Source organism: Nocardiopsis codii, from assembly GCF_036327455.1.
Classification (GTDB): Bacteria; Actinomycetota; Actinomycetes; order Streptosporangiales; family Streptosporangiaceae; genus Nocardiopsis; species Nocardiopsis codii.
Genome location: NZ_JAUZMY010000044.1, coordinates 1 through 42,378, shown reverse-complemented (window position 1 = coordinate 42,378; position 42,378 = coordinate 1). Strand labels below are relative to the sequence as shown.

42 protein-coding genes are annotated in these 42,378 nt (G+C 73.6%); 20 read left to right on the top strand and 22 right to left on the bottom strand.

The genetic code is table 11. From position 1 onward, the window contains the following. Positions 1–330, bottom strand: a 330-nt coding sequence (locus Q8791_RS28895; protein ID WP_330095006.1) for an SDR family oxidoreductase, incomplete at its 3' end; no start/stop codon positions are given. A 135-nt stretch (positions 331–465) separates the two neighbouring features. Here Q8791_RS28895 and Q8791_RS28890 point away from each other — a divergent pair. Both Q8791_RS28890 and Q8791_RS28885 read left to right on the top strand, forming a co-directional pair. Continuing rightward, positions 466–1,419: a GlxA family transcriptional regulator gene (locus tag Q8791_RS28890; RefSeq protein WP_330095005.1), complete on the top strand. Its 954-nt coding sequence runs from the start codon at positions 466–468 to the stop codon at positions 1,417–1,419. 212 nt (positions 1,420–1,631) lie between these two features. Beyond that, the gene (locus tag Q8791_RS28885) at positions 1,632–2,606 is read left to right on the top strand and encodes a DUF2332 domain-containing protein (protein ID WP_330095004.1); all 975 of its coding nucleotides are present in this window, start codon (positions 1,632–1,634) and stop codon (positions 2,604–2,606) included. Between the two features lie 475 nt (positions 2,607–3,081). Here the strand turns inward: Q8791_RS28885 and Q8791_RS28880 are convergent, their stop codons facing one another. Beyond that, positions 3,082–3,456 carry a hypothetical protein gene (locus Q8791_RS28880; RefSeq protein ID WP_330095003.1) on the bottom strand — a complete coding sequence of 125 codons (375 nt, stop codon included), beginning with the start codon at positions 3,454–3,456 and terminating at the stop codon, positions 3,082–3,084. On the opposite strand from Q8791_RS28880, the gene Q8791_RS28875 reads away from it, so the two are divergent. Further along, positions 3,437–3,928 (top strand): SCO6745 family protein, encoded by a 492-nt coding sequence (locus Q8791_RS28875; RefSeq protein WP_330095002.1) that lies wholly within the window; start codon positions 3,437–3,439, stop codon positions 3,926–3,928. The genes Q8791_RS28880 and Q8791_RS28875 overlap by 20 nt on opposite strands. Positions 3,929–4,185: 257 nt before the next feature. Here the strand turns inward: Q8791_RS28875 and Q8791_RS28870 are convergent, their stop codons facing one another. Together Q8791_RS28870 and Q8791_RS28865 are read right to left on the bottom strand one after the other, a co-directional pair. Continuing rightward, positions 4,186–5,175, bottom strand: a complete 990-nt coding sequence (locus Q8791_RS28870) for an adenosine deaminase (protein WP_330095001.1) — start codon at positions 5,173–5,175, stop codon at positions 4,186–4,188. A gap of 207 nt (positions 5,176–5,382) precedes the next feature. Beyond that, positions 5,383–5,715 carry an SHOCT domain-containing protein gene (locus tag Q8791_RS28865; protein ID WP_330095000.1) on the bottom strand — a complete coding sequence of 111 codons (333 nt, stop codon included), beginning with the start codon at positions 5,713–5,715 and terminating at the stop codon, positions 5,383–5,385. A gap of 303 nt (positions 5,716–6,018) precedes the next feature. Here Q8791_RS28865 and Q8791_RS28860 point away from each other — a divergent pair, with 303 nt between their 5' ends. Genes Q8791_RS28860 through Q8791_RS28850 form a run of 3 tightly spaced genes read left to right on the top strand, consistent with a single transcriptional unit; the run spans position 6,019 to position 8,931 of the window. Further along, complete coding sequence (locus Q8791_RS28860) at positions 6,019–7,047, top strand: sensor histidine kinase (protein WP_330094999.1); 1,029 nt, start codon at positions 6,019–6,021, stop codon at positions 7,045–7,047. Further along, positions 7,044–7,697 carry a response regulator transcription factor gene (locus Q8791_RS28855; protein WP_330094998.1) on the top strand — a complete coding sequence of 218 codons (654 nt, stop codon included), beginning with the start codon at positions 7,044–7,046 and terminating at the stop codon, positions 7,695–7,697. The genes Q8791_RS28860 and Q8791_RS28855 overlap by 4 nt, the downstream gene beginning before the upstream one ends. 58 nt (positions 7,698–7,755) lie before the next feature. Beyond that, positions 7,756–8,931: an aminotransferase class V-fold PLP-dependent enzyme gene (locus tag Q8791_RS28850; RefSeq protein WP_330094997.1), complete on the top strand. Its 1,176-nt coding sequence runs from the start codon at positions 7,756–7,758 to the stop codon at positions 8,929–8,931. Positions 8,932–9,072: 141 nt separating this feature from the next. On the opposite strand, the gene pip is transcribed toward Q8791_RS28850, so the two are convergent. Together pip and Q8791_RS28840 are read right to left on the bottom strand one after the other, a co-directional pair. After that, positions 9,073–10,017: a prolyl aminopeptidase gene (gene pip / locus Q8791_RS28845; RefSeq protein ID WP_330094996.1), complete on the bottom strand. Its 945-nt coding sequence runs from the start codon at positions 10,015–10,017 to the stop codon at positions 9,073–9,075. Positions 10,018–10,381: 364 nt separating this feature from the next. Beyond that, positions 10,382–11,305, bottom strand: coding sequence for a helix-turn-helix transcriptional regulator (locus Q8791_RS28840; RefSeq protein WP_330094995.1), 924 nt, complete (start codon positions 11,303–11,305; stop codon positions 10,382–10,384). A 137-nt stretch (positions 11,306–11,442) separates the two neighbouring features. On the opposite strand from Q8791_RS28840, the gene Q8791_RS28835 reads away from it, so the two are divergent. Then, positions 11,443–12,678 carry an MFS transporter gene (locus Q8791_RS28835; RefSeq protein WP_330094994.1) on the top strand — a complete coding sequence of 412 codons (1,236 nt, stop codon included), beginning with the start codon at positions 11,443–11,445 and terminating at the stop codon, positions 12,676–12,678. A 329-nt stretch (positions 12,679–13,007) separates the two neighbouring features. Further along, positions 13,008–13,574 (top strand): TetR/AcrR family transcriptional regulator, encoded by a 567-nt coding sequence (locus Q8791_RS28830; RefSeq protein ID WP_330094993.1) that lies wholly within the window; start codon positions 13,008–13,010, stop codon positions 13,572–13,574. Positions 13,575–13,705: 131 nt separating this feature from the next. On the opposite strand, the gene Q8791_RS28825 is transcribed toward Q8791_RS28830, so the two are convergent. Next, positions 13,706–14,101: an Hsp20/alpha crystallin family protein gene (locus tag Q8791_RS28825; protein ID WP_330095008.1), complete on the bottom strand. Its 396-nt coding sequence runs from the start codon at positions 14,099–14,101 to the stop codon at positions 13,706–13,708. Positions 14,102–14,258: 157 nt separating this feature from the next. Here Q8791_RS28825 and Q8791_RS28820 point away from each other — a divergent pair, with 157 nt between their 5' ends. Further along, a complete protein-coding gene (locus Q8791_RS28820) occupies positions 14,259–14,666 on the top strand; it encodes a pyridoxamine 5'-phosphate oxidase family protein (RefSeq protein WP_330094992.1) in 408 nt (135 codons plus the stop codon). Positions 14,667–14,699: 33 nt separating this feature from the next. Here Q8791_RS28820 and Q8791_RS28815 read toward each other — a convergent pair whose 3' ends face one another. Then, positions 14,700–15,740: an aminotransferase class V-fold PLP-dependent enzyme gene (locus tag Q8791_RS28815; RefSeq protein WP_330094991.1), complete on the bottom strand. Its 1,041-nt coding sequence runs from the start codon at positions 15,738–15,740 to the stop codon at positions 14,700–14,702. A gap of 87 nt (positions 15,741–15,827) precedes the next feature. Beyond that, positions 15,828–16,313 (bottom strand): MarR family winged helix-turn-helix transcriptional regulator, encoded by a 486-nt coding sequence (locus Q8791_RS28810; RefSeq protein ID WP_330094990.1) that lies wholly within the window; start codon positions 16,311–16,313, stop codon positions 15,828–15,830. Positions 16,314–16,390: 77 nt separating this feature from the next. Here Q8791_RS28810 and Q8791_RS28805 point away from each other — a divergent pair, with 77 nt between their 5' ends. Then, positions 16,391–18,049, top strand: coding sequence for an FUSC family protein (locus Q8791_RS28805; protein WP_330094989.1), 1,659 nt, complete (start codon positions 16,391–16,393; stop codon positions 18,047–18,049). A gap of 264 nt (positions 18,050–18,313) precedes the next feature. Here the strand turns inward: Q8791_RS28805 and Q8791_RS28800 are convergent, their stop codons facing one another. From Q8791_RS28800 to Q8791_RS28770, 7 genes are all read right to left on the bottom strand, one after another. Continuing rightward, positions 18,314–19,024, bottom strand: coding sequence for an ArsR/SmtB family transcription factor (locus tag Q8791_RS28800; RefSeq protein ID WP_330094988.1), 711 nt, complete (start codon positions 19,022–19,024; stop codon positions 18,314–18,316). Positions 19,025–19,256: 232 nt separating this feature from the next. Next, positions 19,257–20,042 carry a putative protein N(5)-glutamine methyltransferase gene (locus tag Q8791_RS28795; RefSeq protein ID WP_330094987.1) on the bottom strand — a complete coding sequence of 262 codons (786 nt, stop codon included), beginning with the start codon at positions 20,040–20,042 and terminating at the stop codon, positions 19,257–19,259. 230 nt (positions 20,043–20,272) lie between these two features. Beyond that, positions 20,273–21,556: a metallophosphoesterase family protein gene (locus tag Q8791_RS28790; RefSeq protein ID WP_330094986.1), complete on the bottom strand. Its 1,284-nt coding sequence runs from the start codon at positions 21,554–21,556 to the stop codon at positions 20,273–20,275. A 136-nt stretch (positions 21,557–21,692) separates the two neighbouring features. Then, positions 21,693–22,622, bottom strand: a complete 930-nt coding sequence (locus Q8791_RS28785; RefSeq protein ID WP_330094985.1) for a ribonuclease Z — start codon at positions 22,620–22,622, stop codon at positions 21,693–21,695. Between the two features lie 190 nt (positions 22,623–22,812). Beyond that, on the bottom strand, positions 22,813–24,288 hold the full coding sequence (locus Q8791_RS28780; RefSeq protein WP_330094984.1) for a DUF6297 family protein: 1,476 nt from the start codon (positions 24,286–24,288) through the stop codon (positions 22,813–22,815). Then, entirely contained in the window at positions 24,285–24,902 is a 618-nt protein-coding gene (ccmA, locus tag Q8791_RS28775; protein ID WP_330094983.1) for a heme ABC exporter ATP-binding protein CcmA, read from the bottom strand. The genes Q8791_RS28780 and ccmA overlap by 4 nt, the downstream gene beginning before the upstream one ends. Positions 24,903–24,972: 70 nt before the next feature. After that, entirely contained in the window at positions 24,973–28,242 is a 3,270-nt protein-coding gene (locus Q8791_RS28770; protein WP_330094982.1) for a BTAD domain-containing putative transcriptional regulator, read from the bottom strand. A 133-nt stretch (positions 28,243–28,375) separates the two neighbouring features. Between Q8791_RS28770 and Q8791_RS28765 the strand changes: the two genes are divergently transcribed. Both Q8791_RS28765 and Q8791_RS28760 read left to right on the top strand, forming a co-directional pair. Then, the gene (locus Q8791_RS28765) at positions 28,376–29,254 is read left to right on the top strand and encodes an alpha/beta fold hydrolase (protein ID WP_330094981.1); all 879 of its coding nucleotides are present in this window, start codon (positions 28,376–28,378) and stop codon (positions 29,252–29,254) included. Between the two features lie 90 nt (positions 29,255–29,344). Continuing rightward, positions 29,345–30,202: a phosphotransferase enzyme family protein gene (locus Q8791_RS28760; RefSeq protein ID WP_330094980.1), complete on the top strand. Its 858-nt coding sequence runs from the start codon at positions 29,345–29,347 to the stop codon at positions 30,200–30,202. A 22-nt stretch (positions 30,203–30,224) separates the two neighbouring features. Here the strand turns inward: Q8791_RS28760 and Q8791_RS28755 are convergent, their stop codons facing one another. Continuing rightward, positions 30,225–30,599: a VOC family protein gene (locus Q8791_RS28755; RefSeq protein ID WP_330094979.1), complete on the bottom strand. Its 375-nt coding sequence runs from the start codon at positions 30,597–30,599 to the stop codon at positions 30,225–30,227. 521 nt (positions 30,600–31,120) lie between these two features. On the opposite strand from Q8791_RS28755, the gene Q8791_RS28750 reads away from it, so the two are divergent. Continuing rightward, positions 31,121–31,444 carry a recombinase family protein gene (locus tag Q8791_RS28750; RefSeq protein ID WP_330095007.1) on the top strand — a complete coding sequence of 108 codons (324 nt, stop codon included), beginning with the start codon at positions 31,121–31,123 and terminating at the stop codon, positions 31,442–31,444. Positions 31,445–31,536: 92 nt separating this feature from the next. On the opposite strand, the gene Q8791_RS28745 is transcribed toward Q8791_RS28750, so the two are convergent. Continuing rightward, entirely contained in the window at positions 31,537–32,394 is an 858-nt protein-coding gene (locus Q8791_RS28745; RefSeq protein ID WP_330094978.1) for an NmrA family NAD(P)-binding protein, read from the bottom strand. A gap of 157 nt (positions 32,395–32,551) precedes the next feature. Here Q8791_RS28745 and Q8791_RS28740 point away from each other — a divergent pair, with 157 nt between their 5' ends. The 4 genes from Q8791_RS28740 to Q8791_RS28725 all read left to right on the top strand — a co-directional run bounded on the left by Q8791_RS28740 (position 32,552) and on the right by Q8791_RS28725 (position 35,505). Further along, complete coding sequence (locus Q8791_RS28740) at positions 32,552–33,151, top strand: TetR/AcrR family transcriptional regulator (protein ID WP_330094977.1); 600 nt, start codon at positions 32,552–32,554, stop codon at positions 33,149–33,151. Positions 33,152–33,387: 236 nt separating this feature from the next. Continuing rightward, on the top strand, positions 33,388–34,242 hold the full coding sequence (locus tag Q8791_RS28735) for an SDR family NAD(P)-dependent oxidoreductase (protein WP_330094976.1): 855 nt from the start codon (positions 33,388–33,390) through the stop codon (positions 34,240–34,242). A gap of 79 nt (positions 34,243–34,321) precedes the next feature. Beyond that, positions 34,322–35,182 carry a helix-turn-helix transcriptional regulator gene (locus tag Q8791_RS28730; protein WP_330094975.1) on the top strand — a complete coding sequence of 287 codons (861 nt, stop codon included), beginning with the start codon at positions 34,322–34,324 and terminating at the stop codon, positions 35,180–35,182. A 188-nt stretch (positions 35,183–35,370) separates the two neighbouring features. Continuing rightward, positions 35,371–35,505 (top strand): hypothetical protein, encoded by a 135-nt coding sequence (locus Q8791_RS28725; RefSeq protein WP_330094974.1) that lies wholly within the window; start codon positions 35,371–35,373, stop codon positions 35,503–35,505. Between the two features lie 284 nt (positions 35,506–35,789). Here Q8791_RS28725 and Q8791_RS28720 read toward each other — a convergent pair whose 3' ends face one another. After that, on the bottom strand, positions 35,790–37,334 hold the full coding sequence (locus Q8791_RS28720; RefSeq protein ID WP_330094973.1) for a trypsin-like serine protease: 1,545 nt from the start codon (positions 37,332–37,334) through the stop codon (positions 35,790–35,792). A gap of 348 nt (positions 37,335–37,682) precedes the next feature. Beyond that, positions 37,683–38,312 carry a TetR/AcrR family transcriptional regulator gene (locus tag Q8791_RS28715; RefSeq protein WP_330094972.1) on the bottom strand — a complete coding sequence of 210 codons (630 nt, stop codon included), beginning with the start codon at positions 38,310–38,312 and terminating at the stop codon, positions 37,683–37,685. 70 nt (positions 38,313–38,382) lie between these two features. On the opposite strand from Q8791_RS28715, the gene Q8791_RS28710 reads away from it, so the two are divergent. Both Q8791_RS28710 and Q8791_RS28705 read left to right on the top strand, forming a co-directional pair. Beyond that, positions 38,383–39,255 carry a ketopantoate reductase family protein gene (locus Q8791_RS28710; protein WP_330094971.1) on the top strand — a complete coding sequence of 291 codons (873 nt, stop codon included), beginning with the start codon at positions 38,383–38,385 and terminating at the stop codon, positions 39,253–39,255. A gap of 292 nt (positions 39,256–39,547) precedes the next feature. After that, positions 39,548–40,237, top strand: coding sequence for a hypothetical protein (locus Q8791_RS28705; RefSeq protein ID WP_330094970.1), 690 nt, complete (start codon positions 39,548–39,550; stop codon positions 40,235–40,237). A gap of 63 nt (positions 40,238–40,300) precedes the next feature. On the opposite strand, the gene Q8791_RS28700 is transcribed toward Q8791_RS28705, so the two are convergent. Then, positions 40,301–40,729: a DoxX family protein gene (locus Q8791_RS28700; protein ID WP_330094969.1), complete on the bottom strand. Its 429-nt coding sequence runs from the start codon at positions 40,727–40,729 to the stop codon at positions 40,301–40,303. 150 nt (positions 40,730–40,879) lie between these two features. On the opposite strand from Q8791_RS28700, the gene Q8791_RS28695 reads away from it, so the two are divergent. Further along, positions 40,880–41,461 (top strand): TetR/AcrR family transcriptional regulator, encoded by a 582-nt coding sequence (locus tag Q8791_RS28695; RefSeq protein WP_330094968.1) that lies wholly within the window; start codon positions 40,880–40,882, stop codon positions 41,459–41,461. Between the two features lie 60 nt (positions 41,462–41,521). Here Q8791_RS28695 and Q8791_RS28690 read toward each other — a convergent pair whose 3' ends face one another. After that, on the bottom strand, positions 41,522–42,250 hold the full coding sequence (locus tag Q8791_RS28690) for a GIDE domain-containing protein (RefSeq protein ID WP_330094967.1): 729 nt from the start codon (positions 42,248–42,250) through the stop codon (positions 41,522–41,524). Between the last annotated feature and the right edge of the window lie 128 nt (positions 42,251–42,378).

The following is a 42,378-nucleotide window of genomic DNA, read 5'->3' as shown; positions in this document are numbered from 1 at the left end:
GGCGCCTCCGGGGGGGGGGGGGGGGGGGGGGTCGGCTCCGGCGGAGGAGAGGTAGACGATGTGGCGGGCGTGGTGGGCCAGGGCGGTGATGAAGTCGGCGGCGTGGTCGAGGGTGGGGTGGGGCCAGACGAGGAAGGCGGAGGTGGTGCCTTGGAGTGCGTGTGGCCAGGTGGTGGGGGTGTGGAGGTCGGCTCGGGCGGTGGGGGTGCCGTGGGGGATGCGGGGGTGGTGGGGGTTGCGTGCGAGGGCGCGGACGGGGCGTGCGTGGGTGAGCAGGGTGGTCAGGACGTGGTGTCCGACGGTGCCGGTGGGTGTGGTGATCAGGTGCATGGGTGTCCTTGTGTGGGTGTGTGGTTCCCACGGTCGTGCCTGAAGTTTGGTTGAGGTCAAGGTGGCGGGCGGGGTGGCGGGAAGGGTGGGGTGTGTGTCCTTGCGGTCGTGGTGGGCGGGTGGTGGGGTGGGGGGATGGTCCATGAGGTGGTGGTGGTCGTCTTCGACGGTGTGCAGAGCCTGGATGTGACGGGTCCGTTGGAGGTGTTCGCGGGGGCGGCGTTTGCGTCGGGGTCGGGGTATCGGGTGCGTACGGCGTCGTTGGGCGGGGGTGCGGTGGTGGCCTCCAGCGGTGTGGGGTTGGTTCCGTCGGTGGCGTTGGAGCGGGTGGGTCGGGTGGACACCCTGGTGGTGCCGGGGGGTGCGGGTACGCGTGAGGAACAGCCGGAGTTGGTGGGGTGGTTGCGTGGGCACGCGTGGGGGGTGGGACGGGTGGCGTCGGTGTGCACGGGGGCGTTCCTGTTGGCGGAGGCGGGTGTGCTGGACGGGTTGAGGGCCACCACGCACTGGGCGTTCTGTGAGCGGTTGGGGCGGGAGTACCCGTCGGTGCGGGTGGAGCCGGATCCGATCTTCGTGCGTGAGGGGCGCGTGGTGACGTCGGCGGGGGTGACGGCGGGGATCGATATGGCGTTGGCGCTGGTGGAGGAGGATCTGGGGCGGCGGGTGGCGTTGGAGGTGGCGCGTCATCTGGTGGTGTTCCTGCGCAGGCCGGGCAACCAGGCGCAGTTCTCGACGCACCTGTCGGTGCAGGCGGCGCAGCGGGAGCCGTTGCGGGAGGTGCAGCACTGGATCGCGGAGCATCCGGAGGGTGATCTGTCGGTGGGGGCGTTGGCGGAGCGGGTGGGGTTGTCTCCCCGCCAGTTCGCACGGGTGTTCGCCCGGGAGGTGGGGTGTACGCCGGGCCGGTACGTGGAGCGGGTGCGGGTGGAGACGGCGCGGCGGTTGCTGGAGGAGGGTGAGGCGCCGGTGGTGGCGGTGGCGCGCAGGTGCGGGTTCGCGAGTGCGGAGGTGATGCGGCGTGCGTTCGTGCGGGCGCTGGGGTGTGCGCCTGCCCGGTACCGGGAGCGGTTCCGTTCGGGGGCCGCCTGAGGCCCCCCCTTTTTTTCTCCCTTGCGGGTTGTGCTGTGGGCGGGTGCGGTGTGGTGTTCGTCTCGGGGGCGGCGCGGGGGCGCTGTTCGGCGGTGGTGCGCTCGTCCGCGTGGTGCGTGTGCGGGGGTGTCGCGGGAGCGGGGCGGGTGGTGGGCGGGTAGGACCGGTTCGCGGACTCCCGGTCCCCCCTCTACGTGAAAGAGAGCGTCGCCATGGATCCTGTCGCCGACATCGGAGCGGACATCGCGGGCAGCTACCGGGCTTTCGCCCGGCACTGCGCGGCGGGGGGTTCCCCCGCCTACGCGCGGATCTGTGAGGAGCTGGCACAGGACGAGGAGGTGCTGGGGCTGGTGGCGTCCCTGCCGGAGGGGGCCAAGCGCCAGCCCAACCTGCTGTTGGGGGCGGTGCGGTTCCTGGGCGGGCCGGTGCAGACGTGGCAGGCATGGCGTGAGTGGCTGGTGGGGCACTGGGGTGAGGTGCGCTCGGTGGTGCTGGAGCGGCGCACCCAGACCAACGAGGTGCGGCGCTGCGCGACCCTGCTGCCGGTGCTGGCGTCCATCCCGGGCCCGTTGGCGCTGTTGGAGGTGGGGGCGTCGGCGGGGTTGTGCCTGTACCCGGACCGGTACCGGTACTCCTTCGACGGCGGGGCGGAGGTCGGCCCGGCGCAGAGCCCGGTGCTGTTGGAGTGTGCGACCTCGGGCGGGGTGCCGGTGCCGGATCGGGTGCCGCAGGTGGTGTGGCGTGCGGGGATCGACGTGAACCCGTTGGATGCGGGCGATGAGGGGGATGTGCGCTGGTTGGAGTCGCTGGTCTGGCCGGGGGAGGCCGAGGCGGTGCGGCGTGAGCGGTTGCGGGGGGCGGCGTCGGTGGTGGCGGCCGATCCTCCGCTGTTGGTGGAGGGGGATCTGGTGGAGCGGTTGGGGGAGGTGGCGGCGTGGGCTCCTGAGGGGGCGACGCTGGTGGTGTTCCACAGTGCGGTGCTGGCGTACCTGCCGCGGGAGCGGCGGGAGGCGTTCGAGCGGGCGGTGGGGCGGGTGCGGGGGCGCTGGGTGTCGAACGAGGGGTGGCGGGTGTTCCCGGGGTGGGAGAACGCCGAGCCGGTGGTGGACACCGATTTCACGCTGGCGGTGGATGGTCGGGTGGTGGCGTACACCGGTGGGCACGGGCAGTCGGTGGCCTGGGTGTGAGGGTGGTGTGGTCGGGCCCCTTTTTTTGCGTGTGGTGGGAGGGGTCCGGCGGTGGGTCGAGGCCCGGTTCTCCCGAAGCTACGGTGAGCCGCAGAGCAACCCGGGGGTGTGGAGGGCTGCTCCAGGATGTGGCGGTGGACGGCCCCGTTGAGGCCGAATAGTGTTCGGTGCTCCGAGGAGCGGGCCGACCGCACGGCCGCCGACGTCGTCGACCACCGGGAGGCGGGTGCTGTCGAAAGGCCGGCATCGGGAGTGGTGAGCGCGGTGCGCATCGGGTGTGGTGCTGACGCGCGAGGTGCAGCCCTGACCGCGCCGTGCTGTCCATGCCCTGATCGGGTGCGGCCCGCTCGGCGTCGTCCGGGTCAGCGGCGCGTAGGACGTCCTGGGAGGAGACCCCCGATCTCGTCGGGACGCTGCGGCGGCAGAGCAGGCGCGGGCCATGGTCGCTTGCGTGTGCGGGCGGAGCTGCCGCTGATCATGTCGGGCGGATCGGCCCTGCAGGGCGGGTTCCGGTGAGCAGAGCTTCGGCATGCTTGCGGAAAGCGGTGACCAGACGGCTGCGGTCGCCGGTGCGCGTGGCGAGTACGACCTGGCTCGGTTCGACCCCGTGCAACGGGACGGTGGTGAGGCTGGGATGCAGGCCGGTCGCGTGGTCGAGGGGCGGCCCGATGGCCACGGCCTGCCCGGCGGCGATGAGTTCGTGTTTGTCCTCGAGGGCTTCGACCAGGGGGCCGTCGGGCGCGGGCCGCCCGTCGGGCCGGGGATCGAGCCGCCAGTAGGCGTTCAACAACGGGTCGGACTGGCGTACGCGGGGGATCGGCTCGTCGGCGATGTCGTCGAAGGTGACCAACGCCTCGGTTCCCCTCCCAGCCGATCCGCTCGTCGCGCTGTGGCAGCAGATCACGGTGCTGCGCGAGTGGCGCGGCGACGCGCATTTCATCGTGCTCGCCGCCAACGACCTCGGGCCGTGTGACTGCACCGTTCCGCAAACCGCGACAGGTCACTTCCCGGAAGCGATCGCGCGTACCACTCGGCTGTGGGACGACGAGGAAGTGGCTGCGGCAACGACACGCCTCGTCGCACGCGGTTGGCTCAACGCCGACGGCACCGCTACCGATGCCGGCATCGCGGCGCGCGAGCAGATCGAGGTCGAGACCGACGAGCACTGCGCGGCGCTGTGGACGCCGATCGGCGACGCCGGCGTCCGTCGCCTCACCTCGCTCATCATGCCGATCCACGACGCGTTCACCGCAGCCAGGACATACCCCTTCCGGGTGGAGATGGGAGACACGCAGTCCGCGGATCCGGAGGCCGCCAGGTAGGCGCCGTTCTCGTGTAGCCGGGACGAACGGACATGGAGGTCTGGTTCGTCCGAGGCTCCGGTGAGTCGCAAAGCAACCGCTGAGTGGCTTCGGGGGTGGCCGGGCGCTCATCGCCGGCCGCTACTTCTGGAAACACGCGCACCGGCCGGCCGCGTCGGCCCTCGCCTTGCCTGACAACTGGCGGACGGACACCGCGCCTCCAGCGACCTGGGTGAGGCGACCCGCTCACCGACGCCTCCGCAGGGGAAGCAGGCCGCCTACCAGGTGGTGGGGTGGGCGTCGACTTCGGCGATGAGGGCCTTCTTGCGTTCGGGGGGCAGGAAGGAGGCGGTGAAGGAGTTGCGGGCGAGTTGGCGCAGGGTGGCGTCGTCCAGGCCCAGGTGGGTGTGGAGGGCTTCGTAGTTGTCGTGGACGTAGCCGCCGAAGTAGGAGGGGTCGTCGGAGTTGACGGTGATGAGGAGTCCGGCGTCGATGAGGGCGGGCAGGGGGTGTTGGGCGAGGGTGGGGACGGTGCGCAGGCGCACGTTGGACAGGGGGCACACGGTGAGGGGGGTCTGTGTGCGGGCGAGGTGGGTGAGCAGGTCGGGGTCGTCCAGGGCGCGGATGCCGTGGTCGATGCGTTCGGCTTCGAGGAGGTTCAGGGCCTGCCAGATGTAGGAGGCGGGTCCTTCTTCTCCGGCGTGGGCGACGCAGTGCAGGCCGAGGTCGCGGGCGGCCGCGAAGACGTGGGTGAAGTTCTCGGGAGGGTGGCCGACCTCGGCGGAGTCCAGGCCGACGGCGGTGATGCGGTGCAGGTGGGGGCGGGCCTGGTCGAGGGTGTGGAGGGCTTCTGCGGCGGGGCGGTCGCGTAGGAAGCACAGGATGAGGGCGGTGCTGATGCCGTGGCGTTCGAGGCTGGTGTCCAGGGCGGCGGCCAGGCCGTTGATGACGGTGTCCAGGTCGATGCCGCGGCTGGTGTGGGCCTGGGGGTCGAAGAAGATCTCGGCGTGGCGGACGCCCTGGGCGGCGGCGCGGGTGAGGTAGGCGTCGGCGAGGTCGGTGAAGTCGGCTTCGGTGCGCAGGACGTCCATGAGGGCGTAGTAGAGGTCGAGGAAGGACTGCAGGTCGGTGAAGGAGTAGGCGTCGCGGAGGGCGTCGACGGTGGGGTGGGGCAGGGTGAGGTTGTTGCGGTGGGCGAGGGCGAAGGCGAGTTCGGGTTCGAGGGTGCCTTCGATGTGGAGGTGGAGTTCGGCTTTGGGCAGGGGCATGGCGGGGTGCTCCTTCGTGGGTGTTGTGGTGGTGTGTGGTCATTGTGGCTGATGGGTGGGGGTGGGTGGGTCGGGTGTGGGGGCGGTGTCGCCCACACCGTGGCCCGGTGGCGGGGTGGGCACGGGGTGCGCCCGGGTCCATGTGGTGGTGGCCCGGGCGCGGGTGGTGCGTCGGCGCGGGGACGGCCGGCCGGCGCGGGTGGCGGGTCAGCGGCGGCCTCGCCGGGGGGTGTCGTCCTTGCCGGGGTTCCAGTTGAGGGCGCTGGCCCTTTCCATGAACTCCTCGACGGTGATGTCGCCGCGGGCGAAGCGGTCGGCGAGGGTGCGGCGGGCGTCGTCCTCGGGTGCGGCGGGGCGGGGGGCCCAGGGTGGGGCGCCGTGGCGGGTGCGTAGGACGGTGAGGAGGACGGCGCCGGCGATGAGGGCGATGAGCAGGCAGAACATGAGTGCTCCCAGTGGTGCGAAGGGTGGCGGTCCGTCCCCCCAGGGGGGTGTGTGGGCCGCGGTGGTGGCCGCGAGTGCGGCGGTTGCGGTGTTCATGGGTCCACTGTGCGCGTGGTGGGTGGTCGCGGTCGTCCCCCGGGTGTCGACTCCTGGTGTACGTCGGTGGGCGTAGGGGGTCTGCGTCGTGGGTGCGATGACGTGCGGGGGTGGTGGTTCTAGGGTCGGGGTGTGGCTGAGGTGCGAGGTCGTGTGCGGGTGCTGGTCTGGGACGGGGTCCTGGGCGTGGTGCTGGGTGTGTTGGTGGTGGGGGCGGTGCGCGGGCAGTTGGCGTGGCGTGGCGGGGGGCCGGGTCCGGGGCCGTGGAGGGGTGGTCCGCCGGCGGGGGTGGACTGGGGTGCGGTGGTGGTGCCCTGGTCGGTGTGGGTGGCGGTGGGTGTGCTGGTGTGCGCTGTGGTGGTGCGGCGTGTGTGGCCGGTGGCGGCGCTGGTGGCGGGTGCGTGCGGGATGGCGTTGTTCCTGGGGGCGGGGCATCCGCCGGGGCCTGTGCTGGTGTTGCCGGCGTTGGTGGTGTTCTCGGCCGGGTTGCGGATGGGGGTGGGGCGTTTTCTGGGGTGGGCGGGGCCGTTGGTGGTGGTGTCGGGGTTGTTGTCGCAGGCGGGTCGTCCGTGGTGGGGGTGGGTGGACGGGGGTGCTGTGACGGCGGTGGTGTTCGCGGTGGGGGCGATGGCGGTGCCGGCGGGGGCTGGTGTGTTCGTGCGTGCGCGGCGGGAGTCGCGGCGGCGTGAGAGGGAGCAGGAGGTGGCGTGGCACCGCTATGAGGAGCGGTTGCGGATCGCCCGTGAGGTGCATGACCTGGTGGGGCACAGTTTGTCGGTGATCAGCATGCAGGCGGGGGTGGCGTTGCATGTGGTGGATCGGCGGCCGGAGCAGGCGGCGGTGGCGTTGGAGGCGATCCGGGAGAGCAGCCGGTCGGCGTTGGAGGAGTTGCGGGGGACGTTGGCGGTGTTTCGCGGGGAGGGCGGGGTGGCGGAGCGGGGGCCGTTGCCGGGGTTGGGCCGGTTGGAGTCGTTGGTGGGTGAGTTGCGTGCGGCGGGGCGCCGGGTGGAGTTGGTGTGGGAGGGGTCGGGTGGTGTGCCGGGGGCGGTGGACCATGCGGCGTTTCGGATCGTGCAGGAGGCGTTGACGAACGTGGTGCGTCATGCGGGTGGGCGGGCGCCGGTGCGGGTGGTGGTGGAGCGGGGTGAGCGGATGGTGGTGGTGTCGGTGGTGGATGAGGGTGTGGGTGTGGTGGGCGGGGTGCGTGAGGGGTCGGGGATCGCGGGGATGCGGGAGCGTGCTGGTGCGGTGGGCGGGGTGTTGCGGGTGGGTCCTGGGGCGGGTGGGGGTTGGTCGGTGGTGGCGGAGTTGCCGTTGGGGGGTCGGGTGTGAGGGTGCGGGTGGTGGTGGCCGACGATCAGGCGTTGGTGCGGATGGGGTTGCGGGTGTTGTTGGAGACGGAGGAGGACCTGGAGCTGGTGGGGGAGGCCGCGGACGGGTTGGAGGCGGTGCGGTTGGTGCGGGAGCTGCGCCCGGACGTGGTGTTGATGGATGTGCGGATGCCGGTGGTGGACGGGTTGGAGGCGTTGCGTCGTATCGGCGCGGAGGAGGCGTTGGCGGGGACGCGGGTGGTGGTGCTGACCACGTTCGAGTTGGACGAGTACGTGTTCGAGGCGTTGCGGGCGGGGGCGTCGGGGTTCTTGATCAAGGACAGTGATCCGGCGCAGATGTTGGCTGCGGTGCGGGTGGCGGCGCGGGGTGAGGCGTTGTTGTCGCCGTCGGTGACGCGGCGGGTGGTGGCGGCGTTCACCTCGCGGAGCCCGGCCGGGGGCGAGGTGCGCAGGGTGGAGGTGTTGACCGGGCGTGAGCGGGAGGTGGTGGCGTTGGTGGGTGAGGGGCTCAGCAACGAGGAGATCGCCGGCCGGTTGGTGGTGTCCCCGGCGACGGCGCGCACGCATGTGAGTCGGGCGATGGTGAAGTTGGGGGCTCGGGATCGGGCCCAGTTGGTGGTGTTCGCGTTCCGGGCGGGGTTGGTGCGCTGAGCCGGGTGCTGGGTAGGTTCCCCGGGGTTGGTGGTCCCCTCCTGGAAGGCGGCGGTGTATGGGAATCGACGTGGGTGCGGTGCGGGCGGACACCCCTGCGGTGGCGGATCTGGTGCATCTGAACAATGCGGGTTCGTCGTTGCCGCCGGTGCCGGTGATGGACGCGATGGTGGGGCATCTGCGGTTGGAGGCGCAGGTGGGCGGCTATGAGGCGGCGGAGCGGGCCGAGGCGCGGGTGGAGGGGTTCTACACGGCGGTGGCGCGGTTGGTGGGGGCGCGGCCGGAGGAGATCGCGTTCGTGGAGAGTGCGACGCGTGCGTGGGAGGCGGGGTTCGGTTCGGTGCGCCTGGAGGCGGGGGACCGGGTGTTGACGACCACGAGTGAGTACCCCAGTAACGCGTTGGGGTTGGTGAAGGCGGCCCGGGAGCGGGGGGTGCGGGTGGAGGTGGTGCCCGACGGTCCGGACGGGGTGGTGGATCTGGAGGCGTTGGAGCGGGAGTTGGGGCGGGGCGGTGTGCGGTTGGTGGCGTTGAACCACATGCCCACGCACAACGGGTTGGTGAATCCGGTGCAGGAGGTGGGGGCGCTGTGTCGGGCGGCGGGTGCGTTGTTCCTGTTGGATGCGTGCCAGTCGGTGGGGCAGTGGGATCTGGACGTGGAGCGGTTGGGGTGCGACCTGTTGACGGGGACGGGGCGCAAGTATCTGCGGGGGCCGCGGGGGACGGGTTTCCTGTACGCGCGTGCGGGGGCGGATCTGGTGGAGCCGGCGGTGGTGGACGTGTCGTCGGCGCACTGGGTGGGGGAGGGCGGGTACCGGGTGCGGGCGGACGGGCGCCGGTTCGAGAGTTTCGAGCGGAGTGTGGCCGGTCAGATCGGGTTGGGTGTGGCGGTGGACTACGCGGTGGCGTTGGGGTTGGAGCGGATCCGGGAGCGTGTGGGGGCTTTGGCGGAGTACGCGCGGGACCGGTTGGGGCAGGTGGCGGGGGTGCGGGTGTTGGATCGGGGGCCGGTGCGGTCGGGGATCGTGACGTTCGCGGTGCAGGGGGTTCCGGCGGAGCATGTGCGGGCGCGTCTGGTGGGGGCCGGGGTGAACGTGAGTGTGGCGCGGGTGTGGAACCAGGTGTGGGAGGCCAAGGTGGGGGTGGATGAGGCGGTGCGGGCGTCGGTGCACTACTTCAACACCGAGGAGGAGGTCGAGGTGTTGGTGCGGGAGTTGAAGGAGCGTGCCGCGTAGCGGTTGTCCCGGCTTGGTTGTTGGGCGCCCCCGCCCGTGCGGGTGGGGGCGCCGCGCTGTGTGCGGGCGGGGGCTGGTGGCGCGCCGGCCCGGAGGGGGCGGTGTGCTGGGAAGGGCCCGGGGCCGGTGTTCTGGGTGGGGTCAGGGGGCGAGCCGGTCGGTGGCGGCGCGGGCCGCCCCCAGGAGGGTGACGGTGCCCGCGCTGTGCCCGGCTTCCTCGACCACCGCCAGGGAGGCGTCGGTCCAGGTCCGGGAGAGGCGGTGGGCGATGTCGACGGGGCCGCTGATGTCCAGGCGTCCGTGCACCATGGCCCCGGGGGTGCCGACCAGGCGGTGGGCGTCGCGCTGGAGCTGGTCGCCGTCGAGGAAGGCCGCGTGGGACCAGTAGTGGGTGACCAGGCGGGCGAAGGTCATGCGGAAGTCGGGGTCTGCGAAGCGGGCGTTGGGGGTGTGGCCGGGGGCGGTGGAGACGTGGACGTCCTCCCACCGGCACCAGGCGCGGGCGGCCTCGAAGCGCACCCGGGGGTCGGGGTGGGCGAGGCGGCGCGCGTAGGCGGTGGACAGGTCGTGGGGGTCGGCGCCGGGGCCGGCCCCGTGGTGGAAGAGCTCCCATTCCTCGGGGAAGACGCGGCCCATGGCGTGGGTGAGCCAGTGGACTTCGGCGGCGGTGGTGTTGGTGACCGCGACCAGGGCCAGGGCGCTGACCCTGTCGGGGTGGGTCTGGGCGTAGGCCAGGCCCAGGGTGCAGCCCCAGGAGGCGCCCAGGACGTGCCAGGTGTGGATGCCCCGGTGGGTACGCAGGGCTTCGATGTCGTCGAGGAGGTGGTGGGTGGTGTTGGTGGTGAGGTCGGTGGTGGTGTGGCGGGCGTTGGGGGTGGAGCGTCCGCTGCCGCGCTGGTCGAGCATGATGACGCGGTAGCGGTCGGTGTCGAAGAAGCGGGTGTAGCCGGGGTGGCAGCCGCCGCCGGGGCCGCCGTGCAGGACCAAGGCGGGGTGGCCGTGGGGGTTGCCGTACTCGTGCCAGTACAGGTGGTGGCCGTCTGCGGTGTCGAGTACGCCCTGGGTGTGGGGGGCGGGGTCGGTCATGGTGGCCTCCGCGGTCGCCGGGGTGGGCGGGGGACTCTACTACAGGGGTGGGCGCCGATCCGAGGGGGCGGGTTCCGGGTGGGGAGGCGGGGCCGGGCTCGTCCAGCTCCTCCTCCAGGGCGGCGCGGGCCTGGGGGTGCGACGGAACGGTGCGGTCCTTGCCGCCCGACCGGTCCTTGCCCCGCACCCGCACTCTCCCCTGCCGCGCTGAGAGCCGCACGTGGGCCACCTCCGACGCGACGGTCTGCGCCACCCGTAGGCCCGTGCAGTGGGCCGGGTGGCAGATGGCCCCGGCCAAGGTCGCGGGTTGCTCTTCCTGGTGCCGGGCCTTCAGGGGACCAGGCCTCATGAGCTTTCCCGGGCGCTAGTTCTTGCTCGGCCGGGTTTCGGGGGCGGTCAGTGGATCTTGCTTCTCCCGCCTGGGGGCCGTGCTGGGCGCGGACCAGCTCGCGAGGAGCTTGAGCCTCTCCTCGTGCGGGGACCCCGGTTCGGCGGTGTAGAGCGAGAGGTCGTGCACGGCCCGCGGTGCGGTCGGCAGGTCCAGGGACCGGAAGGTCAGCTCAAGGTCGCCGACCTGCGGGTGGTGCAGGCGTTTGGTTCCGCCGTGGTGGATGCGCACGTCGTGCGAGGCCCACAGGACGCGGAAGTCGTCGCTGAGGGTGGACAGCTCGCCGATGAGTTCGCGCAGCGCCTGGTCGTGGGGTTCGCGTGCGGCCTCGGCGCGCAGCAGTGCCACGGTCATCGCGGCCCCCGCCTGCCAGTCCGCGAAGAAGTCGCGGGAGGTGGGGTCGAGGAAGTGGTAGCGGGCGAAGTTGGCCCGCCCGTGGGCGGTCGTCGTCCGGCTGTCGAACATCGGCGCGTGCGACGCCCTGGCCAGGGCGTTGGTCGCGACCACGTCCAGTCGGCCGTTGCGCACGAACGCCGCCGACATCGTGATGGAGTCCAGCATCCACTGCACAGGCGGGGCGAGGGCGACCTCGCGGCGGCGGGTCGCCTTGCGGTGGGCCGGACGTGCGGCGCGGGCCAGGTCGAACAGGTGGGTGCGCTCCTCCTCGTCCAGGCGCAGCGCGTGGGCGACGGCGTCGAGCACCTCCTCGGACACCCCCGCGATGTGGCCCTTCTCCAGCCGGGTGTACCACTCGATGCTCACCCCGGCCAGGGCGGCGACCTCCTCGCGGCGCAACCCGGGGACCCGACGGCGGGAGCCCGGGGGAAGCCCGACCTGTTCCGGGGACAGCTTGGCGCGTCGGCTGGCGAGGAAGCCCCTGATGTCCGCACGGTTGTCCATGCCATCCACGATAGGTGCAGGTGAGCGGCTCAGGGGGGTTGAGGTTGTACCCCCGATAAACGCGACCTTCTCCGCAGTGGCGGTGGCCGGTGGAGTGGGGGTGACAGCGAAGGCATCACCACGACGCGAGGTCCGCCATGCACGATGAAGCCACCCGGGTTTCCCGGAAGGGTCGTTCGTCCCGTCTTCCCTTCGTCATCTACGCCCTGGCACTGGGGACGTTCCTGATGCTCACGACGGAGTTCGTCGTGGCCGGGATCCTGCCCGAGATCGCCGCTGATGTGGGGGTGGGTGTCGCCCGGGCGGGGATGCTCATCACGGTCTTCGCGGTCGGCATGGTCGTGGGCGCACCGCTGATGGCGATGCTGACCCTGCGGATGCCGCAGCGGGTGACGCTCGTGCTCGCTCTGGGCGTGTTCGCCCTGGGGCACGTGATCGTCGCCGTGGGCTCCGACTTCGCGGTGCTGCTCGCCGCACGGTTCCTCACCGCTCTGGCGACCGGTGCGTTCTGGGCCGTGGCCGCGGTGGTCGCCACCCGTCTCGCCGGCCCGGGGGCGGGTTCGCGCGCCGTGGGCGTCGTCAACGCCGGAGGGATGCTCGCCACCGTCCTGGGTGTTCCGCTCGGCGCGTTCGCCGGGCAGCTCGTCGGTTGGCGCGGCACCTTCTGGGCGCTGGCGGTCCTCGCTGTCGTCGCGATGCCGATGATCGCCCGCCACGTCCCCCGCGGCGGAGACGGGCACCGGTCGGTGTCGGTCCGCTCGGAGCTGGCCGCTCTGCGCTCGGGCCGACTGTGGTTGGCGTTGGCGGCCTGTGCGGCCACCACCGGCGGTGTCCTGGCCGTGTACTCCTACATCGCGCCGCTGCTCACCGAGCGGACCGGCGTCCCCGCCGACCTCGTTCCGCTGGTGCTCGCCGGTTTCGGCGTCGGCTCGCTCGTCGGGTCCGTGCTGGGCGGCCGTCTCGGCGACAGCCGACCGCACACGGCGACGATCCTCGCGCCGCTGGCGACCGCCCTGATCCTGTTGGTGCTCTGCTTCGTCTCCGGCGCGTCGGTCCCGACGACGGTCCTGCTGGTCCTGCTCGGGCTGTTCGGCCTCGGTGCGAACCCGGTGCTGATCTCCCTGGCGGTCCGCTACGCCGGCCACGCGCCCACCCTGGGGTCCTCGCTCAGCGTGGCGGCCTTCAACGTCGGTACCGCGGCTGCTTCCTGGATCGGCGGCATCGCCCTCGGAACCGGTCTGGGCGTGACGGGCCCCCTCGTCGTCGGGACGGCCATCGCCGCCCTGACCCTGGTTCCCGCGACCGTGCTGGCCGTGGTCCAGCGCCGCCGTGACACGGGGGTGGGTCCCGGGGGCGTGCACGCCCTGTTCTGACCCGCGCACGCCTGGAGCAGGGCGCCCGGTTCGGGTGCACACCGGGTGCGGGCGTTCTCCGCCTTGCGCACCCCACCGGCCAGGCGGGAGAGCACGGTCAAGCCGGACAGTGGGATCTGGTGTTCGAGCGGGTAGAGCACGGCCGGGGCGAACAACGCCTACCGAACCGTCGCCCAGGTCGCGGCTCCACCGCCACGTCCTGGAGCGATCCTCCTCGGCCCCCGGGTGGCGGTGAGCCCCGACTTGCCACTCTACCGACCGATCGGTAGAGTGATGTTCGCAGGTCGGGGCACCGGCCTGCTCTCCCACCACCACATGAGGACATCACCATGACCAACGACACCCGGGCCCGGGCCATGTCCGTCTACGCCGCCCACTTCGCCGCACGCGGCTACCGGGGCACCTCGCTGGAGGCCGTGGCCACCGAGGTCGGCGTCCGCAAGCCCACGCTCTACCACCACTTCTCCGGCGGCAAGGAGACCCTGCACAAGCTCGTCGCCCTGGACTTCATCGAACGGCGCGGCCGCAGCCTGCAGGAGTCGCTGGCCACGCCCGGCGGGCTCGTCCCCCAGCTGAGGGCCGTCATCGTCGGCGCCGTCGCCGACCCCACCGGGGCCACCTCCTCCTTCGAGCAGCACCTGTTCGACTCCCTGGACCAACTGGAGGGGGACGTGGAGAAGGAGTTGCGCGAGGCGTACGTGTCCACGCTGCTGGAGCCGGTGACGGCGCGCTTCGCCCAGGCGGTGGCCGAGGGGGAGCTCACCGGGGCGGACCCGGCGCTGCTGTGCAACGCCTTCCTGCACCTGGCCCGGGCGGTGGACATGGCCCCCGGTGGTCCCGAGGAGGCGGCGGCCACCCTGGTCTCGCTGTTCCTGGACGGCGCCCGCGCCGCCTGAGGCGCGCGCCGTCCGCGACGCGACGCGCCGGGGCGCCCCGTCGTGGGGCGCCCCGGCGCGTTGCCGTGTTCGGGGGTGCGGGATCCCCGTGGCCCCGCACCCTCGTCCCCGTGCCTTGTCCGGCGTCCGCCTCAGGCGGCGGTGCCGCCCTGGCCCACGAGGATCTTGCGCGGCTTGGCCTTCTCGGTGACGGGAAGGCGCAGGGTCAGGACGCCGTCGGTGTAGTCGGCGCTGATGTTGTCGGTGTCCAGGTTCTGGCCCAGGCGCAGCCGACGGGTGAAGGCGCCGGTGGGGCGCTCGGTCACGACGGGGCTGGCCCCCTCCCGGCGGGAGGGGCGCTGGGCGCGGACGGTGAGCACGTCGCGCTCGACCTCCAGGTCGATGCTGTCGGCGCGGACGCCGGGCAGGTCGAGCTGGACGAGGAGTTCGCCGTCGGTGCGGGAGACGTCCATGGGGACGGTCCGCTGCTGTGCGGCGCCGGCGGCGGTGCGGGAGATGTCGAAGGGGATGGTGCGGGTGAGCAGCATGGTGGTGAACCCCCGAAATGATCTCAGAAACATAACTTGATGCTGATGGACTCAAGTTTATTGACGGACTTGGGCGCGTCAATGTGGTGTGCGCCACCGCACTCCGGTCGTTCTGGGATACTGGGGGCCTTCAGTGCCGATCCGAGAAGAGCCACCCGTGTCCGACGCTCCCACCGACCCCTTCCTCGCCTTCTGGGCGGAGCGCCGCCTGTGCATGCTGGCCAGCCCCCGACCGGACGGCAGTATCCACCAGGTCCCGGTCGGGGCGACCTATGACCCCGTGCGCCGCCTGGTGCGGGTGATCGCGGACGGGGCCAGCTTCAAGGCCCGCAACCTGGCCGCGCACCCCGGCGCCCTGGTGTCGGTGTCGCAGGTGGAGGGTGCGCGCTGGTGCACGCTGGAGGGCACGGCGACGGTGACGGGCGAGCCCGGGGCGGTGGCGGAGGCGGTGCGCCTGTACACCGCGCGCTACAAGGCCCCGCGCCCCAACCCCGCGCGGGTCGCCATCGAGATCGCGGTCACCCGGGAGTTGGGCAACGTGCGACCGTCCGCGCAGGGCGGCTGAACCGCGCCCGGGCGACCGCGCCCGCGGGGCGCCTCAGAGCAGGGCGCGGGCGGCGCGCTCGGCGTCGTCCAGGGTGTTGTACAGGTGGAAGGCCAGGCGGGTCCCCGCGCCCCTGCGGGTGGTGACGATCCCCGCCCGGGTCAGGCGTTCGGCGGCGTCGGGCCGCTCCACCGAGGTGATCGCCGATCCGCCCGGCGCTTGGCCCAGTGCGGCGCGCAGGTGGTCGGCCAGGGCGACGTTGTGGTCGTGGACGCGTTCCACGCCCGCCCGCAGGAGTACGCGGGTGGAGGCGGCCGCGGCCACGCACGCGAACCAGTTGGGTGAGGTGTCGAAGGCGCGGGCGGTGTCGGCCAGGTCCAGGTGGGGTTCGGCGCCGGTGGCGTACAGGGACGCCGCCGGGTCGCGGGCGGCGAGCGGTCCGGCGTTGTGGGGGCGCAGTTCGGAGCGCAGTGCCGGTGACAGGTAGGCGAAGGCCAGTCCGCGCGGGGTCATGAGCCACTTGTAGGTGGCGCCCAGGAGGGCGTCGTAGTCGGTGGCGCGCACCGGCAGCCACCCGGTGGCCTGGGTGGCGTCGACGACGAGGCGGGCCCCGTGGGTGCGGGCGGCGGCGGTGATGTCGGCGGTGGGGGCGATCTGTCCGGTGGCCGAGTGCACCAGGCTGTAGGCGACCAGGTGGGTGTCGGGGCGCACGTTCTCGGCCAGGTGTGGCAGGGGGACGGCGCGCACGGTGACGCCGCGGTCGGCCTGGGACAGCCACGGGTAGACGATCGAGGTGAACTCGTCGCGGGGGACCAGGACGTGGGCGCCGTCGGGCAGGGACGCGGCGAGGGTGCCCGTGATCTGGGAGGCGCTGGAGCCCAGGGCGATGTCGTCCTCGGGGGCGTGTACGAGTGCGGCCAGGTGGGTGCGGGTCTCCTGGACCGCGCGCCCCCAGTCCAGGGGGTCGCCGGTGCCGGCCTGCCAGGTGTGCAGGGCGTCGGTGAGGGCCTGGTGGGCGGGGGCGGGCGGGATGCCGTACTGGGCGGTGTTGAGCCAGACGGTGTCGGTGTTCCACAGGTGGTCGAAGGTGTCCATGGTGGCCGAGTGTGCCAGGCGGTGGTGTGCGGGGTGCGGGCCCGGCGGTGTCCGGTTCCGCCGGGTGGGGGTTCCGGGATCGTGGGGTCAGGCGCGGTCGATGGGGGTCAGGACGCGGGAGAGCAGGGAGGCCAGCTGGGCGCGTTCGTCGGTGGTCAGGGGGGCCAGGACGGCGGCCTCGCGGTCGAGCTGGTCGGCGAAGAGGGTGTCGGCGAGGGCGCTGCCCCGGTCGGTGAGGCGGACCTGGATCTCGCGGCGGTCGCGTTCGAGGGGGGTGCGGGTGATGAGCCCGGCGGCTTCCAGGCGGGTGAGGCGCTTGGTGGTGGCGGCGCCCGAGGCGATGGTCTCGCGGGTGAGCTGGCGGGGGCGCAGCCCGTCGGGGGAGCGGCGCAGGGCGGCCAGGACCTCGAACTCGGGGCGGGTGACCTCGGTGTCGGCGAGCCCGTCCTCGGTGATGTTGTTCATCAGGGCGGCCAGGCGCAGGACGCGGCCGACGGCGGCCATGGTGGACAGGTCCAGGTCGGGGTGCAGGCGGGTCCAGCTGTGGAGGAATCGGGAGACGGCGTCGCTCATGGTGGCCTTCCTGGTGGGGGAGGTCTCCCTCTCCGCTCTTGTTGGGTGCCAGTGAACCACACTAAGATAATTTACTTGTGAATTACTTTTTGTCCGTGGTGGCGTCCGTGCGCGGCACCCTCAGCGTCCGCGAGGCCTTCGTCCCCCGCCGGGTCCGCGGCAACGTCGCCGTCACCGCCCTGCGGGCGGGGGCGTGCGTGGCCCTGCCCCTGTTCCTGCTCCACGCCCTGGGGCGCGTGGACCTGGCCCCCTACGCCGCCATGGGCTGCTTCACCGCCCTGTACGCACGCGACGACACCTACGCCCGCCGCGCCTGGGTCCTGGCCGTGGTCGGATCCGCCCTCACCCTCGCCGTGGCGGTCGGCGGGCTGGCCTCGGCCCTGTTCTCCCACACCCTGGCCGCGATCGTCGTCGGCTCCCTGGTGGCCGCCGCGGCCAAGTACCTCTCCGACGCGCTGGCCTTCGGCCCCCCGGCCGGACTGATGTTCGTCTTCGCCACCGGCGTGTCCGCCTACAACCCCCAGACCCTGGCGGCGCTGCCCCTGGAGACGGCCACCACGGCGGCGGCCGCCGCCCTGTGCTGGACGGTGGCCATGGTCGGGGCGCTGACCCACCCCACCGCCCCCGAACGCCTGGCCGTGGCGCGCGCCCTGCACGCCCTGGCCCGCCACCTGCGCGAGGGCACCGCCGCCACCCGCGCCGCCGCGGAGGCCGCGGTGCAGCACGCCTGGACCACCCTGCTCTCCCGCCCCCGGACCGCCCGGCCCCGCAGCGCCCCCGCCCTGGAGGCACTGGAGATCCTCACCGCCCGGGCCGAAGCCCTGCTCGGCGGCACCGGGGACCCCGTCGCCGACGCCCGCGCCGCCGCGCAGATGAGCGAACTCGCCCGCCGTGCACGGTGCGACCGCACGGTCCGCCCCCTGGTCGGCGACCGCGAACACACCGCCCTGGCCGCGCACGCCGCCCACCTGCGCCGCCACCACACCCCCGCGCCCGGCCCCGGGGTGCGCCTGCGCGCCGTACTGCGCGCCCCCTCGCCCACCCCGGTGTCGGTGGCCCGCGTGGGCCTGGCCTCCCTGCTCGCCGGATCCCTGGCCTGGGCGCTGGGCATGGAACACGGGTACTGGGCGGCCGTCTCGGCCGGGTCGGTCCTGCAGGCCACCAACGTCACCACCACCTGGCACCGCACCCTGCAACGCGCCCTGGGCACCGTCGTGGGCGTGGTGCTGGCGGCCGTGCTCTTCTCCTTCGACTACTCGCCGCTGGGCATCATCGTGCTGGTGGTGCTCTGCCAGATGGCCGCGGAGACGGTGGTGATGACCAACTACTCCTACGCGATCGTGTTCGTCACCCCGCTCACCCTGGCCCTGTCGGGGCTGGCCCACCCCGGCGGAGCGGCGGAGGGCCTGGCAGCCGAACGCCTGTGGGCGACCGTGCTGGGAGCCGCGGTCGGCATCGTCGTGTGCGCGGTGCTGGCCAACCGCAGGGCCGGCGACCACCTGGAGGCCGCCCTGACCGAGGGGGAGCGGGCGCACCGGGCCCTGGAGGGTGACGGGGCCGGCGACCCGGCCGCGCGCCGGAGCCTGACCCGCGCCCTGGTCGCGCTGCGCGAGGCGCACGCGCTGTCCGCGGGCGAACCCCGTTCCGGCGGGGCGCGCACGGACGAGGTCGAGGACCTGCACCGCCGCGCCCGCACCCTGCTGGACAGCCCCCGCGGCACCCCCGGGCACACCTGAGCCCCCTGGGTAGGAGGGGGCCGCGGGCCCCCGGTCCGGGCCGGGACGGGTGCGCGGCAGGCCGCCCGGCGCGTGTCAGCGCCGGGGCCGCGAGCAGGCCCCGGCCCTCAGGCGGCCCGGGGCCGGGGGAGTGGAACTCGCCGGCGCTGCGGATGGAGACGAAAGCCGAGGCCCACGACACGACGGCGGCGCGGGCGGCGGCCGTGGCGGGCCACCGCCGGGGGCTGGGCGATGAGGTCACGGGACGACGCCGGGGCGCGGACGCTACGGTGAGCGGCGCAGTGTCGCGGGGTCCAGGCCCAGGGAGTCCCGCAGGGCTCGCTCCCCCCGGTCGGTGACCTTCAGGGCGCGGCCGGATCCGATCCTGGTGCACCAGTGGGCGGCCAGGGCGTGGGCGCACAGTGCGGCGCCGGCGGTCCCGGCCAGGTGCGGGCGGCGTTCGGTGCAGTCCAGGCAGGGGCGGGCCAGGGGGCGCCTGCCGGTGTGCTCCAGGGGGATGCCCTGGTCGGTGAACCAGGCCAGGCCCTCGTCGGTGAGGGCGAACCCGGTGTCCTGGCGGAGCAGGCCGCGGCGGGTCATGGCGTCGGTGACGGCGCATCCCAGGCGCCCGGCGAGGTGGTCGTAGCAGGTGCGGGCGGCGGCCATGGCCTCGCCGGCGCGGGAGGCGCGCAGGGTGCGCGGCGGGTCGGGAGCGGGGGCGGCCTGCGCGGCCAGGGTCTCGACCAGGTGGGCGGCGCCCGCGTCGGCCAGGCGGACGTAGCGGTGGCGGCCCTGGCGTTCCTGGGTCAGGAGTCCGCCCAGGGTGAGCTTGGTCAGCTGGGCGCTGATGGTGGAGGCGCCCACGCCGGTGTGGCGGGCGAGCTCTCCGGCGGTCCAGGCGCGCCCGTCCAGCAGGGCCAGGCACACCCCGGCCCGGGTGGGGTCGGCGAGCAGTGCGGCCAGGGAGGCCAGGCGGGGGCCGTCGGGAGCGTGCATGTTCTCCATGATGCGTCACGGACGGTGCGCTCACCGACGAACCTTCCAGGTCGCGCGGGTGCGGGCCGTGTGCGGCGACGGGCGGCGCGGGACCGGGCCGCCCGGTCGGGTACCGGCTCCGCTGTGCGGGTCGACGGTGCCGTCCCCGCCGTGACGCGGTCACACCGGCCTTCCGGGGTCCTGCGGGTCCCCGCTCCGGTGACGGCTGGGGCCCTTCCGGTCGCCTCGGTGTTCACGCCCGGGTGGCGGCCAGGACGGTGGCCTCCCGGTCGGGGTCGACGAGTACCCGGCAGGACAGGCCCGCCCGGGTGAACGCCGCCGTGGCCCGGCGCACCTGTTCCTGTTCCACCTCCACGAGCACGTGCCCGCCCGGGGCCAGCCACGCGCGGGCTCCGGCGGCGACCCGGCGGGCCGGGTCCAGGCCGTCGGCGCCGCCGTCCAGGGCCCTGAGGGTCTCGTGTTCGCGCGCCTCCGCGGNGAGCAGGGCGATCCGGTCGGTGGGCACGTAGGGCACGTTGGCGACCAGGACGTCGATGCGGCCGCGCAGGCCGCAGGGCAGTGCCGCGAACAGGTCACCCTGGTGGACGCGGCGCCCGGGGAGGTTGCGGCGGGCGCAGGCGACGCAGGCCGGGTCGATGTCGGCGGCGTGCAGGGTGATGTCGGGTCGGGCGGCGGCCAGGGCCGCGCCCAGGGCGCCCGAGCCGCAGCACAGGTCGACGGCGAGCGCGTGCGCAGGGAGCAGGGCGGTGGCCCTGCGGGCCAGGAACTCGGTGCGGGGGCGGGGCACGAACACCCCGGGGTCGACCTGGATGCGCAGCCCGCAGAACAGCGCCCAGCCCAGGACGTGTTCGAGGGGGAGCCCGTCGCAGCGCCGGTCGGCCATCCGGGCTGCCTCGCCGGGGGTGCGGGCGGTGGCGGTGATCAGGTCCGCCTCCTGCTCGGCGGACACGCACCCGGCGGCGCGCAGGCGCCGGACCAGGTCGGGCAGGGGGAGGGGTGGTGGGAGTGGGGACGCCACGTGAGCCTTTCGAAGACCTGTGGGCGCTCCGGTTACTGCGGGACGGTGTGTCCTCGCGGTGGGAACGCCGCGCCTGCGACTGCGCTGATCGTTCTCACCTCCCCGGCCGGTACTGCGTCGTGGTGCCCTCCCAGTCTATCCCGGCCCGAAGGCCCGGCCCGTGTTCGAACGAGGAGCGGGGTGTCCCCGCCCGAACACGGGGACACCCCTGGAGGGAAGGCCTGCGTGGGTCAGAGGGTGTCGGTGACGCGCTTGCCGTCCTGGTCCTTGACGATGGTGAAGGAGTCCACGACCGTGCCCCGGGCGGTGCGCGCCTCGTACTCCAGGGTGTCGCCGTCCACCGACACCGCCTGGAAGGTCTGGGTGCGGCCCAGCTGCACGCGGGCCTCGGCGCCGTTGCCGGTCCAGTTGCCGTCGCCGACGTCGTACATCTTGGGTCCGGTCACCGTGACCGCGTAGACGGGGCCGGTCTGCACGTCGGGGTCCTCGGTGCGGTTCGCCACCAGGTTGCCGCGGCTGTAGGAGTGGTCGTGGCCCTGCAGGACCAGGTCCACGTCGTACTCCTCCAGGGTGTCCAGCCAGGCGTCGCGCACGGGGGCGTTGTCGCGGCCGGGGCTGTTGGAGAACACCGGGTGGTGGAAGGTGACCACGGTCCACCGGTGGGGGTTCTCGCTCAGGGCCTGCTCCAGCCACCGCCGCTGGGTGTCCAGCCACGCGGCCGCGTCGAGCGGGGCGGCGTTGCGGTAGTTGGAGTTGAGGACGATGAACCGTACGCCCTGGTAGTCGGTGTGGTAGACGGTCTCGGGCAGGTCCCGGCCGGAGGTGGGGCCGTTGGCGGCGCCGGGGAACTGCGGGGACCAGTGGCCGCTCAGGGCGGAGCCGGAGTACTCGTGGTTGCCGGGCGCGGCGATGTGGTTGAGGGTGCCGGTGGCGTCGGCTCCGAGGGCGTCGAACCACTCACCCCACTGGGCGTCGCTGTTCGCGGTGTCGATGAGGTCGCCGGAGTGCACGGCCAGCTCGGCGTCGGGTTCGGCGGCCAGGGCGGCGCGGACGACGGGGGCGGCGCCCTCGGTGATGTCGTTCTGGATGTCGCCGAAGTAGAGGAAGTCGAAGGGTTGTGCGGTCGGGGCGGGGGTGGTGAGGGTGCGCCACGGGGTGAGGGCCTGGGCGCCGTCGCCGACCCGGTACCGGTAGGCGGTGCCGGGTTCCAGGCCGGTGGCGGTGGCGGCGTGGTAGGTGCCGCCGATCCGGGCGGTGGCGTGGGCGGGGACGCGGGTGACCTGGTCGGGGGCGGTCTGGGGGGCGATCTCCAGGACCTGGTCCCCGTCGTGGGCGGTGCGCCAGGTGAGGGTCTGGGAGGTGGAGGGGTCGGCGGTGGGGGAGAGGATGACGCGTTCGGGGGCGGTCTGGGCCAGGGCGTGGGGTGTGGACGTGAGCAGGAGGGCCGGGGTGAGGGCGGCGCCGCCCAGGGCGGCGAGGGTGCGGCGGGCGGCGGAGCGGGGGGAGGCGGGCATGGGTGCCGGGCCTTTCTGCCGGGTGCGCTGACGGTGTGAACGTAGCGACCACGGGGTAACGCTGAGTGAACGCGCGGCGCTCGTCCGTGTCCTGCCGGTGAACTCGCCGGCCCCGGCGTGCCGGTGCTTCGCGGGTCTAGGAGTCGCGGGCGGGGACGGGGATGCGGTCCAGGTCCTGGGCCAGGACGATGTTCCCGTCGAACTCCGAGCGCGCCTCGGCGGTGAAGCGCGGGTCCTCGCCTTGCTCGTAGCGTTCGGAGATGTGGGTCAGCACCAGGGTGCGCACCCCCGCCCGGGCGGCGATCCGCCCGGCCTGGCGTGCGGTCAGGTGCCCGTAGGAGGTGGCCAGCGCCTCCTCCGAGTCCAGGTAGGTGGACTCGATCACCAGCATGTCCGCGCCGCGCGCCAGCTCCAGGGCCCCCTCGCACTCGGCGGTGTCCATGACGAACGCGAACACCTGGCCGCGGCGCGGGTGGGCGCACTGGGCCAGCTCCACCCGGAGCCCGTCCCCGTTCGTGACCGCGCCCTCGCGTTGCAGGCGCCCCACCAGGGGGCCGTGCACCCCGTGGGCGGCCAGTTTCGCGGGGTCCATCCGCCACCCGTCCGGTTCGGCGAGCCGGTACCCGTAGGCGGTGACCGAGTGGCGCAGCGGCAGCGCGGTGAGGGTCAGGTCGTCCTCCCCCAGCAGGCAGGCGCCCAGGCCGCCGACCGGTTGGGGCTGGATGACGTCGGTGTCGCGGAAGGGGGTGGCGTGGCGCAGCCGGCGCCAGTACTCCTCGTCCTGGGCGGGGTAGGACACCCGTACGGTGTGGGGCACCCGGTCCCGGGCGATGCGCTGGATCGTGCCGGGCAGGCCGAGGCTGTGGTCGCCGTGGAAGTGGGTGAGGCAGATGCGTGTGATGTCGGTGGCGGCGAGCCCGGCCAGGCGCATCTGGCGCTGGGTGCCCTCGCCGGGGTCGAACAGGAGGCCGTGGCGGTCCCAGCGCAGGAAGTAGCCGTTGTGGTTGCGGCGGCGGGTGGGCACGGCGCTGGAGGTTCCCAGGACGACGAGTTCGCGTACGGACATGACAGGGATGGTGCCACACGGGGTCCGGGCGGATCACCGCAGGAGACGGCGGTGGGCCCGGGGCCTCGGTGGCGGGGCCGCGTGTGCCTCCGCGAGGGGCGGGCCGGCCGACGGTCCCGCCCCCGCCGGACCGTCGGCGCGGGTGCGGGGCCGTCGGAGGTGCCGGTGCGCGTGCCCCGGGCCGGTGTGCCTACGCGCGCCCGGGTGCGGCGCAGTAGGCCGCCAGCACCGCCGTCCCCCACACCGCCTGCGCCGCGAGCAGCGGTCCGGTCGTCCCGGTGGTGAGCGCCAGGAGCGCGGGCAGGCATCCGAGTACGGCGATGTCGGCGCCGGTCAGCGCCCACACCAGCGGACCGAGCGGAACCGGGCCCAGGGGTGTGTCCATGACGGGCATCGCGTGCTCCACGGGGTGGCGCCGCGCCAGGCGCAGCGCGCCCGCCGCCAGCGCCGGCGCGCACAGCAGCCCGAGCGGCCAGGACGCACCGCCGGGGCCCGCGAGGTCCAGCCAGGCCAGGGCCAGGGCCAGCCAGGAGCCGCCGAGCAGGGCGGGCAGCACCGCCCGCGCCGTCAGGAGCGCGCGCGGGCCGGTGCCCAGCAACCGCGCCAGCGCCGCGTCCCCGGCGTCCCGGCGCGCCCCCGCTGTGCCGGTCGCGGCGACCGCCAGCGCGCCCGCGGCGAGCACGACCAGCGCGCCGGGCGTCCCGCCGCCCGCCCGTGCGGCCAGCACGGGCAGAACGGTCGCCGCCGCCACGAGTGCGAGCAGTCCCGGCCGTCGTGCCAGCGCCCGCCAGTCCAGCCAGGCCACCGCAACCGCCCCGCGCAGCCGTGGGGGCCACGCGCGCGAGCGCAGGACGCGCGACCGCCAGTGCGCGTCCTCGGCGATCAGGGTCAGCGATCCCGGATCCATCCCCAGGAGCGCGCCCGAGGCTACTCCCATCCGGGTCGAGGCGCGCAGGACCGCGCGGGCCGGGATGCTCGCCAGGACCGCCCAGGCCCGCCACGCCAGAGCGGCGGCGGCGGTGGCCGAGACGGACGCCGCCGCCGTCCACACGGCTGCGGGGGCCGACGCGATGCCGGCGAGGGCGCCCTGCCCCGGCCCCGTGCTCATGGCGGCCACGGCCACCGCCGCCACCACGAGGGCGACGAGCACCGCGAACAGCCGGTCGCCCCAGGGTTGGGACGCCTGCGCCAGCACGGTCGCCGCCGTCCCGCCCAGCGTCCACGACACGCCCAGGGCCAGGGACGCGAGCAGCCGGAGCGCCAGAGCGTCGGTGGCGCCGAGCGCGCCCAGCAGTGCCAGGCCGAGGATCGCGCCGACCACGGCGCACACCGCGGCGAGGATCAGCAGGGTGGGGGCCAGCACGGTACGGCGCGGCAGCGGGGAGAGCACCAGCCAGGCCGCGTCCGCCGCCGACACCCCCACCGGCCCCACCACGCGTGCGAGGGTCAGTGCGGCTGCCAGCAGCAACGCGATGAGGGCCAGGCCCGCGCCGGCCCGCGCGGGGTCGGCGGCGCTGGGCACGGCCGCCACCGCGCGGCCGATCATGGGGAACGCCACCACTACCAGCAGGCCCAGGCCCAGCAGGGTGATGTACCGGTCGGACCAGGTGCGGTGGGTGCGGGCCCGGGACCGTACGAGGGCGCGGATCTGCGCCGCCTCGCTCACGCGGCGGCCTCCAGGGAGACGTGGCGGGTGTTCTCGGCGAACCGCGGGTCGTGCGTCACCATCACCACCGTGCCGCCGTCGTCGGCGTACGCGGAGAGCAGCCCGGCGAGCCGTTCCCGGAAGGCCGCGTCGAGCCCGCGTTCGGGCTCGTCCAGCAGAAGCAGCCGGCTCGGACGCAGGAGCGCCATGGCCAGGGAGAGCCGCTGGCGCTGCCCGGTGGACAGGGAGGAGGGGGCCCGGTCGGCGCAGCCGTCCAGTTCGAACAGCTCCAGGGCCTCTCGTGCCTCCATCCGCCCGGGTCCGTGGACCGCCCGCATCAGTTCCAGGTGCTCGCGCACGGTCAGTCCCGGGTACCAGGTGGGTTCGTCGCCGACCAGGACGACCTCGCGCCAGAAATCCGGGGCGTCGACGGGTGGGCGGCCCAGGACGTGCACGTGGCCCTCGGTGTGCTGCAGGCCGGCGAGGCAGCGCAGAAGGGTCGTCTTGCCCGCGCCGTTGGCGCCCAGTACCGCGACGACCTCTCCGGGGGCGACCGTGAGGTGGACTCCGCTCAGTACCGGGGTGCCGCCCAGTTCCACACCCACGTCGCGGGCCACGATGATCGGTTCGGTCATCGGCCCAGACTAGGGCCCGGGCCGCCGTGTGCGGGTGCCGCCCCGAGCGTTCCCGGACCCTCGGGGGCGGTCAGTGCAACCCGTCCAGGGCGCGGCGGGCGGCGTCGGTCCAGTGCGGTGCTCCCGCCCGGTCGGCGACCTCCAGGGCCCGGCGGTAGTGGCCTGCGGCCGATCCGGGGTCGCCGAGGGCGCGGGCCAGGTCGCCGAGCTGGTGGGCGACCGGTCCCAGGGTGAGCAGTCCGCTGCCCGCACCGGCCAGTTCCCCGGCGGCCGGTAGCAGGAGGCGGTGGGTGCGCTCCATGGCCTCCCGGTCGCCGCGGGCGATGGCTGCCCGGGCGTCCAGGCAGGTCAGGGCTTCGTTGAGGAGGCCGGGAGGCGCCTGGGGCGGGGGCGTGGACGGGTCGGTGAGGGCGCGGATCCACGGGGTGTGGGGGCCGGGGGCGTCGGCGGCGGTCGGGGGCGGGGGGTCTCCGTGCTGGAGGCGCAGGCACACCAGGGCCAGGTCCAGCAGTCCCTCCTCCATGCCGGGCATGCCGCCTCCTGCCAGGCGCACGCTCGCGGTGCGGTAGGCGGCCTCGGCCTCGCGGGCGGTTGCGGTCACGCTCAGGCGCAGTGCCGCGTACCAGTGGGTGAACACTCCCACGAGCGGGATCTCGTGGCGGGCGCCCAACCGGTCGGCGGCCCGCATGTGGGTGTCGGCGCTTTCCAGGTCGGCGAGGGCGGCGTGGGCTTGGACGAGGATGAGGTGGCCCAGGACCTGGAAGGTGACCAGGGAGTGCTCGGTGGCCAGCGTGAGGAGTTCGGTGCCGATGTGGAGCCGCTGCGGTGCCTGTCCGGTGCGGGAGAAGGACTGCATGAAGCGGGCGTTCAGTGCCAGGGCCAGCAGTGCGGGGTCGTCCAGGCGTCGGGCGATGCGTTCGCACTGGTGGGCGGCGTCGGCGCCGCGCCCGGTGCGGGTTCCGCGCTGTTCCAGGGCCAGGGCGGCCAGGAGGCGGGCGCGTGTGGCGTCGCGGTCGGGGGGCAGTGCGGCCAGGGTGCGTTCGCAGGCCCGGACGATGTGGGCGGACAGGTCCGGGTCGTCGTTGCGCGGCCACACGGCGGGCACGTCGAAGGCGGTGATGACGCGGGCGGTCAGGTCGGGGTCGCCGAGTTCCTCGGCCTCGGCGACGGCGCGGCCGCGGTGGTGGCGGGCGGACTCCAGGCGGCCGGTGACGGCCAGGGCCCTGACCAGTCCGGTGAGGGCGTCCAGGCGGGCGCGGGCGTCGCGCCGGCCGGAGCGGTCGTGGGCGGTGAGGGCGTCCTGCCACAGGCGGGCGGCCTCGTGGGGGGCGAAGCGTCGTTCGGCCTGGAGTGCGGCGGCGCGGGCGTGGTGTGCGGCGAGGTCGGCGGTGGCGGGGGTTTGCGCGCGGGCGTAGTGGTGGGCGAGGGCGGCGTCGGTGCCGGGCAGGTCCGGGTGCAGGGCGGTGATCGCTTCGGCGACGGCGGTGTGCCATCGGGCCCTGCGGGGTCGGGAGAGGGAGTCGTAGAGGGTGTCGCGTACCAGGACGTGCGCGAACCGGAGCGGCGGTGTGTCCTGTTGGGTGAGGAATCCGGCGTTCAGGGCGTCGTCGAGTGCGTCCAGGTGGGTGTCCTCGTCTGCTGCCAGGGCGGCCAGGACGTCGGGGTCGACGTCGCGGCCGATCACGGAGGCCTGTTGCAGCAGCCGGTGTGCCGGTGGGGGCAGGCAGGCCAGGCGGTGGCGGATGACGTCGCGTACGCCGGCGGGGACGGTGTCCAGGGCGGTGTCGGGGTCGGTGCCGATCAGGCGGGCGAGTTCGCGGGCGAAGAAGGGGTTGCCGCCGCTGCGCCGGTGGATGGTGCGCAGGGTGGGTGTGTCGACGTCGTGGTCCAGGACGGCGCGTACGAGTTCGCCGGTGGTGTCCTCGGGGAGTCCGCCGAGGTAGATGCGTGCGGGTTCGTGGGGGGCGAGGCCGGCCAGGGCGGCGGCCAGGGGCGGGGAGATCTCGCCGGTGCGGTGGGTGCCGATGAGCAGGAGCGGCCCGGGGATGTGTTCGGCGACCAGGGCGGTGAGCAGATCCAGGGTTTCCTCTCCGGCGCGGTGCAGGTCGTCCAGGACCAGGAGGAGGGGGCCCTGGCGGGTGGTGCGGGCCAGGAGCGCGGTGGTGGTGCGCAGGGTGTGGAAGCGGGCGGCGGCGGGGTCGGCCGGCGCTGTGTCGGGGCCGGTGGTGTCGGGGGTGGTGTCCTCGCCGGTCAGGGCGGTGGTGATCTGGGTCCAGGGCCAGGCGGGCGGGGCGCCGTCGTGTTCGGGGTTGCGCCCCCAGGCGTGGCGCCACCCCCGGTGGGCCAGGCGGTGGGCGAACGCCTGGGCCAGGGCGGTCTTGCCCGCCCCGGCGTCGCCGGAGACCAGGACGAGCGCCGTGGCGGCGTGTGCGGTGGCGGTGGCGGCGGCCTGTTCGAGCAGGTCCAGTTCGTGGGTGCGGCCCACGAAGGGGTGTGTGGTGGGCGGGGGTGCGGTGTGGGGTTGTGCGGGGGCGTCCCGGTGCGGGGTGGGGGGAGCCAGGCGGGGTGCGTGGGCGAGGATGTCGGCTTCGAGGCGGCGCAGGTCGGGGCCGGGGTCCACGCCGAGTTCGTCGGCGAGGGTGCGGCGGGCGCGGCGCAGGGCGTGCAGGGCCTCCCCTTGTCGGCCGCAGCGGTACAGGGCCAGGGCGAGCAGGTGCCAGGCGTTCTCGCGCAGCGGGTGGGCGGTGGCGTGGGCGTGCAGGTCGGCGGCGGCCTCCTCCTGTCGGCCCAGGTCCAGGAGTGCGCGGGCGCGGTGTTCCACGGCCAGGAGCCGCAGCCCCTCCAGGCGGTCGGCCTCCTCGCGCGCCCACGGGTAGGTGGTGAACTCGGCGTAGGCGGGGCCGCGCCAGAGGGCGAGCGCCCGGTCCAGTTCGGCCAGGGCGGGCCCGGGTGTGCCGGCGTCGAGGAGGGTTCCGGCGCGGGTGAGTGCGGACTCGAACCGCCAGGCGTCCACGGTGTCGGGGCCGGTGTCCAGGGTGTAGCCGGGCGGGGCGGTCACGAGCAGGCGGGCGGGGCGGCGCGGCGCCCGGTCCGGTTCCAGGGAGCGGCGCAGCGCGGAGACGAAGGTGCGGATCGCGGCGACGGAGCCCTCACGGGGGTGGGGCCACAGGTCCTCCACGAGCAGGTCGACGGGGACGGTGCGGCCCCGGGCGATGAGCAGCCGTGCCAGGACGGCCCGGTGGCGGGGGCCGGGCAGGGAGAGCGGTGCGCCGTCCAGGGCCGCCTCCAGCGTGCCCAGGACACGCAGGGTCACCGCCCTGCCGTGTTGTTCCCCCGTCATGTCACCCACGGTATCGGGCGTCGGGTGGTCGCGGGTGTGGGCGTTCAGCGGGCGCTCATCACACGCTCATCGGCGCCCGGCAGATTCGTGGAGGGGGACACACCCCCGCAGTACCGAACCAGTGGAGGTCGCAGTGGAACCGAGGATCAGCGGATTCGACTACCAGCGTGTGCCCGTCGCCGAGGGGGTGTCGCTCAACGCCGCCGTCGGCGGCTCCGGGAGCCCCCTCGTGCTGTTGCACGGGTTCCCGCAGACGCACCTGATGTGGCGGCACGTGGCGGCGGACCTGGCCGCCGACCACACCGTCATCTGCCCCGACCTGCGCGGTTACGGTGACAGCGACAAACCCGCCGACACCGACGGGGGCGCCTACTCCAAGCGGACCATGGCCGCGGACGTGGTCGCCCTGGCCGCGGCCCTGGGCCATGACCGGTTCGCCCTGGCCGGACACGACCGGGGCGCGCTGGTCGCGATCCGCGCGGGCCTGGACCACCCCGACACGGTCACCCACCTGGCGTCGCTGGACGTGCTGCCGACCCTGGACATGTGGGACGTGATGCACGGGGTGACGGCGGCGGTGGGCTTCCACCTGTATCTGATGGCGCAGCCGCCCGGCCTGCCCGAGGCGTTGATCGGTGCGGAACCCGACGCGTTCTTCGGCCACTTCCTGGACATCTGGGCGCGTGACCCGGAGGCGATCCCGGCCCCGGTGCGCGCCGCCTACCTGCGGGCCAGCCGGGAGGCGGTGCCCTCCATCGTCGCGGACTACCGGGCCTCGGCGGGAGTGGACGTGCGCGACGACGAGGCCGACCGGGCCGCGGGCCGCCGGCTGCGGATGCCCGTCTCGGTGCTCCAGCAGGACTGGGGGGCCGCACTGGGCTTCGACGCCGCCGCGCGGTGGCGGGAGTGGGCTCAGGACCTGCACCACTCCACGCTCTCCTGCGGCCACTTCATGGCGGAGGAGGACCCGGCGGAGATCGTCAAGGCGCTGCGCGCCCTGCTCTCCCGGTAGGGCGCAAGGGGGCCGGTGCGGGGTAAGGGGGAAGGGGGCGGTACCGGGCCGCCCGCCCGCCCGGCCCCCCGGGCCCCGTGAGGAGGACCCATGTTCCGCACCGACGGCGCCGACCACTGCGGTGAGGACCCACAGCGGGAGGAGCCCCTGGTCGGTGACGGCGTCACCCCGGGGATCGTGCGGGTGGGGGAGACGGTGCGCCGTCCGGTGCGGCCCTTCACGGCGACCGTCCACGCCTACCTCGCGCACTTGCGCGCGGCCGGTTTCACCGGAGCGCCCGTCCCGCTGGGGGTGGACGGGCAGGGGCGTGAGGTGCTGTCCTTCGTCCCGGGGGAGGTGCCGCGGGAGCCGTTGCCCGCCCAGGCGGCAGGGGAGGAGGTGCTGGTCGCGCTGGCGCGTCTGGTGCGCGGCCTGCACGACGCCGCCCAGGGGTGGCGTCCGCCCGCGGACGCGGTGTGGGGGAGCCTGCCCGGGGCGGACCCGGTCGGCCCCGACCCGGGGGAGGGTGAGCCCGAACTGGTGGGCCACCGCGACTACTGCCCGGGCAACGTGGTCTTCCGGGGCGGGCTGCCCGCGGCGCTGATCGACTTCGACCTGGCCCGGCCCACCACCCGGGTGCGCGAGGTCGCCAACGCCCTGTACTGGTGGGTGCCGCTGCTGGACCCTCTGGACCGGTCGGTCCCCTTCGCCGGTCTGGACGCCGCCCGCCGGGTGGCGGTGTTCGCCGACGCCTACGGGCTGGACGCCTCCTCCCGGGCGCGGCTGGTGCCGACGATCGTGGGGATGGTGGGGCGCTTCCACCGCGGGGCGCGCGCCGCGGCCGAGCGCGATCCGGTGTTCGCGCGCCTGTGGGAGGAGGGTGTGCGTGAGCGGATGCCCCGGGCCGAGGCGTGGATCGCGCGGGAGGGTCCGGCGATCGCCGCGCGTGTGGCCGCGCCCTCACGGTGAGGGCGCGGCCGATCCGGTGGGTCTAGGACTGGGCCCACACGCCCAGTTCGTTGCCGCTGGGGTCGGCGAAGTGGAAGCGCCGTCCGCCCGGGAAGGCGTAGGGGGCCTTCAGGATGTGCCCGCCCGCGGCGGTGACCGCCTCCACCGACCGGTCCAGGTCCTCGGAGAAGAGCAGCACGAAGGGGCCGCCCGCGCGCACCTGGCCCTGCGGGGTGAGCCCTCCGACCTCGGGGGAGTCCTCTCCGCCCGGCCCGCGGATGCCCGCGTACTGGGGGCCGTAGTCGTTGAAGCGCCACCCGAACGCCTCGGCGTAGAACCGTTTGGCCTCCTCCAGGTCGGTGACGGTGAGTTCGACGTAGTCGAGGGCGTGGTGGCGTGGTGATGCTGACGGGTTCATGGCCGCAGTCTCGCAGAGGGCGCCGACAGGGGGCGGGCCCCGCGGGCGCGTGTCCCGGGCTGTGGTGCGGGGTGGTGGGGGCGGCGCTGAGAGCGGGCCCGTGCGGTGCCGGTCCGGGCAGCCGTGGTTCCCCTCCGGGGCGCAGATCGGCTCTCTCGCAACCGGCCGGGCAGCCGGCGCGGGCCGGCGGGCGCACACGAATCCCTGCGGTGGCGCCGCTCCCGCGGGACCGCGGCGCCCTGCACGGCGGGGCGTCCGCGGGCGGGGGCACCGGCCGACCGTCGTGACAGCCGCCAGTGGATTCAGCCGTGGCTGTACCCATCTCGTTCTCGCCCGCCCCTGACCTGGGCCGAATAACGTTGCGGGGCCCTGAGGCGGCCCCGGGGCGCCCGGGCCCACCCCCACAGAGGTAACCGCCGATAAGGTTCACTTATCGGAGGTGAGGATGGGGGGTGGTTCAGGGATTCGTTTCGTCACTCCCATGCCTTTTTGTTTGTGGATAACGTTACGAACGAAACGTTATTAAGGAAGGTGGAACGAGAGGCCCCTGGGACAAGAAGTCCGGGAAGAACGCGCAGAGGCCGGAGCTGAAGGCGTGCCTGGCCTACCCGCGCCCCGGCGACACCCTCGCCGTCCTGGCCCTGGACCCTCTGGCACGCTCGCTCCAGGACCTCATCACCCTGGTCGGCGACCTGCGCCGGGCCGGGATCGGCTTCCGCTCCCCGTACGAGGCCCTGGACGCCACCACCCCGACGGCAGGCTCGTGTTCCACGTCTTCGCCGCCCTGGCCGAGTTCAACGGGGAGTCGCTTGTCTTGTTGCCGAAACTTCAGGAGTGCGGCCTGACCTGCCCCCTTTGAGGCTTGCTTGGTTCGCCCCCTGGGAGGTTTGCGAGGGGAGCCGGAGGGCCGCGGGGCGGGTGGAGCGCCCCGCGCCCCTCAGACCTCGATGTGTTCCGCGAGCTGGTCCGCGACGCCGCGGGGCTGGCGACCGAGGAGTTCGGCCAGCAGCGGATCCCGTTCGGCGAAGTAGCCCTCCCGGGTCGCACGGAACATGGTGAGCATGAAGCGGGCCGCCTGTTCCGGAACACCGTTCGCCTGCTGCTCCGCGACCCACTGCTCGTCGCCGACGACGACGCGCTCGACGGAGCGGCCGCTGATCTCGGAGACGATTGCGGCGAAGTCGTCGAGGGTGACGGCCTCCCCGGAGATCAGGGTGACGGCCCCCTCGAAGGAGCGGTCGCCGGAGAGGATGGCGGCCGCGGCCTCGGACAGGTCGGCGGGGTCGGTCCACGGGACGGGGCCGTCGGTCGGCGCGGCGATCACCCCGCTCTCCCGCCACGGCCCGAGCATGGAGTCGAAGCTGTGGGCGAAGAAGCCGTAGCGCAGGGAGGTCCATGCGACCCCCGAGCCGGCGAGGATCGTCTCGGTGGCGGCGTGGACGGCCGCCGGCGGGTAGGGGCCATCGATCGCGGCTCCCTGTTGGCTCGTGTAGAGGATCCTCCGGGCGCCGGCCGCGACGGCCGCCTCGATCGCGTTGCGGTGCAGGCCCACCATGTCGACCGTCGGATCGTTGGCGGACACCAGGAGCACCTGCTCGGCGCCGGCGAAGGAGTCGCGCAGCGCGGCCGGGTCGTCGTAGGAGCCCTGCCTCACGCGCACACCGCGGTCGGCGAGGTGCCGGGCCTTGGCGACGTCGCGCGCGCTGACGCCGACCCGGTCGGCCGGAACGCGTTCGAGGAGGTGCTCGACGGTGGCACCGTTGAGGACGCCGGTGGCGCCGGTGACGACGATCATGTCCGTGGCCTTTCCCTGTGTGCCCGCACCGCTGTCCGGCCTGGTGGAGCCGGATCGATTAAGTTGACCGGTGGAGTCAGTTTCACTGTCGTCGTCGACCGTAGATAAACTGACTCAGCGAGTCAAATTACAGTGATGGCGAGAGGCGGCAGTGGCCATGACCGGTGGGACGCCTGCGAAGCCCCGGCTGCGCGCCGACGCGCGGCGCAACGCGGAGCAGATACGCCGTGCGGCGATCGGCGCCTTCCAGGGGCGGGGCCTGGGCGTGCCGCTGGAAGAGGTGGCCAAGGCCGCGGGGGTGAGCAAGGCGACGATCTTCAACCGCTTCGGCGGCCGCATCGGGCTCATCGAGGCCGTCATCCAGGAGGTCGTCGCAGACGAGCTCTACGCCGCCATCGACCGCACACGGGCCCTCGCCGGCGCCGGAGAGCGGGTGGAGTACTACCTCACCGCGATCCGCGACCTCCAGTACCGGCAACCGACCGCCAATGACGTGCTGCTGCAGGAGTACCCGCATTCCCAGCAGCTCATGGACATCTGCCGTGCCGCGGGAGAGATCTACGGCGAACTCGTCGCAGCGGGTCATGCCTCCGGAGCCCTGCGGCTCGATTTCACGGCGGACGACCTTCACGCGCTCGTCGTCGACAACGCCCTCGCCCTCAAGCACGGCACCCTCCCGCCCCGGGACGCCTACGACCGCCGCACCGCCTTCCTCCTCGGCGGCATCCGCGGACCGCAGGGACCGTCCCGCGCCTGAGGCATGGCCGGTCCGTGGGGAACGGGGCGATGAGCCTCGCCGGAGGCGGCGGGCACGGATCCCGCCCTCCCGGCTGCGAAGACGCCACGGACGCTTCCCCAACCCCCGGTTCAGAGCCGGCGTGCGCATACGGCTTGGGTAGGACTGCAAAACCTAGTCACGACGGGGCCTGATATCCCACTTTGCAGGGGTCATCCGGGCGAGAGGCTGGAAGGGTCCACGAAGAGAGGGAACCCATGTCTCACCCCACTGACCGTCCCGCCGTCTGGTTCGTGACCGGAACGTCCCGAGGCCTCGGCCTGGCTCTGGTGAAGAACCTGCTGGTTCGCGGCGACCAGGTCGCAGCGACCACCCGTTCCACCGGCCGCCTGCTGTCGGCGCTCGAAGGAGTCGACACTGCGAACCTGCTCGCCCTGGAGGTTTCGCTCACCGACGAGGCGCAGGTCACCCGCGCCATCAACGCAACCACCGAACTGTTCGGGCACATCGATGTCGTCGTGAACAACGCCGGCTACGGTTACCTCGGCGCGGTCGAGGAGACCAGCAGTACCGACGTGGCCACGATGTTCGACGTGCAGATCGGCGGCACCTGGAACGTCGTCCGTGCCGTCCTGCCCCAGATGCGCGCCGCCCGTAGCGGCCACATCATCAACGTCTCCTCGATCCTGGGCGTGCTCTCCTTCCCCGGCTGGGGCCTGTACTGCGCCGCGAAGTTCGCTGTCGAGGGTCTGTCGGAGTCGCTCGCAGCGGAGGTCGCCGACTTCGGCATCCGCGTGTCGATCGTCGAGCCCGGCTACTTCAACACCGACTTCCTCACCGGCGACTCTCTCGCCCTCGCAGCCGACGTCTCCGACGCGTACCCGGGTATTCGCGAGATGATCAAGGCGCACCAGGCGATGCCCGGCAGCCAGCCAGGCGACCCCGGCAAGGCGGCCACGGCCCTGGTGACCCTCGCGCAGTCCGAGAACGGGCCACTGCGTCAGCAGTTCGGTTCCGACTCCTCGGGCCTGGCCGAGACCAAGGCTGACTCGTTGAAGGCGGAGATCCTCGCCGGACGCGAACTCGCACACAGCACCGACTACGTGCGCTGAGCACTCCGGTCGCGACCGGGGCTTGTCCGTCATGGGCAGGTCCCGGCCGCAACCCATCCAGGTTTGGGAGGACGGACACATGAGCGATCCACACCGCGATCTCGGGGAGTTCCTTCGCCGCGCACGAGCGAGCCGCGACCCGGAACGCGCCGGGCTGCTCCCCGACGGCCGTATCCGCCGCGTCCCCGGGCTGCGCCGCGAAGAGGTCGCCCTCCTGGCCGGAGTGTCCACCGACTACTACACCCGCCTCGAACAAGGCCGACACATCGTCCCATCCACGCAGGTCATCGAAGTCCTCACCACAGCACTCGACCTCGACGACGCAGGCGAAACCTACCTGCGTACCCTCATCAGCGTGGTGGGCAGCTTCGCCACCCGCCCCCGCCCCGTCGTGCAGCGGGTCCGCCCCGCGCTCCACCGGCTCCTCAACTCCTTCGCCGGGCAGGCCGCGCTCATCCTCGGACGCCGCACCGACATCCTCGCCTCGAACCCGCTCGCCAGGGCACTGTTCGCCGATTTCGACGCGCTTCCTGCGAAACACCGCAACTACGCTCGTTGGATGCTGCTCGACGAGCACGCCCACGACTTGTTTCGCGATTGGGAGGAACAAGCCAGGAACGCGGTCGAGGCACTCCGCCTCGACTCCGCCGCAACGCCGAACGACCCGGGAACGCAACAGCTCATCGGCGAGCTCTCGCTGTCCAGCCCCGAGTTCCGTCAGTGGTGGTCAGGACACCGCGTGCACCAGCGCACCCACGGCACGAAACGCTTGAATCACCCCGTCGTCGGCACACTGGACGTACAGTTCGAAACCCTGACGTTCCCGGGCGACGACCATCAGGTCCTCTACCTCTACAGCACCGAACCGGGCACGGCTTCACACGAAGCCCTCACCCTTCTGGCCAACTGGACGACACCGCACACCCTCGATCAGACGTGAACTACCGTGCGGTCGACGCTGATCGCTGACGGGCAGCGAGGGCGCGTCGAGCAGGGAGGCGGCGCTGGTCCGGATCGTGGCGCTGGGATCTGCCTTCCAGTCCGCCCCGGAGGAGGCAGTCAGGGGGAGGGCGGGCCGGGCGGATTCGTCATGGCCTCCCGCTGCCTTTCGTGGTGGGGGTGGTTCTCATGCGAGCAGGCGCTGGAGCAGGGATGCCGGGGTGCGGCGCTGATGTCCTGCTCGGTGTGTCCCGCTCGCCCCTGGACAAGCACGCGCCGGAGCTGTCCGGCGGCCGCCGCACCGAACTGACGGAGAGCCCGTGAACCCCCACCCGCTGCCCCGCCTGCTCACCGCCGCCGCCACCTGCTCACGCAAGAGCCCCGCCTCCCTGGCCCTGTCCGGCATCGCCTGCGTCTTCGTCTGCTGCGAGCACCTGGACGAACATGCCGATGGCTTTCGGTATGAGTCCCCAGCTGAGGACCGAGGCCTTCGGGGATGCGGGAAGCGGCGCCGGCGGGCCCCGGTCGGAGGGAAGCTCCGACCGGGGCCCGCCGACAGGTCCGCCGCGGGCGCGGACCGGCGGCTGCGCTCGATCCGGCCGGGTGGTTCAGGAGCGCGCGGCCCCGGTGAGGGTGCAGTCCGGCTGTGCCAGGTCCAGTTCGGACCCGGCGGTCAGGCAGTCCGTGATCATGTGGACCTGCTGGCCGTAGGCGCGGCCCTGCTCGAAGGCGAGGTCGCCGTCCCCGTCCACCTCGCAGGGGTTGTTGTCGGTGCACTCCCCGCCGTCCCGGTTGTGGGTGTTGTGGACCCCCACCACCGTGGAGCCGTCGGGGGCCAGCAGCGCCGAACCGGACATGCCCGGCTGGACACCGCAGGCCTCGTCCGAGGCGTAGCGGATCGCGTCGTCCTGCTCGTAGCCGCCCTCGCGCAGGTGCGGGACCACGGCTTCGGCGGAGCACTCCAGGCGGGTGTAGGGGACGAGCATGGTGAGCGGTTCGCCCGCGCGCACGGGCTCGGAGGCCAGTTCGAGGACCTTGGCCCCCTCCGACTCCAGCTGCCCGTAGGTCGTGTCCAGGCGGTAGAGCGCCACGTCGGTACCGGTCATCGTCGCGTACACCAGGCGCTCCAGCCCGGCGGTGGCCCGGGGGTAGCCCTGGGGGCCGCCGACGTGCACCTCGCCGTCGGCCGGGCGGTCGACCAGCGCGCTTCCCGGGGCGGGACGCTCCTCCTGCACGCAGTGGCCGTTGGTCAGCAGGAGCGCGGGGTCCTCCGGGCGCGAGGAGGCGGTGCGCACCACCGACCCCGCGCAGCTGCCCAGGTACGCCGCCCCCTCCACGTCCGGGATCTCGTCGTCGGCGGGCACGTCGGTGCCGTCGATGATGCCCTCGATCCACTCGGTGTGCAGGGAGGCGTCGGTGAACCAGACCGGCGCGTCGTTCCCGCTCGGACCGCTGACCACGCCGGCCACGGCCCACTCCCCGTCCTCGCGGACCAGCGCGGGCCCGCCCGAGTCCATGTTGGCCGCGTTGACGCTGCCGTCGCGGCTACCGATGCACAGCTCGTCGGTGGGGCCCGGGGACCCGCACGCGGAGACCGGCTGGACCACGGTGTCGGCCTCGTGCAACCGTTCGGGGTAGCACGCCGGGTCGTCGCTGTCGTCGCAGGTCATGCCCCAGCCCAGGAGCCGGGCCGGTGAGCCCTCCGCCGGGGTGCTGCGGGCGATTCGCACGGGTTCTGCCTCGACCGGGTCCGCCAGGTGCATCAGGGCGAGGTCCCTGCCCCAGAAGCCGCCCTCGTCGTTGTTGGTCGCCAGCCGGTAGTAGTGGTCGACCTCGGCCACCTCGCCGCCGGACGCGGTGTCCAGCGACCCGATCCGGACCTTCCAGCCCTGGGGGACCCCCACCTTCGCGTTGGTCGGGTTCTTGCCGGCGCAGTGGCTGGCGGTCAGCACCCACTGGGGGGCCAGGAGCAGGACGCCGCAGCCGTGGCCGTCCTCGCGCGGGGGCGCGGGGTAGGAGGGCTGGAACGAACCCATGAAGGAGTAGGTACTGGTGGACTCGGTGCCGCCCACGATCGCCTGCGCCGGGACCGCGGAGAACAGGGGTACGGCGAGCGCGCACGCGGCACCGAGCAGGAGGAGTTGTCTACGCATGTGCCGGAACCTACTCGGGCCCGTGTTGCGCAAATGTGTGGTGCCGCGCCGCCGCTGTTCCGCGCAGCGGTTCTTCGAGCCAAGTGCTGGATGAACCCCGGTGGTTGTCCGCGATACCGGCCCGCTGGAGCCCGTGGCGCACGATCCTGTTCCGTTGTTCCTCACGCCCCGATGTCGCAGGCGTCGCTCAGCAGCCCCTCGATGATGTAGCTCGCCTCCCACACCCCGCACGGGATGCCGGGCGGTGCTCGCCCCCCCCCACGGTTTTTCCGCTCTCCTTCCTGCGGACGGCGCCCCGCCGACCACGACCTGCGGCCCCGCCCGTCCGGCCTCGGCCGTCCCGGACCGTCAGGGCCCCGTCGGCGGTGCGCTCATCGCCGCGGCCAGGAACGTGACCGCCCAGTGCCGGGCCGCCTCGCCCACTTCTGGGGACGGGCAGTCCGGGGTGGGCCGCTGGTGGACCTCGACGCGGTCCACGGCCGTCACGGCGAGGACACCCCGTATCCGGAACCACAGCTCCTCCGGGGAGAGGCCGGGCAGGGCGCGCGCGAAGGCGGCCAGGTAGCGCTCGCGGACCGTGTCCTGGCCCGCGCCGGCCCAGCCGCGCACCTCCTCGGCCGGGTCGCTGAGGATCATCACGATCAGCCGGGACCTGCGGGCGCCGCCCTCGTCGCCGACCGACATCCCGTCGAACAGTGGCGCCGCGAACGCCTCCACCAGCTCGGCGGCCCCGGGGTCCGTGGTCCCGGCGAGCAGCCGGTCGAGCCCGGCGCACTGCGCGGCGTTGATGGGCTCGACCACCCGGCGGGCGACCGCGGACATGAGTTCCGCCTTCGACCCGAAGTGGTATCCGACGGCGGCCAGGTTCACCCCGGCGAGGTCGGTGATCGCGCGGACCGACGTGCCGCGGTAACCGCGCTCGGCGAAGAGGTGCTCGGCCGCGTCGAGGATCTGAGTGCGGGTGTCAGGTGGTGCCATGACTGCGTAGACTACAGACGTTTGATTCAAACGATCGTATGATTTAAACGAACGTACGGAAAAGGTGGACATGAAAATACTCGTGTACGGCGCCGGAGTCCTCGGCAGTGTGTTCGCCGCCCGCCTGCATGAGGCCGGGCACGACGTCGCCCTCCTCGCCCGGGGCGGGCGCCTGGCCGCCCTGCGCCGGCACGGCGTGCAGCTCGCCGAGGAGGACGGCCGGGCCGTCCGGCGGGTGCCGGTTCCGGTGGTCGAGCAGCCGGACGGCGGGTACGACCTGACCGCGGTCCTGGTCCGGGCCCACCAGGTGGACGCGGTGCTGGAGTCGCTCGCCGGCCTCGACGGCGACGTGCTGTTCCTGCACAACTGGGCGGGCGGCCCGGAGCCGCTGGGCTCGGTGATCGGGCACGAGCGGGTGCTGCTCGGCTTCGGCACGGACGGCGGCACCATGGACGGCGACGTGGTCCGCTACCGCGCGTCCAGTTTCCTCACCCGCCGGGTCGCGACGCCGATCGGCGAGCCCGACGGCCGGACCACCCCGCGGCTCGAACGCGTCGTGCGGACGTTCCGCAGCGCCGGGGTCAACGCCAGGATCGAGCCGAGGATGGACGCCTGGCTCACGACGCACGCCGCGTTCGGGGTACCGCTCGGGCAGGCGGTGCACACGGCGGGCGGCCCGGGGGCGCTGTCCCAGGACCCGGACGCGATCCGCGCCATGCTGCGCCTCATGCGGCGAAGCCTGGCCGCCCTGCCCGCGCCGCCGGTGCCCCGCGGGTTCGCCGCGCTGCACACCCTGCCGGAAGGCCTGCTCGTGGCCGCGCTGCGGCGCTTCCTGCGGAGCTCGACGGCCATGCACAGCGGACTCAGCAACACCTCGCCCGCGGAGTCGGCCGAACTCGCGCGGCTGGCCGAGCAGCTCGGCGCCCGTACGCGGGCCCGGTAGGCGGCAGACGGCCGCGCTTCCCCGCCCGCCGCGCGCCTGGCCGTGTTCGCCGCCCCGGGCAACGCTGCCGGGGGCGGCTGTGGGAGGTCTCCCCGACGAGGTCGATGCGGCCTTCCCGGAGGCCAGTCCGCACGCCGGCCCCCCGTGCCGCGCTCCACGGGACACCCCCCGACCTCCCGGGCGGACCGGGAGGGGTGCGGACTGTCGGAGGGACCGGCCAAGGTGGCGGTGGCCGCCTCCGCCGCACCCGGGCGGACGCTCCACCACCGACCCCGACACGATGGAGACCCCCATGCCCGGCCGCCTCACCCCTGCCCGCTTCGTCGACCTCTACGACCTGGGCGCCAGACCGCACATCCTCGCCTACCGCACCTCCGTCGGCGACCGGCGGCGCCGGGAGTGGCTGATCGACGCCGGACTCCTCACCCAGTGCGATCCCCCCAGCCGCGGCTACGCCTTCCGCATCACGGAGGCGGGTCTGGCCGCGCTGCGCGAGCACCTGGACTACCTGGAGGAGCGCGAGTCCCAGGGGCTGCCGCACCGCTCCGGGAACGAGTACGGCATCCAGCGCGGGGTCCTGGCCTCCCGTGCCGGGCTGGACGCGGCCCTGGCGCGGCGCGCACGGGGCGAGGCCGCGCCCGTGGAGGCGGCGGGCAGGGAGTGGTGGGGCGGGCAGGGGACACCGGCGTGGGAGGGCTCGCCCCCTGAGGTGCTCCGGGCGGTGGCCGTGTTGCAGGCGGCCGGGCACGGGCCCGTGGACTGGACGGCGGTGGGGGAACCCAGGGGCTTCTACGTGGAGCCGCGCGGGCGGCTCCTGTACGTGTACCACGGCGAGGCCCGCCGCTCGCAGCGGGAGGACGGGGGGTGGTTCACCGCGGAGGTCGGCGCCTACGCGGACGCGCTGCGCGCCGCCGGGTGGCAGGTGGACGCGGACACGGGCCGGTGCGCGCACGTGCGGGTGCCCGGCTCCGGCCGAGGGTGAGCCCGGTCCACCCCGACCACCGACACCCCCTCACAGCGCAACTGCTCACGCCCACCGGGGGGGTCACGTACGGGCCGTCACGGGAGCTTTGGTGCGACGGCCCCAGGCGACGGCGACGCTGAGCACCAGGAGCACCACGTTGAAGGCCACGTCCGTCTCGCCTCGGAAGAGGTGGAAGGCGACGGCGCAGGCCTGGAGTACCGCGCATCCCAGGGCGGCCAGGACCGTCAGCTGCGGTGTGATGCGGGTGAGGCTCGGCAGGAGAACGCCGAGGCCGCCGAGGACATCGAGCCCGGACGTGGCGTAGAGCAGAGCCAGGGGGGTCTGCCCGACCCATGGGAAGACCTCGGCGATCTGTGCCGCGGGCGTGATCAGTTTCCACACTCCGCCGCCGACGAACACCAGAGCCAGCGCCCACTGCAGGGTCCAGAGGGTGGCGTTGAGCCCCCTTGGTGTGGGCGGTCTGTGGTCGAGCCGGCCTGTGGTCGTCATGGTGTCCCTCGTTCCGTGTGCCGTGGAAGGCCTGGTCCGGCGGCCATGCCGAGGCTCCACCGAAGCCATAAAATGTACGCTTCGGACAGTACTATACGACTAGTTCAGTAAATGACTGGAGGAGAGAAACCACGGGTAGGATCGGTGGCCATGGGAGCGAAGAAACCGACCACCGAGGACCCGAGGGTCCTGAGGACGCGCAGGGACGTGGTCGACGCCGCAGTGCGGATCTTCGCGGCCCAGGGATGGGCCGCCGTCACCCACGCCGAGGTCGCGCGCCAGGCCGGGTATTCCAAAGCCACCGTCTACACGCACTGGCCCACGCGACTGGACCTGATGCGGGCGTCCGTGGGCAGGATCTGCGACGAGACCGACCACCCCGCCCCCACCGGAGACCTGCGCGCCGACCTGGTCGACGGGCTGGTCGATTTCGCCCAGGACCTCGAGAGCGGCCATCTGGACCGTGTACTGGGAGGGCTCCTGGAACGCAGCGGGAGCGCCCCGGAGGTCGACGAGCTGCGCCGACAGCTCTACGAGGCGGGCACCCGGTCACTGGAGTCCGTCCTGCGCGCCCACCTGCCGCCACAGGACGTCGAACCGTGCCTCACGCTCCTGGTCGGCGGCGTGCTCTCCAGAAGCGCCTTCCAGGTCAGACCCGCCGGCAAGGCGTTCGTGGAGGACCTGGTCGACCGCGTCCTCGCCTCCTCCGGAGGCCCAGGGGCCGCTCGGTGACGCCCCGAGCCGGCGCCGGCGGACGGCCCTGAGCAGGGGGATTCCGGCGGGCAGGGCCGTTCAGCCCAGGAACGACCACAGCAGGGCCCCCAACGCTCCCAGGAACACTGTCCAGCCGATGAACTCCCGGGTTCCGTAGGCATCGCGCAGCTGCGGCGCGGTGCGGGTGGACAGCAGCAGACGCCCGTCCAGTGAACTGGCGATCACCGGGGTGCCGTCCCAGGTGTACACGGTGCCGTGCACCACCACCCGGGCGCCCGGTGCCAGGGACCACTCCCGGTAGAGGCGCCCCGGCCTTCTCCGGTCGGTGTCACCACCCGCCGGTCTCGCGAGGCTCTCCTGTCCTTCGACCTCGAAGGAGTCATGGGTCAGGGCGATCTTGTCCGTCGCGGCGCCGTGGGGGTAGCACCTCACAGCGCCCGTGCGGTCTTCGAGCACGAACGGGGCCTGGCTCTGCCGCACGGCCACCAAGGAGGCCTGCACACCCTCATAGCGTCTGCCGGGGATGGCCTCGTGCTGCCACTCCTCGGTGCGGAACCACACGCACCGGGTACCGGAGTAGGGTGCGTGCAGCCACCCGGACGGTCCCGCGGCGGTGGATCCGCTGACCAGCACCGGGGATCCGGGGTGGGACAGGTCGCGCAGCGGCGGTGCCAGGGCCTGGTGCAACTCCTTGAGCCGGGCACGTGCGCGCAGGGCGCGCCGAAGCAGGAACCCGCTCAGGACCGTGGCCGCCAGCGCCAGGATCTGGAACGCGGTGCGGGCCTCTCCCACGAACGCGTCGTCCATGGTTCTCGCCTTCCTCGCCTGGGCCGCGGTGGGCGTTCGCACGCCCACCGCGGCCCAGAAGCGTGTCAGTGCCCGCTCTCGGGGTGCTCCGGGTCGGCTGCGGCCAGATCGTCGCGCCGGGTGCGGGC

Bases quoted from the DNA above. Each gene is read 5' to 3' on its own strand.
- Q8791_RS28890 (WP_330095005.1), top strand. From the start codon at position 466: ATGGTCCATGAGGTGGTGGTGGTCGTCTTCGACGGTGTGCAGAGCCTG.
- Q8791_RS28885 (WP_330095004.1), top strand. From the start codon at position 1,632: ATGGATCCTGTCGCCGACATCGGAGCGGACATCGCGGGCAGCTACCGG.
- Q8791_RS28875 (WP_330095002.1), top strand. From the start codon at position 3,437: ATGTCGTCGAAGGTGACCAACGCCTCGGTTCCCCTCCCAGCCGATCCG.
- Q8791_RS28870 (WP_330095001.1), bottom strand. From the start codon at position 5,175: ATGCCCCTGCCCAAAGCCGAACTCCACCTCCACATCGAAGGCACCCTC.
- Q8791_RS28865 (WP_330095000.1), bottom strand. From the start codon at position 5,715: ATGAACACCGCAACCGCCGCACTCGCGGCCACCACCGCGGCCCACACA.
- Q8791_RS28850 (WP_330094997.1), top strand. From the start codon at position 7,756: ATGGGAATCGACGTGGGTGCGGTGCGGGCGGACACCCCTGCGGTGGCG.
- pip (WP_330094996.1), bottom strand. From the start codon at position 10,017: ATGACCGACCCCGCCCCCCACACCCAGGGCGTACTCGACACCGCAGAC.
- Q8791_RS28840 (WP_330094995.1), bottom strand. From the start codon at position 11,305: ATGGACAACCGTGCGGACATCAGGGGCTTCCTCGCCAGCCGACGCGCC.
- Q8791_RS28835 (WP_330094994.1), top strand. From the start codon at position 11,443: ATGCACGATGAAGCCACCCGGGTTTCCCGGAAGGGTCGTTCGTCCCGT.
- Q8791_RS28830 (WP_330094993.1), top strand. From the start codon at position 13,008: ATGACCAACGACACCCGGGCCCGGGCCATGTCCGTCTACGCCGCCCAC.
- Q8791_RS28825 (WP_330095008.1), bottom strand. From the start codon at position 14,101: ATGCTGCTCACCCGCACCATCCCCTTCGACATCTCCCGCACCGCCGCC.
- Q8791_RS28815 (WP_330094991.1), bottom strand. From the start codon at position 15,740: ATGGACACCTTCGACCACCTGTGGAACACCGACACCGTCTGGCTCAAC.
- Q8791_RS28810 (WP_330094990.1), bottom strand. From the start codon at position 16,313: ATGAGCGACGCCGTCTCCCGATTCCTCCACAGCTGGACCCGCCTGCAC.
- Q8791_RS28800 (WP_330094988.1), bottom strand. From the start codon at position 19,024: ATGCACGCTCCCGACGGCCCCCGCCTGGCCTCCCTGGCCGCACTGCTC.
- Q8791_RS28790 (WP_330094986.1), bottom strand. From the start codon at position 21,556: ATGCCCGCCTCCCCCCGCTCCGCCGCCCGCCGCACCCTCGCCGCCCTG.
- Q8791_RS28785 (WP_330094985.1), bottom strand. From the start codon at position 22,622: ATGTCCGTACGCGAACTCGTCGTCCTGGGAACCTCCAGCGCCGTGCCC.
- ccmA (WP_330094983.1), bottom strand. From the start codon at position 24,902: ATGACCGAACCGATCATCGTGGCCCGCGACGTGGGTGTGGAACTGGGC.
- Q8791_RS28770 (WP_330094982.1), bottom strand. From the start codon at position 28,242: ATGACGGGGGAACAACACGGCAGGGCGGTGACCCTGCGTGTCCTGGGC.
- Q8791_RS28760 (WP_330094980.1), top strand. From the start codon at position 29,345: ATGTTCCGCACCGACGGCGCCGACCACTGCGGTGAGGACCCACAGCGG.
- Q8791_RS28755 (WP_330094979.1), bottom strand. From the start codon at position 30,599: ATGAACCCGTCAGCATCACCACGCCACCACGCCCTCGACTACGTCGAA.
- Q8791_RS28745 (WP_330094978.1), bottom strand. From the start codon at position 32,394: ATGATCGTCGTCACCGGCGCCACCGGCGTCCTCAACGGTGCCACCGTC.
- Q8791_RS28740 (WP_330094977.1), top strand. From the start codon at position 32,552: ATGACCGGTGGGACGCCTGCGAAGCCCCGGCTGCGCGCCGACGCGCGG.
- Q8791_RS28735 (WP_330094976.1), top strand. From the start codon at position 33,388: ATGTCTCACCCCACTGACCGTCCCGCCGTCTGGTTCGTGACCGGAACG.
- Q8791_RS28730 (WP_330094975.1), top strand. From the start codon at position 34,322: ATGAGCGATCCACACCGCGATCTCGGGGAGTTCCTTCGCCGCGCACGA.
- Q8791_RS28725 (WP_330094974.1), top strand. From the start codon at position 35,371: ATGCGAGCAGGCGCTGGAGCAGGGATGCCGGGGTGCGGCGCTGATGTC.
- Q8791_RS28720 (WP_330094973.1), bottom strand. From the start codon at position 37,334: ATGCGTAGACAACTCCTCCTGCTCGGTGCCGCGTGCGCGCTCGCCGTA.
- Q8791_RS28715 (WP_330094972.1), bottom strand. From the start codon at position 38,312: ATGGCACCACCTGACACCCGCACTCAGATCCTCGACGCGGCCGAGCAC.
- Q8791_RS28710 (WP_330094971.1), top strand. From the start codon at position 38,383: ATGAAAATACTCGTGTACGGCGCCGGAGTCCTCGGCAGTGTGTTCGCC.
- Q8791_RS28705 (WP_330094970.1), top strand. From the start codon at position 39,548: ATGCCCGGCCGCCTCACCCCTGCCCGCTTCGTCGACCTCTACGACCTG.
- Q8791_RS28700 (WP_330094969.1), bottom strand. From the start codon at position 40,729: ATGACGACCACAGGCCGGCTCGACCACAGACCGCCCACACCAAGGGGG.
- Q8791_RS28695 (WP_330094968.1), top strand. From the start codon at position 40,880: ATGGGAGCGAAGAAACCGACCACCGAGGACCCGAGGGTCCTGAGGACG.
- Q8791_RS28690 (WP_330094967.1), bottom strand. From the start codon at position 42,250: ATGGACGACGCGTTCGTGGGAGAGGCCCGCACCGCGTTCCAGATCCTG.